The 48,644-nt window shown below is 64.6% G+C and carries 56 protein-coding genes, 3 tRNA genes and 3 pseudogenes (1 of these 62 only partly in view); 38 read left to right on the forward strand and 24 right to left on the reverse strand.

Annotation, left to right across the window (positions count from 1 at the left end; all coding sequences use genetic code 11):
- Both JQ566_RS10070 and JQ566_RS10075 read left to right on the forward strand, forming a co-directional pair.
- Positions 1–178, forward strand: partial view of an MFS transporter gene (locus tag JQ566_RS10070; protein WP_212372066.1) — the final stretch only. Its footprint begins 998 nt before the window's first position; only the last 178 of its 1,176 coding nucleotides appear in the window; its start codon lies off the left edge, out of view; it ends in the stop codon at positions 176–178.
- A gap of 90 nt (positions 179–268) precedes the next feature.
- A complete protein-coding gene (locus JQ566_RS10075) occupies positions 269–658 on the forward strand; it encodes a hypothetical protein (protein ID WP_212372067.1) in 390 nt (129 codons plus the stop codon).
- Between the two features lie 61 nt (positions 659–719).
- On the opposite strand, the gene JQ566_RS10080 is transcribed toward JQ566_RS10075, so the two are convergent.
- Positions 720–2,042 carry an alpha/beta hydrolase gene (locus JQ566_RS10080; protein WP_212372068.1) on the reverse strand — a complete coding sequence of 441 codons (1,323 nt, stop codon included), beginning with the start codon at positions 2,040–2,042 and terminating at the stop codon, positions 720–722.
- A 320-nt stretch (positions 2,043–2,362) separates the two neighbouring features.
- Here JQ566_RS10080 and JQ566_RS10085 point away from each other — a divergent pair, with 320 nt between their 5' ends.
- Entirely contained in the window at positions 2,363–3,730 is a 1,368-nt protein-coding gene (locus JQ566_RS10085; RefSeq protein WP_212372069.1) for an APC family permease, read from the forward strand.
- A 2-nt stretch (positions 3,731–3,732) separates the two neighbouring features.
- On the forward strand, positions 3,733–4,947 hold the full coding sequence (locus tag JQ566_RS10090) for a hypothetical protein (protein WP_212372070.1): 1,215 nt from the start codon (positions 3,733–3,735) through the stop codon (positions 4,945–4,947).
- A 20-nt stretch (positions 4,948–4,967) separates the two neighbouring features.
- On the opposite strand, the gene JQ566_RS10095 is transcribed toward JQ566_RS10090, so the two are convergent.
- A complete protein-coding gene (locus tag JQ566_RS10095) occupies positions 4,968–5,525 on the reverse strand; it encodes a helix-turn-helix domain-containing protein (protein ID WP_212372071.1) in 558 nt (185 codons plus the stop codon).
- 357 nt (positions 5,526–5,882) lie between these two features.
- Here JQ566_RS10095 and JQ566_RS10100 point away from each other — a divergent pair, with 357 nt between their 5' ends.
- The 3 genes from JQ566_RS10100 to JQ566_RS10110 are packed head-to-tail and all read left to right on the forward strand — an operon-like array spanning position 5,883 to position 8,726.
- Positions 5,883–7,196, forward strand: coding sequence for an MFS transporter (locus tag JQ566_RS10100; protein ID WP_212372072.1), 1,314 nt, complete (start codon positions 5,883–5,885; stop codon positions 7,194–7,196).
- Between the two features lie 55 nt (positions 7,197–7,251).
- Positions 7,252–7,773 (forward strand): MOSC domain-containing protein, encoded by a 522-nt coding sequence (locus JQ566_RS10105; protein ID WP_212372073.1) that lies wholly within the window; start codon positions 7,252–7,254, stop codon positions 7,771–7,773.
- Positions 7,770–8,726: a PDR/VanB family oxidoreductase gene (locus tag JQ566_RS10110; protein WP_212372074.1), complete on the forward strand. Its 957-nt coding sequence runs from the start codon at positions 7,770–7,772 to the stop codon at positions 8,724–8,726. The genes JQ566_RS10105 and JQ566_RS10110 overlap by 4 nt, the downstream gene beginning before the upstream one ends.
- A gap of 1 nt (position 8,727) precedes the next feature.
- Here the strand turns inward: JQ566_RS10110 and JQ566_RS10115 are convergent, their stop codons facing one another.
- Together JQ566_RS10115 and yidD are read right to left on the reverse strand one after the other, a co-directional pair.
- Positions 8,728–8,934 carry a hypothetical protein gene (locus JQ566_RS10115; protein WP_212372075.1) on the reverse strand — a complete coding sequence of 69 codons (207 nt, stop codon included), beginning with the start codon at positions 8,932–8,934 and terminating at the stop codon, positions 8,728–8,730.
- Between the two features lie 93 nt (positions 8,935–9,027).
- A complete protein-coding gene (gene yidD / locus JQ566_RS10120) occupies positions 9,028–9,366 on the reverse strand; it encodes a membrane protein insertion efficiency factor YidD (protein ID WP_212372145.1) in 339 nt (112 codons plus the stop codon).
- Positions 9,367–9,614: 248 nt separating this feature from the next.
- Between yidD and JQ566_RS10125 the strand changes: the two genes are divergently transcribed.
- Positions 9,615–10,514 carry a COG3904 family protein gene (locus JQ566_RS10125; RefSeq protein ID WP_212372076.1) on the forward strand — a complete coding sequence of 300 codons (900 nt, stop codon included), beginning with the start codon at positions 9,615–9,617 and terminating at the stop codon, positions 10,512–10,514.
- Between the two features lie 52 nt (positions 10,515–10,566).
- On the opposite strand, the gene JQ566_RS10130 is transcribed toward JQ566_RS10125, so the two are convergent.
- The gene (locus tag JQ566_RS10130) at positions 10,567–11,022 is read right to left on the reverse strand and encodes an iron-sulfur cluster assembly scaffold protein (RefSeq protein WP_212372077.1); all 456 of its coding nucleotides are present in this window, start codon (positions 11,020–11,022) and stop codon (positions 10,567–10,569) included.
- Between the two features lie 235 nt (positions 11,023–11,257).
- Between JQ566_RS10130 and folE the strand changes: the two genes are divergently transcribed.
- The 4 genes and pseudogenes from folE (at position 11,258) to JQ566_RS10150 (ending at position 15,157) form a co-directional block, all read left to right on the forward strand.
- Positions 11,258–11,947: a GTP cyclohydrolase I FolE gene (gene folE / locus JQ566_RS10135; RefSeq protein ID WP_212372078.1), complete on the forward strand. Its 690-nt coding sequence runs from the start codon at positions 11,258–11,260 to the stop codon at positions 11,945–11,947.
- A gap of 74 nt (positions 11,948–12,021) precedes the next feature.
- Entirely contained in the window at positions 12,022–12,444 is a 423-nt protein-coding gene (gene hisI / locus JQ566_RS10140; protein ID WP_212372079.1) for a phosphoribosyl-AMP cyclohydrolase, read from the forward strand.
- Positions 12,445–12,627: 183 nt separating this feature from the next.
- A pseudogene (locus JQ566_RS10145) lies at positions 12,628–13,690 on the forward strand (lytic transglycosylase domain-containing protein).
- A 291-nt stretch (positions 13,691–13,981) separates the two neighbouring features.
- Positions 13,982–15,157 (forward strand): DUF2336 domain-containing protein, encoded by a 1,176-nt coding sequence (locus JQ566_RS10150; protein WP_212372081.1) that lies wholly within the window; start codon positions 13,982–13,984, stop codon positions 15,155–15,157.
- Positions 15,158–15,280: 123 nt separating this feature from the next.
- On the opposite strand, the gene JQ566_RS10155 is transcribed toward JQ566_RS10150, so the two are convergent.
- The 3 genes from JQ566_RS10155 to JQ566_RS10165 all read right to left on the reverse strand — a co-directional run bounded on the left by JQ566_RS10155 (position 15,281) and on the right by JQ566_RS10165 (position 17,316).
- Positions 15,281–15,859 (reverse strand): Hpt domain-containing protein, encoded by a 579-nt coding sequence (locus JQ566_RS10155; RefSeq protein ID WP_212372082.1) that lies wholly within the window; start codon positions 15,857–15,859, stop codon positions 15,281–15,283.
- A 29-nt stretch (positions 15,860–15,888) separates the two neighbouring features.
- A complete protein-coding gene (locus JQ566_RS10160) occupies positions 15,889–16,434 on the reverse strand; it encodes a response regulator (protein ID WP_212372083.1) in 546 nt (181 codons plus the stop codon).
- Between the two features lie 102 nt (positions 16,435–16,536).
- Complete coding sequence (locus JQ566_RS10165) at positions 16,537–17,316, reverse strand: NAD kinase (protein WP_212372084.1); 780 nt, start codon at positions 17,314–17,316, stop codon at positions 16,537–16,539.
- A 256-nt stretch (positions 17,317–17,572) separates the two neighbouring features.
- On the opposite strand from JQ566_RS10165, the gene JQ566_RS10170 reads away from it, so the two are divergent.
- Complete coding sequence (locus JQ566_RS10170) at positions 17,573–19,141, forward strand: S10 family peptidase (RefSeq protein ID WP_212372085.1); 1,569 nt, start codon at positions 17,573–17,575, stop codon at positions 19,139–19,141.
- Here JQ566_RS10170 and JQ566_RS10175 read toward each other — a convergent pair.
- Positions 19,128–20,516 carry a serine hydrolase domain-containing protein gene (locus JQ566_RS10175; protein WP_212372086.1) on the reverse strand — a complete coding sequence of 463 codons (1,389 nt, stop codon included), beginning with the start codon at positions 20,514–20,516 and terminating at the stop codon, positions 19,128–19,130. The two genes, JQ566_RS10170 and JQ566_RS10175, sit on opposite strands and share 14 nt — an antisense overlap.
- 110 nt (positions 20,517–20,626) lie before the next feature.
- Positions 20,627–21,169, reverse strand: coding sequence for a tetratricopeptide repeat protein (locus JQ566_RS10180; RefSeq protein WP_212372087.1), 543 nt, complete (start codon positions 21,167–21,169; stop codon positions 20,627–20,629).
- A 250-nt stretch (positions 21,170–21,419) separates the two neighbouring features.
- On the opposite strand from JQ566_RS10180, the gene JQ566_RS10185 reads away from it, so the two are divergent.
- The 4 genes from JQ566_RS10185 (at position 21,420) to JQ566_RS34970 (ending at position 23,971) form a co-directional block, all read left to right on the forward strand.
- Positions 21,420–21,848, forward strand: a complete 429-nt coding sequence (locus JQ566_RS10185) for a His-rich protein BRANT (RefSeq protein WP_212372088.1) — start codon at positions 21,420–21,422, stop codon at positions 21,846–21,848.
- Positions 21,849–22,112: 264 nt separating this feature from the next.
- Positions 22,113–22,508, forward strand: coding sequence for a hypothetical protein (locus tag JQ566_RS10190; protein WP_349643316.1), 396 nt, complete (start codon positions 22,113–22,115; stop codon positions 22,506–22,508).
- Between the two features lie 261 nt (positions 22,509–22,769).
- Positions 22,770–23,477, forward strand: coding sequence for an outer membrane protein (locus JQ566_RS10195; RefSeq protein WP_212372090.1), 708 nt, complete (start codon positions 22,770–22,772; stop codon positions 23,475–23,477).
- 251 nt (positions 23,478–23,728) lie between these two features.
- Positions 23,729–23,971, forward strand: coding sequence for a DUF6719 family protein (locus tag JQ566_RS34970; protein WP_212372091.1), 243 nt, complete (start codon positions 23,729–23,731; stop codon positions 23,969–23,971).
- 27 nt (positions 23,972–23,998) lie between these two features.
- Here the strand turns inward: JQ566_RS34970 and JQ566_RS10205 are convergent, their stop codons facing one another.
- Together JQ566_RS10205 and JQ566_RS10210 are read right to left on the reverse strand one after the other, a co-directional pair.
- The gene (locus tag JQ566_RS10205; protein WP_212372092.1) at positions 23,999–24,253 is read right to left on the reverse strand and encodes a hypothetical protein; all 255 of its coding nucleotides are present in this window, start codon (positions 24,251–24,253) and stop codon (positions 23,999–24,001) included.
- 313 nt (positions 24,254–24,566) lie between these two features.
- Positions 24,567–24,941: a hypothetical protein gene (locus tag JQ566_RS10210; protein WP_212372093.1), complete on the reverse strand. Its 375-nt coding sequence runs from the start codon at positions 24,939–24,941 to the stop codon at positions 24,567–24,569.
- Between JQ566_RS10210 and JQ566_RS10215 the strand changes: the two genes are divergently transcribed.
- The gene (locus JQ566_RS10215) at positions 24,940–25,206 is read left to right on the forward strand and encodes a hypothetical protein (RefSeq protein ID WP_212372151.1); all 267 of its coding nucleotides are present in this window, start codon (positions 24,940–24,942) and stop codon (positions 25,204–25,206) included. The genes JQ566_RS10210 and JQ566_RS10215 overlap by 2 nt on opposite strands.
- A gap of 3 nt (positions 25,207–25,209) precedes the next feature.
- Here the strand turns inward: JQ566_RS10215 and JQ566_RS10220 are convergent, their stop codons facing one another.
- Entirely contained in the window at positions 25,210–25,482 is a 273-nt protein-coding gene (locus JQ566_RS10220) for a hypothetical protein (protein ID WP_349643314.1), read from the reverse strand.
- Positions 25,483–25,545: 63 nt separating this feature from the next.
- Between JQ566_RS10220 and JQ566_RS10225 the strand changes: the two are divergent.
- A pseudogene (locus JQ566_RS10225) lies at positions 25,546–26,234 on the forward strand (class I SAM-dependent methyltransferase).
- 402 nt (positions 26,235–26,636) lie between these two features.
- Here the strand turns inward: JQ566_RS10225 and JQ566_RS10230 are convergent.
- Positions 26,637–26,711: transfer RNA gene (locus JQ566_RS10230), tRNA-Thr, on the reverse strand.
- 164 nt (positions 26,712–26,875) lie between these two features.
- Positions 26,876–27,337 carry a hypothetical protein gene (locus JQ566_RS10235; protein ID WP_212372094.1) on the reverse strand — a complete coding sequence of 154 codons (462 nt, stop codon included), beginning with the start codon at positions 27,335–27,337 and terminating at the stop codon, positions 26,876–26,878.
- Positions 27,338–27,620: 283 nt separating this feature from the next.
- On the opposite strand from JQ566_RS10235, the gene JQ566_RS10240 reads away from it, so the two are divergent.
- Both JQ566_RS10240 and JQ566_RS10245 read left to right on the forward strand, forming a co-directional pair.
- Positions 27,621–28,106, forward strand: a complete 486-nt coding sequence (locus JQ566_RS10240) for a hypothetical protein (protein WP_212372095.1) — start codon at positions 27,621–27,623, stop codon at positions 28,104–28,106.
- A 43-nt stretch (positions 28,107–28,149) separates the two neighbouring features.
- Entirely contained in the window at positions 28,150–28,656 is a 507-nt protein-coding gene (locus JQ566_RS10245; RefSeq protein ID WP_212372096.1) for a hypothetical protein, read from the forward strand.
- 192 nt (positions 28,657–28,848) lie between these two features.
- On the opposite strand, the gene JQ566_RS10250 is transcribed toward JQ566_RS10245, so the two are convergent.
- A tRNA-Tyr gene (locus JQ566_RS10250) sits at positions 28,849–28,934 on the reverse strand.
- A 207-nt stretch (positions 28,935–29,141) separates the two neighbouring features.
- On the opposite strand from JQ566_RS10250, the gene rlmB reads away from it, so the two are divergent.
- Complete coding sequence (gene rlmB / locus JQ566_RS10255; protein ID WP_212372097.1) at positions 29,142–29,969, forward strand: 23S rRNA (guanosine(2251)-2'-O)-methyltransferase RlmB; 828 nt, start codon at positions 29,142–29,144, stop codon at positions 29,967–29,969.
- 10 nt (positions 29,970–29,979) lie between these two features.
- Here the strand turns inward: rlmB and JQ566_RS10260 are convergent, their stop codons facing one another.
- Positions 29,980–31,011: an LLM class flavin-dependent oxidoreductase gene (locus tag JQ566_RS10260; RefSeq protein ID WP_212372147.1), complete on the reverse strand. Its 1,032-nt coding sequence runs from the start codon at positions 31,009–31,011 to the stop codon at positions 29,980–29,982.
- 107 nt (positions 31,012–31,118) lie between these two features.
- Entirely contained in the window at positions 31,119–33,176 is a 2,058-nt protein-coding gene (locus JQ566_RS10265; RefSeq protein ID WP_212372098.1) for an ATP-dependent helicase, read from the reverse strand.
- Between the two features lie 123 nt (positions 33,177–33,299).
- Between JQ566_RS10265 and JQ566_RS10270 the strand changes: the two genes are divergently transcribed.
- A complete protein-coding gene (locus JQ566_RS10270; protein ID WP_212372148.1) occupies positions 33,300–33,890 on the forward strand; it encodes a TMEM175 family protein in 591 nt (196 codons plus the stop codon).
- A gap of 3 nt (positions 33,891–33,893) precedes the next feature.
- Here the strand turns inward: JQ566_RS10270 and JQ566_RS10275 are convergent, their stop codons facing one another.
- Positions 33,894–34,274 carry a YciI family protein gene (locus JQ566_RS10275; protein ID WP_212372099.1) on the reverse strand — a complete coding sequence of 127 codons (381 nt, stop codon included), beginning with the start codon at positions 34,272–34,274 and terminating at the stop codon, positions 33,894–33,896.
- Here JQ566_RS10275 and JQ566_RS10280 point away from each other — a divergent pair.
- The 4 genes from JQ566_RS10280 (at position 34,261) to JQ566_RS10295 (ending at position 35,321) form a co-directional block, all read left to right on the forward strand.
- Positions 34,261–34,434: a hypothetical protein gene (locus tag JQ566_RS10280; RefSeq protein WP_212372100.1), complete on the forward strand. Its 174-nt coding sequence runs from the start codon at positions 34,261–34,263 to the stop codon at positions 34,432–34,434. The genes JQ566_RS10275 and JQ566_RS10280 overlap by 14 nt on opposite strands.
- 37 nt (positions 34,435–34,471) lie before the next feature.
- Positions 34,472–34,657 carry a hypothetical protein gene (locus tag JQ566_RS10285; RefSeq protein ID WP_212372101.1) on the forward strand — a complete coding sequence of 62 codons (186 nt, stop codon included), beginning with the start codon at positions 34,472–34,474 and terminating at the stop codon, positions 34,655–34,657.
- Between the two features lie 27 nt (positions 34,658–34,684).
- Positions 34,685–34,888 (forward strand): hypothetical protein, encoded by a 204-nt coding sequence (locus JQ566_RS10290; protein ID WP_212372102.1) that lies wholly within the window; start codon positions 34,685–34,687, stop codon positions 34,886–34,888.
- A gap of 359 nt (positions 34,889–35,247) precedes the next feature.
- Positions 35,248–35,321 (forward strand) — tRNA-Gly (locus tag JQ566_RS10295).
- 518 nt (positions 35,322–35,839) lie between these two features.
- Here JQ566_RS10295 and JQ566_RS10300 read toward each other — a convergent pair.
- Complete coding sequence (locus JQ566_RS10300; RefSeq protein ID WP_212372103.1) at positions 35,840–36,334, reverse strand: YciE/YciF ferroxidase family protein; 495 nt, start codon at positions 36,332–36,334, stop codon at positions 35,840–35,842.
- A 205-nt stretch (positions 36,335–36,539) separates the two neighbouring features.
- Here JQ566_RS10300 and JQ566_RS10305 point away from each other — a divergent pair.
- From JQ566_RS10305 to JQ566_RS10315, 3 genes and pseudogenes are all read left to right on the forward strand, one after another.
- Positions 36,540–36,656: pseudogene (locus tag JQ566_RS10305) on the forward strand (NADH-quinone oxidoreductase subunit B); the annotation flags it as partial.
- Between the two features lie 79 nt (positions 36,657–36,735).
- Positions 36,736–36,939 carry a hypothetical protein gene (locus tag JQ566_RS10310; protein WP_027576884.1) on the forward strand — a complete coding sequence of 68 codons (204 nt, stop codon included), beginning with the start codon at positions 36,736–36,738 and terminating at the stop codon, positions 36,937–36,939.
- Positions 36,940–36,995: 56 nt separating this feature from the next.
- The gene (locus JQ566_RS10315; RefSeq protein ID WP_212372104.1) at positions 36,996–37,166 is read left to right on the forward strand and encodes a hypothetical protein; all 171 of its coding nucleotides are present in this window, start codon (positions 36,996–36,998) and stop codon (positions 37,164–37,166) included.
- A gap of 74 nt (positions 37,167–37,240) precedes the next feature.
- On the opposite strand, the gene JQ566_RS10320 is transcribed toward JQ566_RS10315, so the two are convergent.
- Both JQ566_RS10320 and JQ566_RS10325 read right to left on the reverse strand, forming a co-directional pair.
- Positions 37,241–37,624, reverse strand: coding sequence for a type II toxin-antitoxin system VapC family toxin (locus JQ566_RS10320; RefSeq protein ID WP_212372105.1), 384 nt, complete (start codon positions 37,622–37,624; stop codon positions 37,241–37,243).
- Positions 37,621–37,878 carry a type II toxin-antitoxin system Phd/YefM family antitoxin gene (locus JQ566_RS10325; RefSeq protein ID WP_212372106.1) on the reverse strand — a complete coding sequence of 86 codons (258 nt, stop codon included), beginning with the start codon at positions 37,876–37,878 and terminating at the stop codon, positions 37,621–37,623. Before JQ566_RS10325 ends, JQ566_RS10320 begins: the two co-directional genes overlap by 4 nt.
- Positions 37,879–38,067: 189 nt before the next feature.
- Between JQ566_RS10325 and JQ566_RS10330 the strand changes: the two genes are divergently transcribed.
- From JQ566_RS10330 to JQ566_RS10350, 5 genes are all read left to right on the forward strand, one after another.
- The gene (locus tag JQ566_RS10330) at positions 38,068–39,273 is read left to right on the forward strand and encodes an MFS transporter (protein WP_212372107.1); all 1,206 of its coding nucleotides are present in this window, start codon (positions 38,068–38,070) and stop codon (positions 39,271–39,273) included.
- 139 nt (positions 39,274–39,412) lie between these two features.
- A complete protein-coding gene (locus JQ566_RS10335; protein ID WP_212372108.1) occupies positions 39,413–40,111 on the forward strand; it encodes an outer membrane protein in 699 nt (232 codons plus the stop codon).
- Positions 40,112–40,326: 215 nt separating this feature from the next.
- Complete coding sequence (locus JQ566_RS10340; protein WP_212372109.1) at positions 40,327–41,556, forward strand: CaiB/BaiF CoA transferase family protein; 1,230 nt, start codon at positions 40,327–40,329, stop codon at positions 41,554–41,556.
- Between the two features lie 182 nt (positions 41,557–41,738).
- The gene (locus tag JQ566_RS10345; RefSeq protein WP_036010888.1) at positions 41,739–41,954 is read left to right on the forward strand and encodes a hypothetical protein; all 216 of its coding nucleotides are present in this window, start codon (positions 41,739–41,741) and stop codon (positions 41,952–41,954) included.
- Between the two features lie 94 nt (positions 41,955–42,048).
- Positions 42,049–42,339 (forward strand): RidA family protein, encoded by a 291-nt coding sequence (locus JQ566_RS10350; RefSeq protein ID WP_212372110.1) that lies wholly within the window; start codon positions 42,049–42,051, stop codon positions 42,337–42,339.
- A gap of 3 nt (positions 42,340–42,342) precedes the next feature.
- On the opposite strand, the gene JQ566_RS10355 is transcribed toward JQ566_RS10350, so the two are convergent.
- Positions 42,343–43,005 (reverse strand): TetR/AcrR family transcriptional regulator, encoded by a 663-nt coding sequence (locus JQ566_RS10355; RefSeq protein WP_212372111.1) that lies wholly within the window; start codon positions 43,003–43,005, stop codon positions 42,343–42,345.
- Between the two features lie 212 nt (positions 43,006–43,217).
- Here JQ566_RS10355 and JQ566_RS10360 point away from each other — a divergent pair, with 212 nt between their 5' ends.
- From JQ566_RS10360 to JQ566_RS10370, 3 genes are all read left to right on the forward strand, one after another.
- Complete coding sequence (locus JQ566_RS10360; protein WP_212372112.1) at positions 43,218–44,453, forward strand: acyl-CoA dehydrogenase family protein; 1,236 nt, start codon at positions 43,218–43,220, stop codon at positions 44,451–44,453.
- A 235-nt stretch (positions 44,454–44,688) separates the two neighbouring features.
- Positions 44,689–45,747, forward strand: coding sequence for a phosphotransferase family protein (locus tag JQ566_RS10365; protein ID WP_212372113.1), 1,059 nt, complete (start codon positions 44,689–44,691; stop codon positions 45,745–45,747).
- Positions 45,748–45,847: 100 nt separating this feature from the next.
- Positions 45,848–46,474, forward strand: a complete 627-nt coding sequence (locus JQ566_RS10370; protein WP_212372114.1) for a LysE family translocator — start codon at positions 45,848–45,850, stop codon at positions 46,472–46,474.
- Between the two features lie 118 nt (positions 46,475–46,592).
- Here the strand turns inward: JQ566_RS10370 and argE are convergent, their stop codons facing one another.
- Positions 46,593–47,771, reverse strand: a complete 1,179-nt coding sequence (gene argE / locus JQ566_RS10375) for an acetylornithine deacetylase (RefSeq protein ID WP_212372115.1) — start codon at positions 47,769–47,771, stop codon at positions 46,593–46,595.
- Between the last annotated feature and the right edge of the window lie 873 nt (positions 47,772–48,644).

Here is a 48,644-nt window from a genome sequence, read left to right on the forward strand (position 1 = left end):
CGCGCTCAACACCTCGGTCCTCTATATCGGCCAGGCGGTCGGCTCCGCCGTCGGCGGGCTGCTGTTTGCCCGCGAGCTCCTGCACACGCTCGGCTTCGTCGCGGTCGGCTTCGTCGTGCTGGCACTGATCCTGGTGGTGCTGACCCGGCCCCGGCCGGCGGCTGCCGCCACCGCCTGAACGCCGCGTTTCGTATACGCAAGGCGCTTGGCAAACGGCGCGCGGGAGCGTTAGAAGGCCGGTCACGGGGATCAAAGAGAGTTGACTGAGATGAGGATGATTCTGGCGGTTGCCGCGGTGCTCTATTCAGCCTCCGCATTTGCGCAAACCGAGAAACCACCGATGGTCGGGGACAAGCCGCTGGTGCAGGTCAAGCCCAAGGAGACTAAAGCGGGGACCAAAGAGGCGGCGGCCAAGCCTGCCGCGGCGGCGAAGGGCAAGCCGCAGTCGGTCGCCGTTCGGCTCCAGGCCTGCCTCGAGATCGATGACGGCACCAAGGATCGCCTCAACTGCTACGACGCCGTGATCCCGCCGGCGCCGAAGCCGAAGCCGGCGAAGGCCAAGGGCTACGCCGATTGCCGTTTCTTCAAGGAAGAGGACGAGCGGCTGGCCTGCTTCAACGGCTTTGCCGAGAGCATTCCGAAGCTGCCCAAGAACTAATATTCAACTGATATTCGCCAGGCGAGGGTTCAGTCGTCGATCGAGCTGAGCAATTTTCGGCCTAGCGGCCCGATGCTGATGGATTGGTTGAGGCGACGCGCGTCAGCGCGAGCGATGGCGTCGCCGACATCTTCACCAGCACGTCCTTGAGCGGATCCCGCGTCCAGGCGCGGGTCACATAATCGCGATGGGTGATACCATCGCCGGTCTCGACGAACACCACACTGCCGGGACGGAGCGGCCCATCCATGTCCTCGGCGACGCTGATGCCCTTCTGCCTGAGCATGCTCATCAGCTCGCGGTCGCGCCGCGCCGTGTATCGGGTGTAGGCGCTGACGAAGAAGCCGGAACGGTGGCTCTCGATCCAGGAGGCGAACTTGTCCATTTCGCCGTAGACCGCGTCGAGCAGCACCACGCCGCGGACGCGGTCGCTGATGCCGCCGACCTCCAGGCTCCAGGCCGTCGGCAGGAAGCCCCCGCTGTAGCCGACGATCACGATCGGCATGTTGGCGAAAGCGCGCGCGCTGTTGGGATCGCCGGTGAGGCGGGCGAGATGGTCGGCCGATTCCGCCATGAAGCGCTTGAAGCCGCCCGGCTGCCAGAACTTGCCGGCGCTGGAATCGGCGGCGTCGACCGCCATCTGCGGCGCAAGCAGGATGGCGTTGGCGCCGGAATCGGTGATCTGTTTCGGCACCAGCTGCCGGTCGCGGACGTCGCGCTCGAGCGTTGCGCCATTGCCGTGGAAGAACACCACGATCACGCCCGGCTTGCGCAGGTCGAAATGCTCGGGCACGTGCACCAGCACGCGGCTGTCGCTGTAGGTCTCGTCCTGCCAGTAGACACGCCCGGAATAGCTGCGGTGGCCGCGACGGTCGCCCTTGGAAATGTTGAGGAAGGGCGCGTCAGAGGCGGGGTTGTTGCCGAAATAGGGGAAGGCCGACGACTTCATGCTGACGAGCGTCGTCAGGTCCTCGCGGGCGGGGCGCTTGTAGGGGACTTGCGGCTCGAGCGACGCCACCTTGTAGGGCGCCTGCTCCGGCTGCTCTTGCACGGCACGCTTGGGCGAGAAGTCAGATATCTGCCGTTGCAGGAAACTCTCGCTCGCAGAGGGAAAGCGCTCCCTGAACTGCGGGGCGGGGAAGCGATCCTCGAACGTGTCGGCGCTGGCAACTTGTCGGGTATTGGTCTTGGCGACCACCTGGACATTCGCTTGCGAGTTCGCCGCCAGCGCCACCGGATCGGGCGCCTTGCCGCATTGAACCAGCGTGAGCGACAGCGGCACCAGGGCTGAGATCAGGCCGACCCGGAGCGCACGACCGTGCCGACCGGACGAGGTCCGATCGGCACGAATGTCAGCTCTCATGTTCGGAACGGCCCCGACCATCCACCCATGACCCCAAAGTCACGTCCATCGGCATTCTCTACGACAATTGAGCCGACTGGCGTTTAGGCGACGTTAAGCGTCCGGAGAAACTTCCCCACATCCGGAACGCTCAAAAGGACCATGCAATCGTGTCCTGATTGTGGGGAAGGGGAGCGGGAAATCCGGGCAAATCCAGCGGCATTGTCCAAAAGCATGCTTAGTCGGTGTTTTGGTACCTGCTAACCTTGCCTCATTTAACCCTTGTTAACCCTGCTTGAATTGACTGGGCCAAACTGCACGATGGGCCCCACGAGGCGAGACGCCTGGGATTAAGGACCCCGATGACGGCATCAGACGCGGGAACCGCAGGCTGGACTGCCCGGCTGACCGGGAGCGGGGCCGGGGTCTCCGTTCCGGTCGCGACCGCCATCGTTGTGGCCGACATGATCGGGGTCGGCGTCTTCACCAGCCTCGGCTTCCAGGTCAAGGACATCCCGTCCGGCTTCTCGATCCTGCTGCTCTGGACGGTCGGCGGCATCGTCGCGCTGTGCGGGGTGTTCGCCTACAGCGAGTTGGGCGCGATGTTTCCGCGCTCGAGCGGCGAGTACAACTTCCTCGGCCGCACCTATCATCCGGCCTTCGGCTTTCTCGCCGGCTGGGTGTCGGCGACGGTCGGCTTTGCAGCGCCCGTCGCGCTCGCCGCGATGGCGTTCGGCGAATACGCCAAATCCGTCGTGCCCGATCTGCCGCCGATCCCGCTGGCCATCGGCGTGGTATGGCTGGTCTCTCTCGTGCAACTGACCGGCGTCAGGCACTCCTCGACCTTCCAGCTGATCTCGACCATCCTTAAGGTCATGCTGATCGTCGCCTTCCTGGTCGCCGGCTTCGTCGTCGGCGTGCCGCAGCCGATCGCCTTCACGCCGCAGCCGGGCGACCTCGCGCACATCGTCAGCGCGCCCTTCGCGATCGGCCTCGTCTTCGTGATGTATTCGTTCTCGGGCTGGAATGCCGCGACCTACATCATCGGCGAGATGAATACGCCGCAGCAGAGCCTGCCGCGCGCGCTGCTCGCGGGCACGCTGATCGTGCTCGTGCTGTACGTCGCGCTCAACGCGGTCTTTCTCTATTCCACGCCGGTGAGTGCGCTTGCCGGCCAGCTCGACGTCGCCAGCGTCGCCGGCACCGCCATCTTCGGCAACCTCGGCGGCCGGATCGTCGGCGCCATGATTTGCGTCGGCCTGATCTCCTCGATCAGTGCGATGATGTGGATCGGGCCGCGCGTGATGATGACCATGGGGGAGGACCTTCCCGCCTTGCGCGTGTTCTCGAAGCGATCGGTGAGGGGCGCGCCGGCCTATGCCGTCCTGTTCCAGCTCGCCGTCGCCAATCTTCTGCTGTTCACGCGCAGCTTCGAGGCGGTGCTCGACTTCATCCAGTTCGCGCTGTTGTTCTGCTCGTTCTTCACGGTCGCCGGAGTCATCAAGCTGCGCATCACCGATCCCGACCTGCCGCGGCCCTATCGCGCCTGGGGATACCCGCTCACGCCGCTCATTTTCCTGCTCGTGACCGCGTTCATGATGTACTACCTCTTGACCGAGCGGCCGGTGCAGTCGCTGTCGGGGATGCTCGTTATGCTCTCGGGCCTGTTGATCTATGCTATTTTCCGCAGGCGGCCGGTTGCCGCTGCCGCTTCACCACATCGCGAATAGACATGGTCCGAGCCTTGAGAATAGCGGCCGTCGCCCTTGCCCTGCTGGCTGCGGCCGTCTCGTCCACGCCTGCCGCGGAGGTCACTTTCGATGACACCGCGCGCTTCCTTGCGGGCATGCAGCCTTCGGCGGACTCGCCGCTGGTGCCGCTCACGAAGGACCCCGGCTGGCAGCGTCACGCAAAATTCTTCGACAGCGCCTTTGCTCAGCTCGAGCAGAGGCAGCTCTCGAAGATCCGCAGCTGGGCCGACGTCAATCTCGCCGCGCCGCGGCCGACCATGTTTTACATGTTCAGCGGCCCGGATTTCCTCTACGCCAATGCCTTCTATTCCAGGGCCAGCACCTACGTGCTCGGCGCGCTGGAGCCGGTCGGTGCGGTGCCCGACCTGACGCGGCTGCCGCGCGGTTCGGTCGGCGCCGCGCTCTACAATGTCGAACGCTCGCTCGGCTCGATCCTGAGCTTCTCCTTCTTCATCACCAAGCAGATGAAGGTCGACCTGCGCACCAACCAGGTCAACGGCACCTTACCGATCCTCTATGTCTTCCTCGCCCGCTCCGGCAAGACCATCCGCAATGTCGAGATGGTCGCGCTCGACGATAAGGGCGGGATGCATGTTGGCGACGACAATCCGGGACGGAACGCGACGCGCGGCGTCCGTATCACCTTTGCGGGCAGCAATGGGGAAGCGCGCACGCTGTATTATTTCTCGACCGATCTTTCCAATTCCGGCGCACGCGCCGCAGGCTTCCTGAAATTCTGCGAGACTCTCGGGCCCGGCAACAGCCTGCTCAAGAGTGCGTCCTACCTGCTGCACTCCGGCAATTTCACCGTTGTGCGAGACTGGTTGCTCGCCAACAGTGCCACCATCATCCAGGACGATTCCGGCATTCCGCTCGCGAACTACAATGCGCGGCAGTGGCGGTTCTTCCCGTTCGGCCGCTATCTCGGGCCGATCGACGAATTCCCCGGCCGCTACCAGGAGCGCTACGCCGAGCTGTTCACGCGCGCTCAGCCGATCGATTTCGGCGTCGGCTACCGCTGGCGGACGCACGAATCGAATTTGCTGCTGTCGGTGAAGGTGCCGGGCAGCGAGACCGCGCCGGCTCCGGAGACCACGTCGGCCGCCGAGCCGGCGCCAAAGCCGCCGCGCCCGAAGCGGCTGCGGCCGCCGGAGTCGGTCCCGCCGTCACAGGGACGTTTTTTCTGGTTCCGCTAGGCTTTTTGCGAGGTCGGGCCTCAAGAGGTCTGGGCCACGACGACCAGCACTTCGGCTTTCTGCCGGCCGAGGCTCCTGACCTCGTGCGGCGTCTCGCCTGAAAAATACAGGCAGTCCCCCTTGCCGAGGACGAGCTCTTCGCCATCGAGCTTGATCGCGATCTTGCCGTTGACGACGAACAGCAGCTCCTCACCCGCATGCGAGGCGCGCGTGGCGGACTTATGCGGCGGGCTCAGCAGAAATGGCTCCATCATCTTGCGGGTGCGGCCGGTCGCCAATGGGACCACGCCAAACGTGTCCTGGAACAGCGGCACATTGCCGTCTTGGCGGCGGAACAGCGTGTAGCGCGGCGCCGGCTCGGCGTTCGGATCGAAGAAGTTCGCGACATTGACCTCGAGCGCGGCGGCCATCCGCAGCAGTGCGGCGAGAGAGGGGATCTTGAGATTGCGCTCGACCAGCGAGATGTAACCGCGCGTGAGGTCGCTCTGTTTCGCAAGCTGGTCCAGCGTCAGGCCCTTGGCGATCCGCGCCTGGCGGATATTGGCCCCGACCGCCGTGGCTTTGCTGACGTCAAGCACGCATGAATCTCCCGAACTGCTCAGACCTGTTTTGCAACAGATGGCGCCGGACTGCCAGCCCGGCGGCCGGCAACGCGCCGCGCCGGTCGTCGCCGATTGTATTCCAAAGGAAAACTTATGAGCGGAAATTTCAGGCAGGGGCGCGGATATTGTGAGCAGGTGAACTGGTATAACGCGAAAATAGGCTGAAAATAAGTGCATTTCGTCGACTTTGCCGTGATCGACGGCATTTGCCGCGTTCCGATGCGTTGATTTCCAACAGTAAACATGATCGATTTTTACCGCCGTGGCTGCCGATGGGCGCACGGACCGAACCAACTGCTTTTCCCCAGGCGCCGGTACTTTTTGGAGAGATCGATGACCGTAGCAGACGACGTAACCCTGAACGTAGCGCCGGACGAGGCGGCGAGCTTGCGGCGGATCGTGTGGTCGAGCGTGATCGGCACCGCGGTCGAATGGTATGACTTCCTCATCTATGGCACGGCGACCGCGCTGGTGTTCAACAAGGTCTTCTTCGCCGCCGGCAACCCCACGCTCGCCACCATCGCGGCCTTCGGCACTTATGCCGTCGGATTTCTGGCACGGCCGCTCGGGGCTGCGATCTTTGGCCATTACGGCGACCGGGTCGGCCGCAAGGCGATGCTCGCGATCACGATCATGGTGATGGGCATCGGCACCTTCCTGATCGGCCTGCTTCCGACCTACCAGCAGATCGGCATCGCCGCGCCGGTGCTGCTGATTGGATTGCGCTTTCTCCAGGGTATCGGCCTCGGCGGCGAATGGGGCGGGGCCGTGCTGATGGTGGTGGAGAATTGCCCGACACACCGCCGCGGCCTGCTCGGCAGCATGGTGCAGGTCGGCAATCCCATCGGCAATCTCGCCGCGATCGGCATGTTCGCGCTGGTGGTGAGCCTGCCGGAGAGCGACTTCATGGCCTATGGCTGGCGCATCCCCTTCCTGATCTCGATCCTCCTGGTCGGCGTCGGCCTCTACATCCGCCTCAACATGGAGGAGACCGCCGCCTTCCGTCAGGTCCAGGCCAAGAAGGACGTTGCGAAGCTGCCGCTGGTCGAGATCTTCACGCATCACCGCAGGCCCTTCTTCACAGCGGTCGGTCTCAAGATTTCCGAGATCGCCTATGCCAGCATCGGCGGCGTGTTCGTGATGTCCTATGCCACCGCCAATCTGGGACTGCCGCGGGCGGTGGTGCTGAACGGCGCCTTTGCCGCGTCGCTGGTCGCGCTGCTTGCCATTCCGCTGTTCGGCTGGCTGTCCGATCTCGTCGGCCGCAAGACCATGTTCTACGCGAGCTGCGTATTCTCGGCGCTGTTTGCCTTCCCGCTGTTCTGGCTGCTCGACACCCGCGATCCCACCACCGTCATCTGCACCATCGTGGTCGCGATCACCTTCGGTCAGATGGTCATGTTCGGTATCGGCGCGCCCTGGTATTCCGAGCTGTTCACCGCGCGCCTGCGTTACAGCGGCGCTTCGCTCGGGTTCCAGGTCGGCGCGGCGCTGAGCGGCGGATTGACGCCGCTGATCGCAGCCTCTCTCATGGCCTGGAGCGGCGGCGCAACCTGGCCGGTCTCGCTGCTGCTCATCACCTGTGCCGCCATCACCGCGACCGCGACAAGGTTTGCGCCGGAGATGGCGAACAAGGAACTGACCTGATCCCGCGGCGCGCCGCTACCTGCGGCGCGCCATCGCTTCAGACAAGGATTCTGTCATGCTTGATACGATCAGCTCCAGTCCGGCGCAGAGCGCAGCACAGCTCGGCTGGACCGGCGTGGTGCGCTTCCTCCATCTCGCCCCGCGCGCGTTCCTGCCGATGCGCGCAGCCGAGACGCTCACCCTCGTCGCCGGCAAGGGGATCGAGGGCGACCGCTACATGATCGGCAACGAAGAGGGGTTCTACTCGCACAAGCCCGAGGAGGGCCGGCAGGTCACCCTGTTCGAACTTGAGACGCTGGTTGCGCTGAAGCGCGACGCCGGGATCGAGCTCGGCCCAGAAGAGCATCGGCGTAACGTCACGGTAGAGGGCGTGCCGCTGAATCATCTTGTCGGCCGCCGCTTCTGGCTGGGCGAGACCCTGCTGGAAGCGACGCGGCTGTCGGTGCCGTGCCGGCATATCGAGGAGATCACGGGCAAGGCGATCTTCGACCCCTTGATCAATCGCTCCGGCCTCAACTGCAAGATTCTGCAAGGCGGCATCGTCAGGGTCGGCGACATCGTGCGGAATGCGGCATGAGCGCGCGCCCGATCACGACGGTCAAGACGGTCGTCACCGGCATCGAGGAGGCGGGGGCAGGCATAAAACTGTTCACGCTGGCCGATCCCGACCGGTGGGAATTGCCGCCGTTCAAGCCCGGCGCGCATATCGATCTGCATCTGCCGAACGGGCTGGTCCGCACCTATTCGCTGTGCAACGAGCCCGCGGACAACACGCGCTATGTCATCGCGATCAAGCGCGAAGCGGATGGACGCGGCGGCTCGCGGGCGCTGCACGACGAAGTTGGCATCGGAGACCTCATCGGCGTGTCGTTGCCACGGGGCGGACTTGAGCCCCAAGCTCGCATCGCGCGCTATGTGTTCCTGGCTGGCGGCATCGGCGTGACGCCATTCCTGTCCGTGGCGCGGCATCTCGAACGCACGCAGCAAGCCGACTTCACGCTGCATCTGATCGTGCGCGAGGAGGTGCCGCTCGCCGCGCATCTCGGCTCACTGGTCGACAAGGGGCGCATCATCGTGCATTGGACGTCCCGGGCCGGGCGGCCCGATCTCGCCGCGCTCGTCGGAGCGGGCGGATCCGAGACCATGGTCGCCTGCTGCGGCCCGGAAAGCATGATCGACGATTTCGAGCGGGTGACCGCGGCGTGGCCTGCGGCGAGTGTCCATATCGAGCGGTTCGTCGCACCACCACCGGTCATCGATCCCGCCGCCAAACCGTTCACCCTGTCACTGGCGCGCTCGGGCGCCGAGATTCACGTGCGGGCCGGCCAGACCATGTTGGCCGCGTTGCAGGAAGGCGGCATCGACATCGCGACCTCTTGCTGCGGCGGCATCTGTGGCGCCTGCAAGGTCGGATGGATCGAAGGCAAGCCGGTGCACCGCGACCGTATCCTGTCGCCCTATGAGCGCGAGCGCTATCTCATGGTTTGCGTGGCCGGCTCGGACGCCGAACGGCTGGTGCTGGATCTCTAAGCTACCAATGCACGCTCTGGCTCGGCACGATGAACGTCGTCGTGCTTGGCTGTGTCGCAAGGCTCCTCGCCAGATACCAGCCTGAGCCGAGGACGAGTGCCAGCAGGGCGATGATGGCGAGCAGGTCGATGGTTCTGGGATCGTGTCCCCGGTGACCGAAATTCGGGCCAAGCTTGAAGTGAAAATGAGGGCTGATTTTCCAGCGCATTGTTGTTTCCTCCCGTGGGAGCATCAAAACAACGCGAGCGGAAAGTTCCGGTTCCGGTCAGGGCAGCGATGCAGAATGCATCCCGCGCAAACGTCAGGACGCATTGACCCCGCGCCAGCGGCCGTAGCGCCAGGGCAGATACCAGCGTGCGCCGTGCGGCGCGGTGAGGGGCACATTGTCGATGCCGGACGTGCCGAAGGGGTTGCAGCGGAGCAGGCGCGCGAGCGTCATCCAGCCGCCGGCCCAAAGCCCGAACCGTTCGATCGCCTCATCGCCATAGACCGAGCAGGTCGGCAAATGGCGGCAGTTGTAACCGACCAGGGGCGACAGCGTATGCCGATACAGCCAGATCAGCGCACGGCCGAACCAGCGCGGCAGCCGGAGCACACCGTCGATAGAACTGGAACAATGCTCGCAGGCTGAATGCTTCATGTGCGCTTTGCTGCGATGTTGATCGAGGTGTTGCATGGTTCCGGCGCAGGGAACCATAAGCTGTTGTTCGCGCGCCATATTTTGCGTGCTTTTTGGGAGCAGTGCAGCAAGTACCTGTGGACGATCTGTATTCCCACGGATACCATTTTTATGACGTCCATGTGTAGAAACATACGCCTGTATGATGGACTCAGAGGACGCTACCGGGGATTGTTTGGGGACCTTTGGGGCTTGGGGAAGGAACCAGATTGAGACTTCTGAACTCCCTTCATCTTCGCGGCTGGTTGCTGGTTGGAACCGCCGTTTGTGGAGTCGCGCTGGCTGGCGCCGTCGCGACGTTCGGGTCGTCGGCCCGAGCCGGCGCTGCCCTCGAGGAGCGCAAGCTGCCGATGAAGTTCAGCTGGGTCGCCTGCGAGCCGAACTGCCGCGGCTGGATCAGCGCAGTCGGCATTATCACCGCCGATACGCCCAAGGAATTCGAAGAGTTTTCGCGTGGACGCCAGCTCGGCGGCGCGACCGTGGTGCTCGACTCCAGCGGCGGTTCCGTCAATGACGCGATCACGCTCGGCCGCCGCTTCCGCAATCTCGGGCTCTTGACCACGGTCGGCGTAACCCTCCGCGGCGGGCGGTCGGCTCGCCCGGCGGTCGCGCCGGAAGCCTATTGCGAGTCCATGTGCGTGTTCCTGCTGCTGGCCGGCAAGAAGCGCTACGTGCCGGAAGCCGCCCATGTCCGCGTCCATCAGATCTGGATGGGCGACCGGGCCGACGATGCCAAGGCCGCAAGCTACAGCGCGCAGGATCTGATGATCGTGGAGCGCGACATCGGCCGCCTCGCCAAATACACCTTCGACATGGGCGGCGCCGGCGACTTGCTGTCGCTTGCGCTTAGCGTTCCGCCCTGGGAAGACCTGCATGAGCTCGACACCGGCGAGCTCAAGCTCACCAATCTGGTCACGACCGATCTCGTGGCTGATGTGCTCCCGCATGTGGACATCTCGGCGCCGGCAATGGCGGAGCTTGCACCGAAGACGCAGGCCAGGTTCGGCGCGGAACCGGAGCAGGCGCAGCCTGCCAAGTCGACCAAGACGGCGGAAGCTCTGGTGCCGACCGGCAGCGCGGCAGCACCGGCTACGGCGGCGCAGAAGTAAGATTCGCTCCTGTCATTCCGGGGCGTCGCAAAGCGACGAACCCGGAAGCATCTCAGCCCTGCGCCGCGGCTGGCTGCTTGGTCTTGGCCTCGATCTGACCGATCGCATCGACCACCGCATCGAAGGTCAGCAACGTCGAGGCATGGCGCGCCTTGTAGTCCCGGACTGGCTCGAGGAACTTGATCTCCTGCCATTTGCCTTCAGGAGGCGCGCCGTTCTCCTTCAGCATCTTGCGAACGGTTTCGCGTAACTCACGGAGTTCGCTCGCAGTCGAGCCGACCACGTGACTTGCCATGATGGATGAAGAAGCCTGGCCCAAGGCGCAGGCCTTCACGTCATGGGCGAAGTCGGTGACGGTGTCGCCGCTCATCTTGAGATCGACCTTTACGGTCGAGCCGCACAGCTTGGAGTGGGCGGTGGCGGAGGCGTCCGGGTCCGACAACCGTCCGAGGCGCGGAATATTCCCGGCCAGCTCAATGATCCGCTTGTTGTAGATGTCGTTCAGCATGTGATGGAGTCCAGCACTTCCGCGCCCGATCGGCCTTGGCGGGCGGCGTCCACGGTCCTATATAGGGGCGGAACCGGCGGAAAAATAGTCCAGCGGGGCGGCGAGACCCACGCGGCCGACGTTAGTGGCGAGGATCTTTTCCACCGGCTTCAGTTGTTCTGTTCAGGCGTCCGGCGGCTTGGCCGCCCCGTCTGCCGGTGACACTCCGGCCGCAAGGCCGTCGAACGGAGAAGATATGGACGCTGCAATCAAATCCATCCGCCCCAACAAGCCCTCTGACCGGCAGCCCGAGAGCCGTCCGGCCGAGCTTGATCCTGCCGAATTCCTGGAGGCCGCCGTCCGCGCCGACCAGCCGCGCCCCGCGCGCGCCGAGGCGGAAGCGGCGGTGAAGACGCTGCTCGCCTATATCGGCGAGAACCCCCGGCGCGAGGGCCTGCTCGACACGCCGCGCCGCGTCGTCGAAGCTTTCGACGAACTCTATCAGGGCTATCACCAGTGCCCGGCCGAGGTGCTCGACCGCACCTTCGGCGAGACCGCCGGCTATGACGATTTCGTGCTGGTGCGCGACATCGAGTTCACCTCGCAGTGCGAGCATCACATGATGCCGTTCTACGGCAAGGCGCACATCGCCTATACGCCGGTGGAACGCGTCGTCGGCCTGTCCAAGCTCGCGCGCCTGACCGACATCTTCGCCCGGAGGCTCCAGACCCAGGAGCACCTGACGGCGCAGATCGCCGCGGCCATCGACGAGATCCTGAAACCCCGCGGCGTTGCGGTGCTGATCGAGGCCGAGCATACCTGCATGTCGGTGCGTGGCGTCGCCAAGCATGGTGCCTCCACCTTCACCAGCCGCTTCACCGGCATGTTCCGCGACAATCCGGCGGAGCAGGCCCGTTTCCTGTCCCTGGTGCGAGGCGCGCGCTGACCTCGCGAAGCTTTGTTGTTTGAGCATGATCTTTTCGGAAAACCGCTTCCGGATCATGCTCTAGCGAGGTCGTCGTGTCCGCTCACTCCCATGAGATCGAGGAAGGGCTTTCCTTCCAGCCGCGCTTTGACGCCGCCGGCCTCGTGACCTGCGTCGCGACCGACGTCGCCACCGGCGACGTGCTGATGGTCGCGCACATGAACGAGGAGGCGCTGCGCAAGACCATTGCGACCGGCGAGGCCTGGTACTTCAGCCGCTCGCGCAATGCCTTGTGGCGAAAAGGTGAGACCTCAGGTCAGACCCAGCGCGTCATCGAGATGCGCACCGATTGCGATCAGGATGCGGTCTGGATCCGCGTCGAGCAGATCGGCGCGGCCTGCCACACCGGCCGACGGTCGTGCTTCTATCGCAAGGTCGAGGCGGAGGGCGGGGGAGCCAGGCTGGTCTTCACGGGGGCCGAGCGGCTGTTCGATCCCAGCGACGTCTATAAGAAGTAGTCCTCCGTCATTCCGGGGTGCGCGCAGCGCGAGCCCGGAATCCATCGCACGGCATCACGGGCGGCTGGATGGATTCCGGGCTCGCACCTACGGTGCGCCCCGGAATGACTCGGGGCGGCGGGGAGAGCCGAATTAACCCCGCATTAACCATACTTGTCCCACGGTGAGACGACGGGCGCCGAATTGCCGGCGCCGCTCAACGCCGCGCGGGGCGGGGCACTTCATCATGTCGATCGACAATTCCGGTGCCTCACAGACGGCGGTTCTCGATTCGTCGCGGGCGCGCGTCGCCGGTGCGATCAAGCAGGCCTCGAACATCTCCGGCGTCAGCTTCCAGTACATGCTGACCACCGCCAAGATGGAATCGGATTTCGATCCGACGGCGGGGGCCACCACCTCGTCCGCGCACGGGCTCTACCAATTCATCGACCAGACCTGGCTCGGCACGGTGAAGGAGGCGGGTGCCCAGCTCGGCTATGGCAGCTACGCCGACGCCATCACCAGGACCTCGGCTGGCACCTACACCGTCGATGATCCCGTGGTGAAGCGATCGATCATGAAGCTGCGCGACGACCCCGAGGCCGCATCCACCATGGCGGCGGCGCTGACGCAGTCGAATAGCTTCAAGCTCACCGGTCTGCTCGGCCGCAGGCCGAGCGACAGCGAGCTCTACATGGCGCATTTCATGGGCGTCGGCGGCGCCGCAAAACTCATCGCCAACGCCGAGGACAATCCGCAAGCGGTCGGCGCGCGGCTGTTTCCCAACGCGGCGGCCGCCAACCGTTCGATCTTCTACGCCAAGGACGGCCGCGCCCGCAGCGTCTCCGAAGTCTACTCGGTGCTCGACGCACGCTACGCCAGTGCAGCCAATTCGAAGGTGACCCGCAGCGCGATGGCGATGTATGGCGGCACGCCGTCGACCACTGAGGTCGCCAGCGCGAGCGGCGTGCAGCCCGCAGTGCCTGTCATCGACAACGCCGCCTATCTCCAGACCTTCCCGAACACACGCGCCGTGACGCCCGTCAATGCGACCTCGCCAACAGCCGTCGCGGACAATGCGCCGAGCACGCCGGTGTTTCGTTCGATCTATCAGCCCGGCGATGCCACGCAGCCGGTCTCGACCACGGTGCAGAAATTATGGGGCAACAACGCCTCGTTCACCTCGGTGGCCTCGGCGACGCCGGACGTGCGGCCGCCGCAGCCGCTCGATCTCTTCAGCGATCGCAGCGGCACGTTCTCGAGTTAGTCTCCGCTCCCGTGTCCCGGACGCGCTGCAGCGTGAAACGCTGCTGCGCAGAGCCGGGACCCATGCTGCCGCAGCAAATCCTTTCGTTGAGAATGGGCCCCGGCTCAGCAGCGCATCACTGACGTGCTGCGCTGCGTCCGGGGCACGTGAGCAGGGCGCCTTGGTTCCCTTAACAAAACGTCAATAAAACCAGCCAGTTATGGTGAACGCTTTGTTAAGCGTCGTGGTTTACTTTGTGTTGCAGGTGACGAGCCGTCATCGTTTTTCGTTTGTTGTGTAGCCCGAAGCAGCATGATTGTTCGGCAGTTCATTCATTGGATCAGGACGGCGCCCGCCGGCGAGCGGGCCGAGGCCACAAGGGCGTTGGCCCGGGCCTGGCTGATCTCAGACCTTTCTGCAGACGACCGCATCGCCGCCGAAGGCGCGCTTCTGATGCTGCTCGACGATCCCTCGCCGCTGGTGCGGCAGGCGATGGCCGAGGCTTTTGCGCGCAGCCTTGATGCGCCGGCCGCGATCGTGCGGGCGCTGTCGACAGATCAGCCGACCGTCGCGCTGCCGCTGCTCGAACATTCTCCGCTGCTGATTGACGCCGATCTCGTCGACATCGTCGCGACCGGCAACGAGGAGGTGCAATGCGCCGTTGCCCGCCGCATCGCATTGCCGGTATCGGTCTGCGCCGCGATCGCCGAAGTCGGCTGCGCGGCTGCCGCGCTGGAGCTGATCGAAAATCCCCATGCCGAGCTGGCCCCGTTCTCCTGGGACCGCATCGTCGAGCGTCACGGCCATCTCGCAGCGATCCGCGAGGCGATGCTGGTGCTGGAGGATCTGCCGGCCGCAACGCGCGCCGCGCTGGTGGCAAAGCTCTCGGAGACGCTGGCGCAATTCGTCGTGGCGCGGAACTGGCTGAGCGCGGACCGCGCGGACCGCATCACGATCGAGGCGCGCGACCGCTCCACCATGAACATCGCGGCGCGCTCGCGCGGCGAGGACATGCAAGGCCTGGTCCGGCATTTGCGCATCACCGGCCAGCTCACCGCGGGCCTGATCCTGCGTGCACTGCTATCGGGCAATCTCGATTTGTTCGACGCGGCCCTCGCCGAGCTCGCCGATCTGCCGCTGGCGCGCGTCTCGGCGCTGCTGCACGATCGCGGCGGCAATAGCCTGCACGCGCTGCTCCGCCGCGCCGGGCTGCCCGAGGCGACGTTTGCAGCATTCCAGGTCGCACTCGAGGCCTGCCACGAGCAAGGTTTCGTCGATAGCGACGACGGCGCGGTGCGGCTGCGCCGACGTATGGTCGAGCGCGTGCTCACCCATTGCGAGTCCGACCGGGGCGCCACCGAGCCGCTGATGGTCCTGCTACGCCGCTTCGCCACCGAATCCGCGCGTGAAGAGGCACGGCTGTTCTGCGACGAGCTCGTCGCGGATGATGCGATCGATCCGGTCTACGACGATCTGATTGCGGCGTAACGAGACGCCGTAGGGTGGGCAAAAGCGCTCTTGCGCCGTGCCCACCATCTATCCGCACAATTCATGTTGATTGGTGGGCACGCTCCGCTTTGCCCACCCTACGATAGTTTGCGCGCGGCGAAACTATTCCACCGGCGCGATGCTCGGGGCCAGGATCACCTCGAGATGTTCGGGGCGGTCGCGGTTGACGTGGGCAAGATAATCGTCGGCGATCTTGCGCAGGCGGCGGCTGAGCTCGGCTGAAACGCTGATCCTGTCGAGCCTGGTGTTCTCGTGCACGATGGCGAGAATGGCATTGATGTGGTGCGTGAACAGCTCGGCCGGCACCTTTTCCAGATCAGGCGCGTGCTCGATGACGCGGCACAGGCTCTCGGCTATGCCCGCGGCCGAAGGAAAGCCGAAAGTCGCCGCATCGCCCTTGATGTCGTGTGCGGCGTGGAACAGCTCGTCGCGCAGTATCTTCGTGAAGCCATCCTTCTCCACGGCAGTCCAGGCGGCGGAAAGTCTCTGGACCTCGATCGTCATCCAGTCCTTGAACTCGCCGGAAAGGCTCGCAAGTGCCTGTTCGGCGCGGCCGACCGGATCGTCCATGTCCTTTTCTTCGACGCGGCGCAGGACCTTGCGCAGCGGGTTGGGCTGCGTGATGATCTGATGCGTGGCGAAGGCCTCGACCTCGATGTCCTTTGCGCTGTTCTTCGCCATGATGCCTGCCTCGTCTGAAGGACGTTGCGCTAGATGGAGGAGCGGGCCTTGTCGATCAGCGAGGGCTGCTGCAGCACCTCGTGCTTTTCGCCGACGCGGCGCTCGGGGCCCATATAGGCGGAGTTGGTGTTGCGGCGCCGGTCCGGACCGAAATAGGTCTTGGTCTTGATGAAGGGGCGGGGATTGGCGACGACGTTGAGGATGCGCTGGTAGAGGCCCTTGGCCGAGATCGGCTTGGCCAGGAATTCGGTGACGCCGGCATCGCGCGCGACCGTGACGCGGCGCTTCTCGGAATGACCGGTCAGCATGATGATCGGCGCGTAAGGGTTGCCCTTGGATTCCGGCTGGCGGATCATCTGCGCGAGCTCGAGCCCGTCGAAGATCGGCATCGCCCAGTCGGTGATGACGATGTCGGGCACGTAATGGCTGTACATTTCCAGTGCGGTGGCGCCGTCCTCGGCCTCATAGACCTCGCGCGCGCCGAAGGAATGCAGCAGCGTCCGCAGGATGCGGCGCATGTGCGGATTGTCGTCGCAGACGAGGAAGCGCAGCTTGTTGAAGTCGATGCGGAACATGACGCCCGGGCCAGAAGCGGGTCAACCTTCGTTAACCATATCGTGCCGGGAGTTAACGAAGGGTTGCGACCGGGGCTCGGGAGGCGTTGCGGGGCAGGCGGTTCAATAGCCGAACTGCTCGCGCAGGATACGCTCTTCCAGGCTGTGGCCGGGGTCGAACAGCATCCGCATTGAGATAGTCTTGTCGGAGAGCACCTCGACGCGGCGGACGTCGCGCACCTCGTCGTGGTCGGCGACGGCTGCCACCGGCCGCTTGTCGCCCTCCAGCACCTCGATCACGACATAGGCCGTGTTGGGCAGCAGCGCGCCGCGCCAGCGGCGCGGGCGGAAGGCGCTGATCGGCGTCAGCGCCAGCAGCGCGGCATTGATCGGCAGGATCGGCCCCTGGGCGGAGAGGTTGTAGGCGGTCGAGCCGGCCGGCGTCGCCACCATGATGCCGTCCGCGATCAGCTCGGACATGCGCTCGCGCTCGTCGATCAGGATGCGCAGCCGCGCCGCCTGGTAGGTCTGCCGGAACAGGGCGACCTCGTTGATGGCGTGGTGCAGATGGACGCGGTCATTGACGTCGGTTGCGCGCATCAAGAGCGGATTGATCTCGGATTCATGGGCCGCCTCGAGCCGCGCACGCAGATCGTGCGTTGAATACTCGTTCATCAGGAAGCCGACGGTGCCGCGATGCATGCCGTAGATCGGCTTTCCCGTGTGCATGTTCTGGTGCAGCGTCTGGAGCATCAATCCGTCGCCGCCGAGCGCGACGACGACGTCGGCATCATCAGGGTCGCAATTGCCGTAGTCGTCGGTGAGCTGGCCGAAGGCGGCCTGCGCCTCGCTGCTCGGGCTGGCGACGAAGGCGATCCGGTCGTATCGCGAGGGCTTGGTCATGGCTTCTCGGCAGGGCCGCCTTGCTGGAGAAAAGTTCCGCCGGGCTCGTCTATACGACCTAAGCCTGCATTGTCGAGGATGACCGCCCTCCAAAGCTAACGGGGACTGTCCAACCGGATCTAAGCACAGAACCGGGCGATTTGAACCTGGTCGGCTTCTTCAGGCCCCGCCAGGCCAATGATTCCCCAAACCGTCGCAATTCCGCGCTAACCTTTCCGGTCTCACCGGCTGTCACAGCCGGGCAGGGAGAACGATCATGATCACGAATTTGCCGGTGCTCCGCCGCGCGAGCCTGGTGCTGGCGGTCTCGGCTTTCGCGCTCGCGGGCCTTGCGCGCGCGGATGATCCGCCGCAGCCGCGCTCCGAGGCGGCATCGCCGGCCGGACAGAAGGCCGGGCGCGGCGGTGGCGCGCAAAGCGCGACGCAGGCTTCCCCATCGGCGGCCGAGCAGCACCGTCTGCCGCCGGATTCGACCACGAAGCAGACGCTCGATCTGCCCGGCCGGACCCTCAACTTCGCCGCGACCGCCGGTTCGATCCGCGTGTTCGATGGCAAGGGCGAGCCGCTGGCCGATATCGCCGTCACCTCCTATGAGCTCGACGGTGCCGACCGCGCGACGCGCCCTGTGACGTTCCTGTTCAATGGCGGGCCGGGCGCGTCCTCGGCGTGGCTCCAGTTCGGCGCGGCCGGTCCGTGGCGGCTGCCGCTCGATGGCGAGGCCCTGTCGCCCTCGGCCTCGCCCGAGGTGAAGCCGAACGCGGAGACCTGGCTCGACTTCACCGATCTCGTCTTCATCGATCCAGTCGGCACCGGCTACAGCCGCTTCGTGGCGAGCGGCGAGGACGCGCGCAAATCCTTCTACTCCGTCGACGGCGACGTCAATTCGATCGCACTCGTGATCCGGCGCTGGCTCGAAAAGCACGCCCGGCTGACCTCGCCGAAATACGTCGCCGGCGAGAGCTATGGCGGCATTCGCGGACCGAAGGTCGTGCGCCAGTTGCAGCTCCAGCACGGCGTCGGCGTCAGGGGACTGATCATGGTGTCGCCGCTGCTGGATTTCCGCGAGTTCGCCGGCACCAGCCTCCTGCAATATGTCGCGACGCTGCCGAGCTATGTTGCGGTGGCGCGCGAGGCCAAGGGACCGGTCAAGCGCGCCGACCTCGCCGACGTCGAGGCTTACGCGCGCGGCGAATTCCTGACCGATCTCGTCAAGGGCGAGGCGGACAAGGAGGCGACCAATCGTCTCGCCGACAAGGTCGCCGAGCTCACCGGCATCGATCGGGCGGTGAGCCGCCGGCTTGCCGGGCGCTTCGACGTCGGTGAATTCCGACGCGAGTTCGACCGCAAGAACGGCAAGGTGACTGGACGCTACGACGCCTCCGTGCGTGGCTTCGATCCCTATCCGGATTCCAGCAGCTCGCGCTTCGGCGATCCCTCCGGCGATGCGCTCCAGGCGCCGCTGACGAGTGCCGCGGTCGACGTCCTGACGCGCAAGCTCAACTGGCGGCCCGACGGCTCCTATGAAGTCCTGAACGGCACTGTGGAAGGCCATTGGGATTTCGGCCGCGGCATCAACCCGCCGCAATCGGTCTCCGAGCTGCGCCAGATCCTCGCCACCGATGCGAAGCTGAACGTGCTGGTCGGGCACGGCCTGTTCGACCTCGCCACGCCCTATTTCGGAACGAAGCGGGTGCTCGATCAGCTGCCGGCCTTCGTGACGCAGCGCGTGAAGTTCGTCGTCTATCCCGGCGGCCACATGTTCTATTCGCGCGACGGATCGCGGCAGGCATTCCGGAGCGAGGTCGAGGCGCTCATTCGGGAGTAGGCCGACGCTTGCGTGGCTTGTATCGCCGCGCGATCTCGCGCGCCACGACGCTCGCAGGCTTCACATTGGCGCCGGCGATCCAGATGTCGCTGATCTTGCCGCGCTTGTCACGGACCCGGCGCACCGGCTCGCCGTGGCTGGAATAGCCGGCAGCCCAGGCGAGCTTGCCCGTGTCGCGGCCGGTGACTTCGATCTCGGCGGCATCCATGAACGGATTGTTGAACTGCGGATTGGCGACGAGCACGCGGTTGCCTGCGGGGACGAGGTCGGTCGCGCCCCAGATCGTCCACCAGCGGCCGGTCCAGTCGCGCAGGCGACGGTCGGGCGCGCCGCGGGTCTGGAAGACGCGCAGGATCTGCATCGCGCCGTCCATCCAGAACGGGGCCGCGCCGTCGATCGAGTTGCTGAGGATACTGATCGAAAGCTCGCACGCGGGAATGGCGCAGGTCCGGGAGATGTAGCCCTGGAAACCGCCGCCATGGCCGAACCAGTCCCAGCCGTCGGTCTTGCCGGCATTGACGCCCAAGCCATAATAGGCCTCGAAGCTCTGCGGGATGCGCCAATGGTTTCGCGTCATCTCGCGGCGGCTCGCGACCGACAGCACGCTCTTCTTCGCGTTGGGTGCCAGCTGCGCGAAGAAGCGGGCGGTGTCGGCGGCGGTGGCGACGAAGCCTGCGGCAGATGCCATCGCATGTGCTGGATTGTCGCCGGGGATGACGCAGCGTTCGCCCAGCGGCACTTTGCGCGTATGACCGCACGCGAACGGCGTGCTCTTGGCAAGCGGCGCATTCGGCTCGGTTTCGCGCAAGCCCGCAGGTTCGATGATCTCGCGCTTGATCCAGACCGGGTAGGGCTCCTTGGTCACGGCCTCGATCACGAGGCCAAGCAGGCCAAAGCCGTGATTGGAATATTTGAAGCGCGTACCGGGCTCGATTGCGGTGGCCAGCTTCAATTCCGCGAGCAGTTCGTCGGCGCCGAGATAGGGGCGGCTGTCGATGAACTGGCCGGAATCGGCGCCGTCGCGCGTCAGCCCCGCGCTGTGCGACAGCACTTGCGCGATCGTCGTCTCGGCGACGCGTGGATTGAGGCCGCCGACATATTGGCCCACCGTGTCGTCGAGCCGGAGCTTGCGCTGCTCGCGCAGCTTCATGATGCCGGCCGAGGTGAAGCTCTTGGAGTGCGAGGCGATGCGGAAGCGGTGGCGCGGGGTGAGCTCCTCGCCGGTGTCGAGATTGGCGAGGCCGAACGCATGTTCGGCGACGATTTCGCCGCGATGGGCGAAGGCGACGATGACGCCCGGCTGCTGGATTGTCGACAATTGGAATTCGATCCAGGAGCCGATGTAGTCGATCGCGGATCGCAGCCACGTGTCCATTGCGCTACCGGTTTGCGAGGGAGGATTGGGTGCGCGAGGCTAGCCGAAAACGCAGAACGGGCACAACCCTGAGGTTGTGCCCGTCCGCGTCGTTTGAAGATGCGATGTCTTCAGTAGACGAGCGTCGCGCCGGTCGGCTTGTCGAGCGCTGCGGCAAGCGAGCGATACTCCGAGCTGCCGGTGCCGGCGAGCGAGGCGATCTTGTTGAGATGATACTGCGCCTGCTCGCGGTTGCCCTGCTCGAGCTGCCAGAGGCCGTAATACTGCCAGGTGCGGACGTGGTTCGGATCGTCCTTCAGCGCCAGCTCGTAATAGAGCTTCGACGACTGATAGTCGCCGAGCTTGCGATAGGAATAGCCGATCAGATTGGCGACGTCGGCGACGTCGTCGCGCCCCAGCGACTTCAGCTGGTCGATCGCGCCCGTGTAATCGTGCTTGTCGTAGATCGCGGTGTAGGCGGTGCGATAGGCCGCGAGGAATTTGGGATCGCTGACGGAAGAGCTCTTCTTCTTGCCCTTCTTGGACGAGGAGTCCGATTTCGGCGGCGAGGAGGGCTCGTCACTGCCGGCGGCATAGGCGCTGGACAGCACCGGTGCGGCCGCCAGCGACATGGCGACCAGTCCCGGCAAGACAAGCATTGAGAGTTTGCGCATCTAAGTTCTCCCGTATGGAACGTGGCGATCCTACACGATTGCCCGAAGACCGGAACACCCATCGGGCGCAAACATTCCCCCTTCGCACGATCTATTCGCCGTAGCGCAGATGACAAACTTGTCATCCAGATGAACGAAAGCCTGCAATCGGCTTCAGAATGGGTTCAGTGCGCGGCGCCTAGGCTCCGACCTACGATCGAAGGGTAGGCGAGAGGGCGCCGCCTCAAGATCCTTCCAAGAGGAGACCACCATGTTGAAGACGATTTCCGCAGCTTTGCTCGCAGCTTCCGTGATCGCAGCCCCGGCCTTCGCTGCCGAGGCCGGCAAGACCACCACGACTGCCCCGGTGATCAAGGCGGACCAGAGCCAGACCAAGGCGGCGACCACCGCCGCGAAACCGGACGCCGGCGTCAAGGCCGACGCCAAGGCTACGGATGCCAAAGCTACGGACGCCAAGGCTACTGACGCCAAGGCTTCGGATGCCAAGGCTCCCGATGTAAAGGCGGATGCCAAGGTGGATACCAAGTCGAAGCCGATGAACGCCAACGCCGCGGTCACGACCGACGAGCACAAGACCGTGCGCAAGCATCGCCACCACCACAAGCAGGTCTCGGCCAAGCAGTCGCAGAAGGCGCAGCCGGATGTGACCAAGCCGGCGACGTCAGACAAGCGCAACTGACGACTGCTCCCGCGCGGCGGCATCCCTGGCATTGCCCCGCCGCCGCGCGCGGACGTCAGGCCTGGTCCGTTCGCCACGCCTCGTGCGCAAGCCCGAGGTGCCGGCAACGGGCCGGTGCGCCGTTTGCGCCGCTGCAAGCGAATTCCCTTCGCGCAGGCTTGGGCCCAGGCAGACTTGGGGTTAGGCAGACTTGGGGCTAGAACATCTCCGAATCTGATCGAGCGGAGAGCGGGGCCGGTGGGGCGATTGGCGAGATGTGCGGTGATCCTGGCGTTGCCGCTGGCGCTTGCGGCATGTTTCGGCAGCGACGGTGACCGTCCAACCCTGCTGGGTGGGACGCAGGCCGGCGGGCCGCAGCCGTTTCCTGACAATTTCCGGAGCGACACGCTGGCCGTGATGCGGACCTATCTCAACAATCCGGTCGGCGTGCGCGATGCCAGCATGGCTGAGCCGGTGCAGCGCGAGGTCGGCGGTCGGCAGTTCTATGTGAGCTGCCTGCACTTCACCCCGCGCGAGACCGATGGCAGCTACAAGATCATGCGCGAACGTGCCGTGATCTTCGTCAACGGCCGAGCGGATCGCGTGGTCGACCGGACCAGCGATCTCTGTGCCGGTGCGGTTTACGCACCCTTTCCGGAACTGGAAAAGATGACGCGGTAGCGCAAAGCCCGTCTTCATCGCCTGGTGCTAGAACGAGGTTGCCGGAGCCGCTGGATCACATTTCGGCGAGCTTTGAACGGGGTGTTTCCGCTTGCGACAAATCGATGCGGCGGCCTTGCGTACGCGACGTGAAGGAACCAATTCGCGTTGTTGCCACGCCGTCACAGTTGCGAACGATCAACGTTCCGGCATCGCCGCGAAGCAACCAAATTCACGCCACGTTGTTTGCTGAGGGTCGATTTTGAAAGAACGGGGATGGACATGAAGACGATCCTGCTGGGCGCAGTCGCCTTGCTTGCGCTGGCAGCGCCGGCCGCAGCGGCCGACATGCAGCCTCGCACCTACACCAAGGCGCCGGCCTATACGCCGCCGCAGGTCATCTACAACTGGACTGGTTTCTACATCGGCGGCCATGTCGGCGGCGCGTTTGCCGGCGACAGCAGCTTCCAGTCGAGCGACGCCCGCTTCCTGGGCGGCGTGCAGGGCGGCTTCGATTACCAGTTCGCGCCCAACTGGGTGGTGGGTGTCGAGGCCCAGTATTCCTGGCTGCCGACCAACAACAACGGTGTCACGTTCCCGCTGGGCACGCAGGTGACGTCCAACACCGACCAGCTCGGGTCGGTGACCGGTCGCATCGGCTACACCTGGGGACCGACGCTGCTTTACGCCAAGGGCGGTTATGCCTGGCGCAACAACGGCCTCGGCGTGAACATCGCCGGGGTGCCGCAGGCCTTCACCACCACCGGCAACAGCAAGGACGGCTATACCGTTGGCGCCGGCCTCGAATACATGTTCGCGCCGAACTGGTCGGCCAAGGCCGAGTACCAGTACTACAATTTCGGCAGCACCACCTTCACCTCTGGCCCGACGGACATCGTCGGCGTTCGTGGCCGGGAGGACGAGCATACCGCCAAGGTCGGTGTGAACTACCGCTTCGGCTGGGGCGGCCCGGCGGCCTCCCGCTACTGACCGGCCAGCGACGATCCAGGAGCGGACAAAGGCCGGCTGCGCCGGCCTTTCGGTTGCCGGTCTTCCGCCTGTCGGCGCCTCGTTTGCTTTGCGTGAACCATCTGGCGCGTCATTTGCTTGCAAACGACGCTGGCGCGCCTTCTCACGCGCGTCACGGGGGCGGGGTAAAGCAAAAATAATTTTTGCGATTTACGGAACTCGCGTTCCGGAACACGTTATATGAGAATTACCGGGCTGGTGAGACGACGGACATGCGTATCTTGGTGTCGGCAGTGGTGCTCTCGTGCTTTTTCTGCCTGCCGTGCTCTGCACAGACAATCCTCAGATCCGAGCCACTGATGCTGGCACCTTATGAGGTCGCCTTCGTCAAGGACGCTTCCTGTCCCTCCGGCAAGGTGCTGAAGGTGACCGGCGCCATCCGTGGGCTGCATCGCCGCAAGGCCTGCGTCGCTATGCCCGGCGAGCAGGCGTCGCTTGCGGCCGCCACGCCCTGAGCTCCGCTTCCGGTTTCGTGCCGGAGCTCAGGAATTCAGCTCAAGCTCCATCCTCGACTGCTGGTCGGCCTCAGCCTTGTTCTTGGCGGGGTCCTCGCCCTGGGCTGCCTGGCAAGGCGCGATCTCGTAGTCGTTGTCGAGCACCCGGCGCGGTCCCGGCCGCTCGTCATCCGTCATCACGTCCACGACGAGACCGCTCCGCTGCGCGAGCTTCCAGACGTCGGACTCGTCAGGATAGGCCTTGCTGATCTGGGCGTCGTTGCAGAACAGGGCGTAGGGCATTCTTCCCGCTCCAGGAACCGCTGCAAGAAGCCCAGTTAACGAGCTCGCCGGTAAGGGGTTCCGGCGTTCGGTTCGATCACGGCGCCGTGATCGGTAGCCACCGGCCCTTGAGTCCTTAACGAGTCCTGAATCCCGGAAAAAAGAATCCCTGGGACTCATCCGCCGGAATCAGGGGATGTTTTCCGCCATGACGAGCGACCTGAAGACATCCTGCGGGCACATGCTCTTGCCCCTCACGCTGGCGCTGTTCGGCGCCTGCGCGGCCAATCTCTGGCTGGTCTGGTCCTGGTTGTAGGCCCCTGATCCGGGGGCCTTATTTTTCGGCCGGTGGACCGGAAGCGTCGCGGATGGCGGCGCGCAATTTGGTCAGGGTCGCCGCACAATATTCCTCACGCTCGCGCTCGAAGCGCTCCTGATGCTTGCGGAAATTGGCGATGCGGGCCTGCATCTCGGTGCGGAAATCACCACTTGCGCGCGGCGGCGGGAGAGGTGCGGGCCGGGGCGGAAGGGGGGCTTGCGACGGCTCGACCTCGGCGGCGACCGCCTCCACGGCGACGATCTCCACCGTCACGGTCGCGTCAGCTGCGGGCGCCTCCGGCTGCAGGACGTCATCCTTCCTGCCGGTCACCGATTGGACGAAGGCCAGTGTCTGCGCGATCAGTGCGTCGCGCTCCCTGATCCATTTCATGATCCACCTCAGCCGCGCTTATTCCAGCAAAGCGGCAGCGTCGAATCAAGGAGGTTTACAAGGGATTGCATATTTTTCCCGGTCGTCCGACACTGGGCAAATGGATCCAACGAAACAACGTCCGGACGAAGCGGAGGGCCTAAGGCTCATCCGCGCGTTCCTGTCGCTGCCGCCCCACAAGCGGGCGGAGGTGATCGCGTTCGTGGAAGAATTGGCGCGTGCCCAGGTCCCGTCCGAGGAGGGCAAGGAGGCCTCGCCGCGGTGAGCGCTACCGCGCGCGCGGATTGACGTTGGGCTCGAACGGCGCGCCGACCACTCGAACCGTCTGAGCGGTGATGTCGACCTGCTTGGCGGCCGGCTTCTCCGGCGCCGGCCCGAGTACAGGTTCTAGCAGCGTCAATGTGCCGGCCACGGCGCCACAGCACAGCATAACCGTCGCCAGCAGAATCATATTTCGGTTTTCTTCCCTGATCCGCATGAGTCGAGAACGAGTGACGCCCGTCTTTGGTTCCGATGCGGCCTGATCGGATCGATGGCGCATGGCGATTTCGGACGCAGCGCATCACCTGTACATTGGCGCGCGACTTCGCATGAGGTTCGTCCGATGATCTCCCGTCGTCCTCCCGTGCTCGCCCACGAACGCTTCCTCGCCGACCGCGACAATTTCGCGGGCCTCGATCTTGCCGCACGGTTCGAGCGGATCGAGTGCACCAACCTTTGGGGCGCGGCCACGTCGGTGTCGGGCCTCGGCTCGGAGGCCCCCGCGATCGCCGCGATCCGGGAGGCGCTTCCCGCGCTGCTGCAGCGGCTCGGCGTGCGCTCGCTGCTGGATGCGCCGTGCGGCGATGCCGGATGGATTGGCCGGCTCGAGCTCGATGTCGACTACACCGGCATCGACATCGTGCCGTCGCTGATCGAAGCCAACCGCCGGCGTGTCGCGGGCGGCGGCTCATCGGGCCGGTTTCTCGTCGCCGACATCACGCGCGATGCGCTGCCGCGCGCGGACATCATTCTCTGCCGCGACTGTCTGGTGCATCTGAGCTTTGCGAATATCGATCGCGCCCTCGCGCAATTTCGGATGAGCGGCGCGCGCTTCCTGCTGGTCACCACCTTTCCCGAATGGGAGGGCAATCGCGATTGCGAGGACGGCGACTGGCGCGCGCGCTGAACATGGTGAAGGCGCCGTTCAACTGGCCCTTGCCGCGCGAGCTGATCAACGAGCGCTGCGAGGAGGGCGATGGCGGCTGGCGCGACAAGAGCCTCGGGCTGTGGCGGCTGGAGGATGTCGGATGATCGATGCCAGATGCAGTCGCGGCGCTATTTCACTCTCGCTTCCGGGACCGACCAACTGGTCGCGGCCGGCGTTCGGTCAGGGACGCTGCCTTGCGTTGGACGGCGTTCCTGTCGTCTGTATCGGTTCACCGGGAGCACGGTCCAGCGGCGGGTGAGGCCTGGCCAATCCTACCGTTCCGGGAGGTGGGTCGTTGCTGGCGGTACGGGTATTGACGCGCTCTAACGTGACTGTCGATGCAACCACAATGGCGATGGCCAAGGCGACAGCGGATAGGGCCAAGGCTGCTCGATCATTCGGGTCCATCGCCAGACCTCCGCGAGACGGCTCTATGGTGCAAGGATAACGCCACGCCGATGATTTGGTTCTTGCGTCAGGCCACGAGGCGGTGTCGGCCAAACCAATGGTGCCGGCTGAGGGGATTGAACCCCCGACCTTCGGTTTACAAAACCGCTGCTCTACCGCTGAGCTAAGCCGGCGACGCTGGAAAGCGGGACCGGGCCCGGCATGGACCGGGGCTATCCGCCCGTGCGCCGCAATACCAGACTTGATTGGAAAGTGCCAGAACCCGCGGAGCGTCCTTGCGGACATGTGTCAGGCGGCCCTGGGGCCGCCTGACAGGTTGCGTTCGCTTGAGCCCGCCTTACTGGCAGATGTGCCGGCGGCCGTCTTCACCCTTGAACCAGGTGCCGGGTGTACAGACGAAACCGTTGCGCTGGGCGTAAGTGCGGGTGTCCCATCCGCGATTGTCCCGGCCGCGGTCATAGGCGTAGGAATTGTCCCAGGCGCGGAATGGGGCGGTGGCAATCGCGCCCGCAGTGCCGATCGCAGCGCCGGCTACGCCGGCCGCAACGTCGGTCGGCCAGAAGCCGGTGCGGCTCCTGTTCCAGTCGTTGTTCCAGTCCCCACTGGTCTGACGATAGGAGGCGCGGCGATGGCGGTATCCGCTATCGGTGTACGGGTTTCCAGGACCGAGGTTCTGGCAGTTGGCGTTGGGGAATTGCGCCGAGCAGCGGCCCGGATTGATGACGACCGCCTGCGCCATAGCAGAGCCTGCCAGCATGGTCGCTGCAATCGCCGTGGCCCCGAGAAGCTTGATGGTCATGGTTGTTCGCTCCCATTTTGTTGACGGGAGCTAAACGCTGACGGTGCCGGGCGTTCCGATGCAACCTGGGATTTTTCGTCAGCGAACAGTCAAACGGATGTGAGCACGGCGGCGCCGTTCCGGCGTCGCAGTCGGCGCCGTTAACGCTTCGCTAGTTCGCTGTGCAGCATTTGAGCGGCGCGCAATCCTTGCACGTTAGGCTTACCGGAATTTGGTGAGCAGGCCTTAACCCTCTCTGTGCCGCGATCGGATAGGTTGTGTTCCGGATAACCGGGATCTCCTCATGCGCGCCGTGGCGCTCGCCGCCTTTCTGATCGGACTGCCTGCGACGGCGTTTGCCGACGGCGGCTTCGACATCGTCGTGCCCGGCCGTCCCGGCGTGCCGATCATCATCAACAACATCGATGCGTCCTATAGCGTGGTCGAGGGTGTCTGGGGGCTCGGCAAGAACCAGCAGGTACAGCCCACAATCTATGGTGGACGCTATATCGCCGAGCGGCAGCCCGACGACGTCGGCCATTATTATCCGACGCTGGGCCTGCGGCCCGGCTACGGCCGGCTCGAGGTCGAGCCGCCCGCGAACCGCAAATTGCCGAAGCCCGCCGAGAGCTACCACCAGAGCTGGGGCGCGTCGTCCGCGCCGCTGCCGGCGCAGATGGATCCGCCCGTCGATCCCCCGCCGGTGATCTACGCGCCCGAGATCAACGAGCGTCCTCGGCCCCCTCGGCCGCGGCCGCACACCGAGCTACCCGGCAAGCCGCCGGGTTGAGAAACGTGAAAATCCAAAAAACGGAAATCAACAGGAGAAAGTAATGCGTCAAATGATTTCGGGACTGGTCGCGGCAGCTGCCGTGATGTTTGTCGGGGCTGCGCCTGCCGCAGCCTGCGGCTTCGCCACGTGCGCGCCGGTTGCGCCGGTCTATTCCGGCTGCAACACCGGCTGCGGCGGCTATGGTTATGGCTATGGCTATGCCGCCTTCGAGCGTCTCGCCGAGCCGACCACGCAATATTACTACGTGAACCAGGGCCCGACCTATACCGGTCCGGGCGCCTTCGCGCCGTATCCGACCTACCGTGAGGACGCGGTCGTCGCGCCTGCCAATTACGGCTACGGCTATGGCTATCGTGCCGCTGCGGTCGCGCCGCCGGCCGCTTATCCTTATCGCCGCCCGTACTACCGTCCGTATCGCTACGGCTATGGCCCCCGCTACGGCTATCTGCCGCGCGTGCACTACGGCCATGCTCCGCGCTACGGCTATGCCCATCGCCACGCGCCGCACTATTACGGCGGTCACCGCGTGCTGCGCCGCTATTACTGATCCCTGATCGGTTGAGATTTGCGAAGCGCCCGTTCGCGTGATGCGGACGGGCGCTTTGCTTTATGGATGCGAACTGTTCTGTATCGGCGATCGCTTATCGACTGCCCGCCTGCGGCTGTCGGCTAAGCTAAGTCCGTGCGATGATGTTCTGAGATGGCTTGCCTAGCCGAAGCTCGCGAAGCGAGCGAAGGCTGGTGGGGGAGGCAGGACTCGAACCTGCGAAGCCATGAGGCGGCTGATTTACAGTCAGCTCCCTTTGCCACTCGGGACACTCCCCCGCTCGACGGCAGCACAATCGGGCCGGACCTTGCCGGCGGACCGAAGACGGCCATGGAACGTGAAGGCCGCGACAGCCCGGATCGGGGCGCGACCGGGCGCGTTTATGGGCGAAGCGGTGGGGCAAAGTCAACCGACGCGAACAGCTAAAATCGCCCCTGAAGGCACCCAAATTGCCATATTCCAGCGCCCGTGACACAAGCGAGCCCATGAAGGAACGAAAATTCGCCCCCAAGGGCTCCCGAGGCGGGGCTAAGCCCTTCAACAGGCCCGGAAAATCGGCCGGCCGCCCGGCCTGGCGCGACCGCGATTCGCATGGCGACGGGCCCGTCATCCTCTATGGCTGGCACACCGTCACCATGGCGCTCGCCAATCCTCAGCGCCGGATCCGCAAGCTGACGCTGACCGAGAATGCCGCAAGGCGGCTGGCGGAGGAAAACATCGCAACCCGCGTCGCGCCTGAGATCGTGCGGCCCCAGGAGATCGACCGCTTGCTGTCGCCCGACGCCGTGCATCAGGGCCTGCTCGCCGAAGCCGATCCTCTGCCTTCGCCTGACATCGAAGCCCTGAAGCAGGAAGGCATGGTGCTGGTGCTCGACCAGATCACCGATCCGCACAACGTAGGCGCCATCCTGCGTTCGGCCGCGGCCTTCGCGGTGAAGGCAATCGTCACCACCGCGCGTCACAGTCCGGAAGCCACCGGCGTGCTCGCAAAAGCCGCCTCCGGTGCGCTCGAACTCGTGCCTGTTGTCACCGTGCAAAACCTCGCCCGCGCGCTGACCGCGCTCAACGAGCGCGGCTTCCAGACCGTCGGCCTCGACAGCGAGGGCACCGAGAACCTTGCGGACGTCGCACTGCGCGAGCCGCTTGCGCTGGTGTTGGGGGCCGAAGGCAAAGGCCTCAGGCAATTGACCCGCGAGACCTGCAGCGTCGTGGCGCGGCTCGACATGCCCGGCGAGATCAAGAGCCTCAACGTCTCCAACGCCGCCGTACTTTCGCTCTATGTCGGCGCAAGCCGGCTCGGGCTGATGAAGTAGCGACGGAACGCTACCCCATCATCTCCCGCACCATCGGCACCACCTTCCGCCCATAAAGCTCGATGCTCCGCATCAGCTTCTCGTGCGGCAATGGCCCCGCCGAGTACTTCAACTGGAACCGCGAGATCCCGAGCGCCTTCGCCGTCTTCGCGATCTTCCGCGCCACCGTTTCCGGCGAGCCGACATAGAGCGAGCCATGTTCGGCCTCGCTGACGAATTCGTCGCGGCCCATCGGCGGCCAGCCGCGCTCCTTGCCGATGCGGTCGCGCATCGCCTTGTAATCGGGCCACAGCTCCTCGCGCGCCTGCGCATCCGTCTCGGCGACATAGCCCGGCGAATGCACGCCGATCGGCTGGGCCGGGCGGCCGAATTCCTTGAATGCGCGATGATAGAGATCGACGTAGGGCGCAAAGCGCGCGGGATCGCCGCCGATGATCGCGAGCATCAAGGGCAGATCGTAATGCGCGGCGCGCACCACCGATTGCGGACTGCCGCCGACGCCAATCCACGTTTTGAGCGTGCCGTTCGCGACCGGCGGATAGACCAGCTGATCCCGCAGCGGCGGACGCAGCTTGCCTTGCCAGGTGACCGGCTGCTGCGACAAGAGCGCGGCGAACAAATCGAGCTTCTCTTCGAACAACTCTTCGTATTTGCGCAGGTCGAAGCCGAACAGCGGGAAGGATTCGGTGAACGAGCCGCGGCCGAGGATCACCTCGGCGCGTCCGTTCGAGACCGCGTCCAGTGTCGTAAAGCGCTGGAAGACGCGAATGGGATCGTCCGAAGACAGCACCGTCACGGCCGAGCCGAGGTGGATGCGCCTGGTGCGCGATGCGATTGCGGCGAGCACGGTTTCCGGCGAGGAGATCGCAAAATCGGCGCGGTGGTGCTCGCCGAGGCCAATGAAATCGAGGCCGAGTTCGTCCGCCAGCACCGCTTCGTCGACGACGTTGCGGATCACCTGCGCATGCGTGATCACGGCGCCGGACGTATCTCTCGTGACGTCGCCAAAGGTATCCAGTCCGAATTCGAGCGGTGCGGTCATCATTCAGGTCTCATGGGGAAGATGAACGACACTTAATGGACAGCCCCATCGTCACAAGGCGGCATTTCGGAAATGCTCGGTTTCCGTTTGCTCAATCGAGGCTGTGTCTACCGCCACATCCCGCGCATCTTTGCCCCGATGTCGATCTTCGGCCCCTGCGCCGCGGTGCGTGCTGCGCCCGCCGCTGCCTTCGGCCAGGCGGTGCGCTCGAACAGGTAGGCCAGGGATTCCGGGATGAACCGGGTGCGCGAGGCGTAGACGTGGCGGTCGCCTTTGGCGGCCTGGCCGTGGGTGAAGAAGCGTTGCGGCACGACGAGGTGGAGATCGTCCTTGGCGCGCGTCATCGCGACATAGAGCAGGCGGCGCTCCTCCTCGATCTCGGCGCTGGTGCCGGCGCCGAGATCGGACGGCATGCAGCCGTCGACGACGTTGAGCACGAACACCGATTTCCACTCCTGGCCCTTGGCCGAGTGGATGGTGGAGAGGATCAGGTAGTCCTCGTCGCGAAGGGGCGGTCCCGATTTGTCGCTGGTCGCATCCGGCGGATCGAGCGTGAGCTCGGTCAGGAATTTCTCGCGCGAGGCATAGCCGCTGGCGATCTGCTCGAGCTGCATCAAATCGGCGCGGCGCGTCTCGGCATCCTCGTGGATGCGATCGAGATGCGGCTCATACCAGAGCCGAACGCGCTCGAGATCGACAGGCCATTCCGAATAGCGCAAATTCTGGATCGTGCGGACGAAGTCGGTCCAGTCGGCGCCGGTGCGCGCCGGCACCGGGAGCCGGCCGAGCGCGGCAAGCGGGTCGGTGCTCTCCGCCATCTGGTCGAGCACGCGCTGCGCGGTCGCGGGGCCGATGCCCGGCAGCAGGTGCAGGATGCGAAAGCCGGCGACGCGGTCGCGCGGGTTCTCGGCGAAGCGCAGCAGGGCCAGCACGTCCTTGACATGCGCGGCATCGAGGAATTTCAGCCCGCCGAACTTGACGAAGGGGATGTTGCGGCGGGTCAGCTCGATCTCCAGCGGACCCGAATGCGAGGACGTCCGGAACAGCACCGCCTGGTGCTTGAGGAGCGCGCCTTGCTCGCGGTTCGCCAGCACCGCTTCGACGATGTAGCGCGCCTGGTCGGCCTCGTCGTGCACGGTGACGAGCTGCGGCTTCTGCCCGGAGCTGCGGTCGGTCCAGAGGTTTTTTGTGAAGCGCTCGCGGGCGAGGCCGATGACGCCGTTCGCCGCCGACAGCACCGCTTGTGTCGAGCGGTAGTTGCGGTCGAGCGTGATCATTTCCGCGCGGGGCGAAAAGCTCTGCGGGAACTCCAGGATGTTGCGCACGGTGGCGGCGCGGAACGAATAGATCGACTGCGCGTCGTCGCCGACCACGGTGAGGCCGCGCCCGTCGGGCTTGAGCGCCAAGAGGATCGAGGATTGCAGGCGGTTGGTGTCCTGATATTCGTCGACCAGCACGTGATCGAAGCGGCCGCCGATCTCTTCTGCGATCGGCGCGTCGCTCATCATCTGCGACCAGTAGAGCAGGAGGTCGTCGTAGTCGAGCACGTGCTGCGCCTGCTTGGCCTCGACATAGGCGGCGAACAGGCCCTTCAGCTCGGCGGCCCAGCCCGCGCACCAGGGATAGTGCTGGCCGAGTACCTTCTCGATCTCCATCTCGGCATTGACGCAGCGGGAATAGATCGACAGGCAGGTGCCCTTGGCCGGAAAGCGGGATTCCGTCTTCGACAATCCGCGCTCGTGCCGCACCAGGTTCATCAGGTCGGCGGAGTCCTCGCGGTCATGGATGGTGAAGACGGGATCGACGCCGATCCGCTCGGCATATTCGCGCAGGAGCCGCGCGCCGATGCCGTGGAAGGTGCCGGCCCAGGTCAGCGCATCGCGCATGATCGCAGCGTTGTGCTCGCCCAGCACCTTGCGGGCGATACGCTCGACCCGGCCGGCCATCTCCGCCGCCGCGCGGCGGGAAAACGTCATCAGCAGGATGCGGCGGGGATCGCTGCCTGCGACGATCAGATGCGCGACGCGGTGGGCCAGCGTGTTGGTCTTGCCCGAGCCCGCGCCGGCGATGACGAGCAGGGGGGCGCCCACGGTCGAGCCGTCGGCCACGCCATGCTCGACGGCGCGGCGCTGCTCCGCATTGAGCGTGTCCAGATATGTCGCCACGAATCGCCCCGGTGAAAGGATGAGGGTCGGCGATCCCGGCGCGAATCGCAATGCGGCTGGACGGAACTGGAATTAGGATTTAGGGGAAGGCGGCCCTTTGGTTCCAGCACCCCCATGACCGAGATGACCGAGCTCAAGCCCGACCAGTTCGAGATGCGGCGGCTGGAATCGCTCAGCAACACCATCTTTGGTGTCGCCATGACGCTGCTGGCCTACGACCTGCCCAAGGCCGCGGTGTTCACGACCGCGCCCGACTGGAACGATCTCGCCCGGGTCTATTCCGGCAAGCTCGCCGGCTTTGCGCTCAGCTTCATCATCGCCGGCGTGTTCTGGATCAGCCATCACCGCCGGCTGGCGCGCCAGCCGATCGGCAGCCGCGGCGACGTGATCCTCAACCTGTTCTTCCTGCTCTCGATCGTGCTGCTGCCGGTCACCAACGGCCTCTACACCAATTACGGCATGAGCAGTGCCGTCGCCGTGCTCTACGGCTTGCATTTGACCGCGATCGCCGCCCTCAACGTCTGGCTGTGGTGGACGATCCTGGGCCGCTGGCGCCATGAAATCATGGCCTCGCTGTTTCCCCTCCTGGTGTTCATTCCGGGCACGATCGTTGCGGCGTTCGCGCCGCACGTCGCGCCCTTCTTGTGGTTCATCGCCTTCGGCGGAATCGCCATCCAGCGCTTCTATATCGCGCCGACCGAACCGGACGCGTAGGACTCAACCGGATGTCGCGCCGAACCCATCGGCCGGCACGTAAAGCTTGACCGGGCGGATTTCGTAGACTGCGGTCGGATTGACCGCACGCAGCTTCCGCGCCGCCGCGATCGCCTCATCCTCGGTGGCGCATTGCAGCAGGTGGAAGCCCAGAAGCTGCTCCTTGGTCTCGGCAAAGGGCCCGTCCAGCACCATGCCCGCGCCGGGCCCACGCAAGGTGCGGGCCTTTCGGGTCTCATCCAGACGGGCCGCCGGCCCAAACTGTCCGCTTGCCCGAAGAGGTGCTTGAACCTCGATGACTTTGGCCACGACCGCGGCGTCCTGCTCCGGCGTCCAGGACAGGACTTCGTCTTCCACGTGATAGGCCAGGATGGCGTACAGCATCGTCACCTCGTTTTTTCTGCGCAAGTTCCAAGGACGTGGCACGACAGCCCGTGCCGACAATCCCGAAGCAAAATATTGCGTGGCCGGCAAGCGGCGAAACCATCCTGAAACCCGATTGCGGCCTTGCCATGTGAACGCCGCCGGAATTGGTCGCGACTGATGGACCACAAACAACAAGCTCTTTGCTGGAGGCGGCAATGTCGGGTCACACCATCAAGATCATCTGCGACGCGCGGCGGGCGGGGCAATCCGAGCCGGCCGATTTGCACGACCAGACCGGCCATCACCGCTATTACGGCAGCTCGGCCGAGAACGGCGGCGAGCGGATCGCGGAGAGCCGGCGCGGCAAACGGCCGCGCGCGCTCAACATCTGCGGCTTCTGACGCCTTTTAACGAGCCGGTCGTTCAAAATGAACGTCCTGCAAATATCGATCGCGGCGATGCCGTTCCTGCTCGCACTGACGAGCCGGACCGGCAAGGCCATCGCGCCGTGCGTTCTGACCAGCCTCTTCACGGTGCTGCTCGGCGGCGAGCCACACCGCGCGGTCGTGGCCTGGTGCATCGGGATGCTGATCGCGGCCGTCGCGCTGCGCGAGCGGCTTCGCACCGGCTGACCCGGCGATCCCGTTTCCAAGAAATCTGAGAGAGAGAAATCGCAAAGAAAAGGCGCGGCGGGGAGGCCCCGTCGCGCCCGGTTTCTTGCTCGCTGGTCCAGGGCTGAGAGCGTCCCGATGCCAAGCTTTGGTCAAAGCTCAGCGGGCGATCCCAGCGAGGTGACAGCGCTTGAGATAAGACACTGGATCACCTCCTTTCGTTGGTTTCGGAAGTCTTCGATATAGGTTGCATTGCTGCCGCTGTTAAGGGCCGGCGAGTCCGGAGGGGCCAGAGGCGGTTCGCGAGGGGTGGAAGACGCCGGAAAGCGACCTCCTGGGCAGTTGAGACCGCCGTCCGGCCGTGTTAGGGAGCCCGTAACGCGGGTGTAGCTCAATGGTAGAGCAGCAGCCTTCCAAGCTGAATACGAGGGTTCGATTCCCTTCACCCGCTCCAATCGGACGTTTCCGCCCGAAGGGTAAGCGCGGGCCGCTGTTCCATCTTCTTGAAGATCCGGCCTTCCTCCGCTCAACACCTTGCGCTCCTGCGCCAGCACCGACGATCAGAAACATTAAAAATGGCCGCCGTCCGGAACGTCCGTGGAGGTCGTCGGTTGATTATTCAGTGAGCGATCGATGAAATGGCGAGGCCAGAGCGAAAGCTGCGGATAAACCAAATCAAAGATTCGTTCACAAGCCCCGTCAGGTTACTTCGGTAACCGGCGGGGTCCTTGTTTTGAAGACGTTGTTTTGAAGATGGCGCCCATTGCGATTTGCGCAGGGGAAGAACCCTTGGCAGTACCTGGAATTGATGCATCCAAGTTCCGACGAAAAAAGCCAAGCGCAACTGTCCGGTTTCACACGTGCTTGCGGGTGCAAAGACTTGCGCTTAAGGCCCGCCGCATTTGAGATTGGCCGAGGTCATCCCACCTGAAGCCGGTGGCCCTCGGCAAGGACTCACCGGCGACGTTCCAGTCAGGCTGCAAGAGCGTCGAGATTGACTTCGCTCTTCGCGAGCGTCGTCAGCATGGTGTCGGTCGCCTTCTCCTCCTCCAGGCTCTCGTGCAGCATGTTCTGGTCCTCCCTGAACTCGAGCTGCCCTGCAAGCGCGGCTGCGCTGCCATAAGCGGCAATCTCGTAATGTTCCAGCTTCTGGGCGGAGGCGATCATCGCGGCGTCGCGCAAGTCATCCTGCGTCACCATCTTCATCATCTTCGCAGTCTCTTCGATCAACGATTCCATGGCCTGATCGGTGTGCACGCGCGCATTTGCGCCATGCCTGCGCAGGATTTCCTGAAGCCGTTGACCTTGTTGCACCGTCTCCTGCTGATGCTCGGCCAGGGCAAGTTTCAGGGAGGGATGCACCGCCATCTCGGCCATTCGTTTGAGTGCATCACCCAGCTGATCCTCCATGCTGACGAGTTCCTGCAGCTCGGCGATGTACAGGTCCTTGAAGTTTTCGATCCTCATGATGTCCGTCCATGGCTTGGGTTGGAATGACCCGAGTTCCGGATTTGGCGGTCAACCGCCTATCCGCGAGACTGTTCCATGCCAATCGGGGTGCAACAGACATTTGAGCTCGAGGTCGAGGAAACTGAGAGCGAGACGGAGCCGTGCCTGCAGCATCAGGCAGGGCTTGCGAGGCGATACCGCCATGAACTATCTCGACAGCGCGGCTCCTCGCGCTTCGCCAAGGCAGTCCGATGTCATGATCGTCTCGGGTACGCTCTGCAACAAAATGGCACCAGCCTTGCGCAAGGTCGTGCGCGGCTGCGATCGCATCGTGCCCATCCGCAGCTGACGCAACGTTGAGCCCGGTACCGCGTTGAGAGTTCAGACGATCTTTTGAACGGCAAATCAGGAGTAGGACAATGGGTCTCGCTCAATACGCCATCGTGCCGGTGCAGGACGAATGGGGTGTGCTGCATGACGGCGACGTCAAGAGCCGGTACGCCACCAAGGAAGCCGCATTCGAGTCGGCGGTGGCCGCGGCATCCCTGGCCCTTCGTGAGGGACATGAAGTCCATGTCAGCGTGCCCGGCCGCGAAGCCGGCGAAAACGCGCTCGGTGTGTAGAGCTCGCCGCAGACTTGGCGTTCGGCAGACTTGGCGTTCGAAAGAAGGAGGCCGCGATGACCAAGCCCCGTGAGCCCAATGGTATCGAGCCATCCCGCTCCGAGGACGACATCCAGCGCGACCAGCTCGGTCCGCGCGGCGTGCCGGATGCGCCTGATCCGGCCAAGATGACGCCCCAACGCGACAAGAAGACCCCGAAGCATGTCGATCCCGGCCGCACCGCTTGAGGCGAGCGCGGCGAGCAGGCTCTCAGCTCTTTGAATTGGCGCTCGCAACTTCGCAGCGTTACGCGCTGGCCGGCTTACGCGATTGCTGCGATATCGGTCTTTGCAAAGTCATCACCGACATAGAGCAGGGCGCAGCCATGCTCCTTGGCGACATCATAGGCGAAACAGTCGCCGAAGTTGAGGCTGGCAGGATGATTGCCTTTGCCCCAAAGCGAGTAGATCTGCGCCACGCGTTCGGCGGATGCTTGGGTCACCGAGATCACGTTCAAGCCGAGATTTGCGACCAGACTCTTCATCTCTTCGTGCACGCCGCGGCGCGCAGCGACGATCAGGCTCTCCGCGGCGGTGGCGGCCGAGATCAGGATTTCGTCCGCGGTCTCAAGCGCAGCGATGCAGGCATCGGCTTGGGGCTCGTCGAGCACGATCGCCATGAGTGCCGACGTATCGACTGCGATCATTCCGGCATGCCATCGTTGCCGAAGAGAAAGTCCTGACTGCGCGCCGCATCCGGGCCGGGAAGAGCTTTGGCCGCGCCGCTCTTGCGGGCGGCCTCGAGCACCGCGCGCCGGGTCGCAGGGTCCGGAGGAAGCTTGATCGGAACGAGCCGCACCGCAGGATGTCCATGTCGCGTCAGGATCACCTCGTCGCCAGCTTCCGCACGACGGACAAGATCGGTCAGTTGTCCCTTGGCCTCAGTGACGGAGACCCGCATCTCATTGTCCCTCTTCGTGTTTCGATAAAATGGACCAGAGAGTGGTCCATGTCAATCAGGCCCTGGCTTCCGCCGCTCTGCAAAGCGGGCCTCCATGGCATTCGGAACCGACATTCCTCGATTCCGCGATCTCCCGCTAAGAGATGCGAGCCGGCGCAATCAGCGCCTTGCGGGCAGGCGACGTTTGGAATGCAGTTCTTGAAATCTGACGGCAGGCTGATCGGCGTCCTGCTGGTGCTCGCGATCACGCAGCTGGTTGGATGGGGCACGATCGGCCTTCCCGCCATCGTCGGGCGCAATCTCGCCGCCGATCTCGGCATGAGCCTGCCGGCGGTGTTCGCCGGGACGTCCGTTCTCTACGTCTCGATGGGGCTGTGCGGTCCGTTGCTCGCCAAGTCGTTTGCGCGGCGTGGCGCGCGGACGGTCATGATGGTCGGCACGATCGTCACTGCGCCGGGCTTTGTGCTGCTGTCGCTCGCGCGCGAGCCGATGCTCTATTTCGCCGCGTGGATCGTGCTCGGCGTCGCCGGCAGCGCCACGCTGTCGACCGGCGCCTATATCATGCTGAACGAGATCGCGGGGCGGCAGGCCAAGAACGCGATCGGCGCGCTCATGCTGGTGACGGGCCTGTCCAGCAGCATCTTCTGGCCGACGACCTCGTTCCTGAGCGGTCAGCTCGGCTGGCGGGGGACGTGCCTGGTCTACGCGGCGATGATGCTCCTCGTCAGCCTCCCGCTCTATGCGTTTTGCGCGCCGCGCCGGCAGATCGCAAAGGAGGATGGCGCCGAGCCGGCCAGGCGGTTGCCGCCGCCTGCGATTCCAAGGAGCACGTTCGGCCTCGTCGTCGCCGCGATCACGCTGAACGCCTTCGTCACTTTCGGCATCAGCGCGATTCTGATCGAGCTGTTGCGGGCGGAGGGGCTGGCGCCGGCTCAGGCGCTGGCGTTCGGCTCGATGCTGGGCGTGATCCAGGTCAGCGCCCGCGCGCTGGATTTCCTCGGCGGCGGGCGGTGGGACGGCATTACGACCGGGCTCGTTGCGGGCACCGCATTGCCGGTCGCCATGCTGCTGCTGATGATGAGCGAGGGCGCCGCCTGGGCGGTCGCGGTCTTCATCCTGCTCTATGGCGCCGGCAGCGGCGCGATGGCGGTGGCGCGGGCGACGATCCCGCTCGTGTTCTACGACCAGGCCGAGTTCGCCAAGGCGATGTCGATGATCGCGCTGCCGCTCAACCTCGCCTCCGCCATCTCGCCGCCGCTGCTCGCCGGCCTGCTGACGGAGTTCGGCGGCCGCGCTGCGCTCGGTCTCACCTTCGTCTGCTCCTGCACGACGGTGTTGATCCTGGTCCTGCTGGGACGGCGACGGCCGCAAGTGGCCGCTGCTGGCGCGCTCTGAGGCCACGCTGGTCACGCAGATTGCAGTGCGATGCGCAACTCTCTCCTCGTTTCCGCCGAGTGTCACTCGGCCGCAACAGCAAGGGCGAGCGGAAACAGCTAGAGTTGAACGTGTAACTCCTCGCGGTTTGGAATCTGCGATGAAACGCACGCTAATCTGCCTCGCTGCGCTGGCCTGCTCCGCGGCTGCCGCGGCGGCCACCGACTTGCCCGTGAAGGCAGCCCGCTCGATTGCGGCGCCGCCTCTCGGATGGACTGGCTTCTATGCCGGCGTCCAGGGTGGCTACCAATGGAGCCAGGATCGTACCGTCGAATTTGCCCTCGGTGGGTTGCCGACCGGGTTCACTCATCGCTTCCACCCTGGCGGCGGGTTTGGCGGTGTCCATGTGGGCTACAATCATCAAATCGATCGGTTCGTGGTCGGTATCGAGGGCGATGCGGAGGGAGGTCGGGTTGATGGCGGCTTCACGCTCGGCCCTTTCCGATACGACGCGCGCAAAGATTGGGAGGCGTCCATTCGCGGGCGTCTCGGCTACACGCCGACCGAGCGCTTGCTGCTGTATGTGACGGGCGGCGTGGCGTTCACGGAGCTGAGGTACCGCTGGGCGGACAATTCAGCGCTATTCGCGACTGCGCCTGTCGATGCCAACATTTCGAAGACGGGTTGGACCGCAGGCGTCGGCGGCGAGGCGGCGCTGACCAATCGGATTTCGGCACGGCTGGAATACCGCTACAGTGATTTCGGCACCACCCGCTTCCTCTGGCCTGACGTCGCCGGAAGCTACGAACAGCATCCGCGCTTCCAATCGGTGCGGGGCGGCGTCAGCTTCAGATTCTAGCCGCGGCGCGGCGCCTTCGGCGCTATATTCGCAGCGCGGAAATTTGCGCCCGCCGGCCGCCGCTGCTGTCGGCCGGGATAGGCGCATGCCCGGAGCGCAGTGCTCAGGCCGCCAAAATGGTGTATCCGCAGTGAGCGCAGTCGCGGCCGAACCTCAGGGCTGGAGCCGCCGCGCCAAAATCAGCTCCAAGATTCAGTTCCCCGGAGGAAATCGACATGTCGGCCTTGCCGCTCTCAGGCATCAAGATCCTTGACCTCACCCGTGTGCTCGCCGGACCCCTTTCGGCCCAGATGCTGGGCGATCTCGGCGCGGAGGTGATCAAGATCGAGCGGCCGGGCACCGGCGACGACGCGCGCGCCTTCGGCCCGCCTTACCTGAGCGATCCCGAGGGCAAGGCCAACAACAACAATTCGTTCTATCTCTGCGCCAACCGCAACAAGAAGTCCGTCACCGTCAACATCGCCAAGCCGGAAGGGCAGGCGATCGTCCGGGAGCTCGCCAAGGACGCCGACGTCTTCATGGAGAACTACAAGGTCGGCGATCTCAAGCGCTACGGCCTCGACTACGAGACCATCAAGGCGATCAACCCCGGCATCATCTATTGCTCGGTGACCGGCTTCGGCCAGACCGGACCCTATGCGCCGCGCGCCGGCTACGACGCCATCCTGCAGGCGATGGGCGGCTTGATGAGCGTCACCGGCCATATCGATGGCGAGCCTGGCGAGGGCCCGATGAAGGTCGGCCCGTCGATCGTGGACTACATGACCGGCATGAACGCCTCGATCGGGATTCTCTCGGCGCTCTACCATCGCGACGCCAATGGCGGGCAGGGACAGCACATCGACGTCTGCCTGTTCGATACCGTCATCGCATCCTTGTCGCACTGGCTGCAGATCTATCTCGTCAACGGCAAGACGCCGCCGCGCCGCGGCACCTGGGGCAATGGCGGCATGCCGGCCGGCGTGTTCCGCTGCGCCGACGGCGAGCTGATGCTGGTGGTCGGCAATGACGGCCAGTTTCAGCGCACCTGCGCCGTGCTCGGCGAGCCCGAGCTCGCGAACGATCCGCGCTTCGTCAGGAACAACGACCGCGTCGTGCACGGCAAGGAGATCATGGCGATCTTCGCCGGCCTGTTCCTGAAGCAGCCGGTGGCTGTCTGGCTGGAGAAGCTGGAGGAGGCCGGTGTGCCGTCAGGTCCGATCAACAATTTCGAGCAGGTGTTTTCCGATCCGCACGTCCAGTCGCGCGGCATGCGGGTGAAGGTCGACCATCCCTTCGAGCCCGATCTTTCGCTGGTCCGCAACGCGCTGACCCTCTCGGAGACGCCGATCGAGACCTACCGCGCCCCGCCGCTTCTGGGCGAGCACACAAAGGAGGTGCTCGGCGGCAAGCTCGGCTATGATGCGCAGAAGATCGAGACCCTGAAACAACAGGGTATCATCTAGCGCGCGCTTTCATCTCCCCAGAGCCCTTGGGGAGAGGGGGCCTGTCGTGTCGAGCCGCGCGCCTGGGACTTGCGTGAGGCTTGCCTGCAGCCCCCAGATAACCCCGATCCGTAGTCGCACAGGCTTCCGTTCCGCGCGAGACTCTGCTTCGATCTCTCCACTTGAGTGCGGGAGGGAAGTGAATGTCCTACACGATCGGGTTCCAGGCCAAGGACCAGAAGGCCATTCTGGCGACCGAGGCGGCAACCGCCAATCAGGCCGTCGCCATCATTGCCGCGCTGCGGCAAAGCGCCGACGAAATAAAGTTCATCCGCTCGCCGCAGGAAGGCGAGATGGGTATCGAGATGCTGCTGCTGCTCGCCAAGGAAGAGGCCGAGGAGATGCCGCAGCGGGCGTAGTTCCCGCATCCACACTTCGAGCTCAAGCGAAGTATGCTGTCTACAGAATGATGTAGTCAGCAGATAGTCTCGCTCGAACCGAAGGTGGCCGCCGATGAAACGCGAAGCGCTCCGCGTTGAACCGATCTCGTCCGCGGAAGTGCCGATCGAGCGCCAGAGCGAGCTCGTCATGGAGCAGATGAAGCTCTGCCTGGAGACGGCGGGCGCGAGCCTCGACAGCGTCATGAAGTGCAACGTCTACTGCACCTCCACGAAACATTTCGCCGCGTTCAACGCGGTCTATGCGCGCTATTTCCCCAACTATCCGCCGGCGCGGATCTTCGTCTGCACGCCGGAATGGTTCGGCCCCTTCGACGTCGAGATCGACTGCATCGCGATGATGTGAGGCCTAACGCGCCGCCACCTTTGACGCCGCCTTCGCCTCCGTCCGTCCCGCCGTCAGCGCCATCGTCGCCACGCTGACCACGCGCGCGACCACGTCCTCGACGTCGTCGAGGTCGCATTTGCCTTCCGACAGCTTCGTCAGCCGCTCGCTCTCGCGGATGGTGTGGTGCGCCATGGCGAGTGCGAAATTGAGGCCCCAATAGATATCGACGTCACTGCGGTCGGGCAGGGACCTGCGCATCGCGCCGGCGAATTTGCGCAAATGGTCGATCTCGCGGTTCTTGATGCGGCGGATCGGCGGCACGGATTCGATCGAGGCGCGGATCATGAAGCGCGCGGCGGTCGAACGCTGGTTCTCCGGCCCCAGGCAACCCCGCAAGGTCGGCCCCACCAGCGCGCGCAGGATCACCTCGATCGGCGCGCGGCCGCCGCCTTCTTCCTCCGCGGCCTTCAATTCGCGCAGGCGCTCGCGGTTGGTGGCGATCGAGCGTGTGACGAACAGCTCGGCGATCAGCTCGTCCTTGGAGCCGAAATGATAGTTCACCGCGGCGAGGTTGACGCCGGCCTCCGCGACGATGTCGCGCAGCGTCACGTCGCCGAAGCCGCGGTCGGCATAGAGCCGTTCGGCGGCGGCGAGAATGGCAGACCTCGTATGATCGCTGGCCATGGGAGCCCTCAGGGAGGGGAGTTGCAATTCAAACAGTTGTATGAAACTATCGTTTGAAGGCCGGGAAAGTCAATCCGCAATCGGGACCCGTTCGCAACTGCGATGGTTCCGGTGCGCCTCGCAAGGCATGCGCATTCGCGCTTGCGGGCCGCGCGCGGCGGGAGGACAGTCCGGCGCAAAAGGACCAGCGAGAGAGAAACGAGGAGCGTCCCATGGACTTCGATATGTCGCCCAAGCAGAAGGAATGGCTCGACCGCGTGCGGTCCTTCATGGCCAAGCACGTGCGCCCGGCGGTGCCTGTTTATGACGAGCAGGATCGCAGCGGCGAGCGCTGGAAGGTCATCCCGGTGCTGGAGGATCTCAAGAAGAAGGCGAAGGCCGAAGGCCTCTGGAACATGTTCATGCCGCCGAACGAGCATGAGGACGACGAATTCCGCGGCGCGGGACTGACCAATCTCGAATACGCGCTGCTGTCGGAAGAGATGGGCCGCATCACCTGGGCCTCGGAAGTGTTCAACTGTTCCGCGCCCGACACCGGCAACATGGAAGTGTTCATCCGCTACGGCACCAAGGAGCAGAAGCGCAAATGGCTGCGTCCGCTGATGGACGGCGAGATCCGCTCCGCCTTCCTGATGACGGAACCGGCGGTCGCCTCGTCCGACGCCACCAACATCGAGACCCGCATCGAGCGCGACGGCGACCACTATGTCATCAACGGCCGCAAATGGTGGTCGTCCGGCGTCGGCGATCCCCGCTGCAAGATCGCGGTCCTGATGGGCAAGACCGATTTCAAGGCGGCCAAGCACCAGCAGCAGTCGCAGATCCTGGTTCCGCTCGACACGCCAGGCATCAAGGTCGAGAAGATGCTTCCCGTGTTCGGCTTCGACGACGCGCCCCACGGCCACGCCCAGGTGCTGCTCGACAACGTGCGGGTGCCGAAGGAGAACATCCTGCTCGGCGAAGGCCGCGGCTTCGAGATCGCGCAGGGCCGCCTCGGTCCGGGCCGTATCCATCACTGCATGCGCACCATCGGCAAGGCCGAGGAGGCGCTGGAGAAGATGGTGAAGCGGCTCGCCTCGCGCACCGCGTTCGGCAAGAAGATCGTCGAGCACAGCGTGTGGGAGCAGCGCATCGGCGAAGCCCGCACCAACATCGAGATGACGCGTCTGTTGTGCCTCAAGGCGGCCGACATGATGGACAAGGTCGGCAACAAGACCGCGCAGGCCGAGATCGCCATGATCAAGGTCGCAGCGCCCAACATGGCGCTCAAGATCATCGACGAGGCGATCCAGGCCTTCGGTGGTGCCGGCGTCTCGGACGAAGCGGGCCTTGCCAAGGACTACGCCCACATCCGCACGCTCCGTCTCGCCGACGGTCCGGACGAGGTGCACAACCGCGCCATTGCCAGGCTTGAACTTCGGAAGTATGCAAACTCTCCCGGTCATTGATAGCGTTTTCCAGCGAAGTGGACACCGGTTCGCGCTGAGAAAACGCGTCAAACAAGAATCTAGAGATTCCGTTCCGATTTGTCGGAACGGAATCGCAGGGAGAGCCGGGAGGCGCTCCCGATCCAAAGAAAAGACAGGGCATGATTGGGTGACCGCTTGACGCAAGTGCGTCAGCGGTTACCGATTAGGATCATGCTCGACCTGAAACGGTCAGGACTGAAGAGGGAGCGTCATCGTGGCTGACGGCGTCAGAAAGGACGAAGAGTTCTCGGGCACCAAGCCCGTCGAGGAGCGGCATCGTTTCGACGAGCTGCGCCTGGAAGCCTGGATGCGCGAGCACGTCGAAGGTTTCGAAGGCCCGCTGGTCGTGCTTCAGTTCAAGGGCGGCCAGTCCAACCCGACCTATCGCCTCAACACGCCGAAGCGCTCCTACGTGATGCGCCGCAAGCCGTTCGGCAAATTGCTGCCCTCGGCCCATGCGGTCGATCGCGAATATCGGGTGATCGCGGCGCTTGGAAAGCAGGGCTTTCCGGTCGCGCGCGCCTATGCGCTGTGCCAGGACGACAGCGTCATTGGTGCGGCCTTCTACATCATGTCGATGGAGGAGGGCCGCGTGTTCTGGGATCCGACGCTGCCGAGCCAGGAGCCGGAAGCGCGCCGCAAGATCTTCACCAGCAAGATCGAGACGCTGGCCAAGCTCCACATGTACGATCCCATGGCGATCGGCCTCGGCGACTTCGGCAAGCCGGGCAATTACTTCGCGCGCCAGATCGACCGCTGGACCAAGCAGTACCGGGCGTCCGAGACCCAGCACATTCCGGAATTCGAGAAGGTCGCCGAATGGCTGCCGAAGACCGTGCCGGAGCAGGCGCGCGTCTCGATCGTCCATGGCGACTACCGCCTCGACAACATGATTTTCCACGCAACGGAACCGCGCGTGCAGGCCGTGCTGGATTGGGAGCTGTCGACGCTCGGCGATCCCATGGCGGACTTCACCTATCTCTTGATGCAGTGGATCATGCCGGGCCTGCAGGGCGTCGACCTCAAGGCGCTCAACATCCCGAGCCTGGAAGAGGCGGCGCAGATCTACTGCAATGTCACCAGGATGAGCGTCCCGGACCTCAACTGGTATTTCTCCTACAACCTGTTCCGCCTCGCGGGCATCACCCAAGGCATCGCCGGCCGCATCCGCGACGGCACCGCCGCCAACGCCAAGGCGCTCGAATCCGCCAAGCGCACCGTGCCGCTGTCGCAGGCATCATGGCACTACGCGCAGAAGGCGGGGGCGGTGTAGCAATCGTGAAGGCGCGGCCGGTGGCCGCGCCTTTTTCTTCGAGAAGCCGCTGCGTACTGGATGCCTCCCTGTTACGCCGATCCAACCGGGAGACCCACGCATGATCGACCACACCACCATCATAACCTACATCCTCATCGTGCTCGGTTTCGTCTTCATTCCGGGCCCGGCCACGCTGCTCACCATGGCGCGGGCGGCGAGCTCCGGAACAAAGGTGGGGATCGCGACGGGCGCGGGGATTGCGGCCGGCGATTTGATCCACACCAGCATGGCGATCGTCGGCCTGTCGGCGATCATCGCGACGTCCGCAATGCTGTTCAGCATCGTCAAATATGCGGGCGCTGGCTTCCTGATCTATCTCGGCATTCGCGCCATGCTCGACAAGGTGCCGACCGAGCTGAATGGCGGCATGCCCGCGATCACCGCGACGCGCGCATTCCGGCAGGCCGTGCTGACCGAGGTGCTCAATCCGAAGACCGCGCTGTTCTTCCTCGCCTTCCTGCCGCAGTTCGTCCGGCCTGAACACGGTGCGACTGCGCTTCAGCTCGCGATCCTCGGCATCGTCTTTGTGCTGCTCGGCCTCGTCAGCACCGTCGTGTTCGCCGTTGGCGCTGGCCGTCTCGGCAATCTGCTGCGTCGTCACCCGGCTGTGGTGAAATGGCAGGGCAAGGTGGTCGGCGCCATCTACTGCGCCGTCGGTGTCAGGCTGGCCTTGCAGGAAAGATGAGGCGGCCGCGCTGGCTCTCGTAGGGTGGGCAAAGGCGCCCTTCGCGCCGTGCCCACCATCTCTCCACGATCGCGGCAACAGTGGTGGGCACGCTTCCGCTTTGCCCACCCTACAGCACTTACGACGCCGCCTTCGCACAATGCGCGATCAGCCGCTCCACGAACCCCGCGCACTTCTCCAGCTCCGCCATCTCCACGAACTCATCCGGCGTATGCGCCTGCGCGATCGCGCCGGGGCCGATCACGACCGAGGGGATGTCGACCATGCTGGCGAACAGGCTCGCTTCGGTGCCGAACGCGACCTTGGCGTGGTCGTTGCGGCCCGCAAGGCTCTTGGCCAGCGTGACGATGGCGGCGTCGGCGGCGGTGTCGAGTGCGGGATAGTCGAGGATCTCCTCGAAATCGATGCCGCAGTCCGGATGCTGCGCCTTCATCGCGGGCTCGAGCTCGGCCTTGGCCCAGGCGACGATCGCATCCGTCACCTCCCTGGACTCGGCGATGCCGATGCCGCGGCATTCGAAATCGACCGTGCAGGTATCAGGCACGATGTTGAGCGCGGCACCGCCATGCACGATGCTGGTGAGCAGCGTCGAGTGCGGAACGTCGTAGAGGCTGTCGTTGGACCGCGCGGCTGCGAGCGCCACGGCGCGGCGGCGGATCTCGACGATCAGCTCGGCCGCATATTCGATCGCATTGACGCCCTCGGGCGCGATCGAGGAATGACGCGCGAGCCCATGGAAAGTGGCGCGCACGCCGTGCTTGCCCTTGTGGCCGATGATGACCTGCATCTGGGTCGGCTCGCCGATGAAGGCGCCGAGCGGCGTGACCTTCTTCTTCGCGACCTCGCGCAGCATCGGCCGCACGCCGACACAGCCGATCTCCTCGTCATAGGAGATCGCCAGATGAATCGGCGTCTTGAGCCCGGCCTCCACCATCTCCGGCACCATGGCAAGGCACACCGCGACGAAGCCCTTCATGTCGGTGGTGCCGCGGCCATAGAGCCTTCCGTCGCGCTCCACCAGCTTGAACGGATCGTGGCTCCAATCCTGGCCCACGACAGGCACCACGTCGGTATGGCCCGACAGCACGAAGCCCGGCCGGTCCTCCGGCCCGATCGTGACCCACAGCGAAGCCTTCTCGCCGGTCTCGTCGACGACGCGCTCGCCCTTGATGCCGAATGCGGCGAGGTAGCTTTCGATATGGGCAATCAGGGGCAGATTGGTGCGGTCGCTGACGGTGTCGAAGCCGATGAGATCGGCGAGGAGCTTGCGGATGCGGTCGGGTCTTGAGCTTGGCATTGTCTCGGTCTGTCAGGGAATGGAGGCTGAGTTGCCTGCAGGAACCATACCAAGGTGGGCCCCGGTCGGGCAAATCAACACAGTCCCGTCGCCCGGATGGAGCGGAGCGCAATCCGGGACGGCTGTATTCGTTGGTGAGAGCCCCGGATTACACTCCGCTCCATCCGGGCTACAGGATGTCGCGTTGCCCGACGGGCAAAACACCCAAAATGCCGGTCAACCCAGGCCGTCAAATATATTCCACTTTACCGAAATTCGGAAACGGCGTATATGTCGCCGCAACCCGGCCCAACGAAGAGGGGCGTATCGCGATCGTCACGAACGCGGGCTGGGCGGCGGTGGACGCAGGTTACATCGGCGCGAAAAGCTTCGCAGGGCGGGCAACCGTGAGCGAAGACCTTGCGCCAGCGACAGGTGTGATCGGCGTACGACGAAATCGTGTGGTCCTGACGCCCGGGGTCTGTGCGTCAAGTCTTGCGGTGATGTGGCGGCCCGACCGGGTCTGCGCATCAGCCATCCGCAAGGCGACGGGGGCAATAGTGCATCGCTCCCCGGGGAGAGCACGACATAAGCCGTAAAACCACTGCGCAGGGAAGGCCGAGTGATTGGCTACACCTGTATGCTGCTGTGCGGTTCTTCCTGCGTGTGCTTCTCGCGCAGCGGACCGCGGGTGCGAGCTGGCACCCGGCCTTCCCCATAGGCGTTAAGTTTATTCTTGAGTGTTGGAATCACACGTGATTCCAAGGGGCATGGCAGACGAATCGCTTCTGAACGAGGACTGGACGAGAGTGGTTGCGCAGCTGTGTGGAGCTGAGCAGCTTGAGACGAGTGCGCGCCAGACGACGGCTTTCGTGCGGCGGCGCCAAATTCCAG

This window comes from Bradyrhizobium sp. SZCCT0231, from assembly GCF_018130245.1.
GTDB classification, from domain to species: Bacteria; Pseudomonadota; Alphaproteobacteria; order Rhizobiales; family Xanthobacteraceae; genus Bradyrhizobium; species Bradyrhizobium japonicum_F.

Bases quoted from the DNA above. Each gene is read 5' to 3' on its own strand.
- JQ566_RS10075 (WP_212372067.1), top strand. From the start codon at position 269: ATGAGGATGATTCTGGCGGTTGCCGCGGTGCTCTATTCAGCCTCCGCA.
- JQ566_RS10080 (WP_212372068.1), bottom strand. From the start codon at position 2,042: ATGGTCGGGGCCGTTCCGAACATGAGAGCTGACATTCGTGCCGATCGG.
- JQ566_RS10085 (WP_212372069.1), top strand. From the start codon at position 2,363: ATGACGGCATCAGACGCGGGAACCGCAGGCTGGACTGCCCGGCTGACC.
- JQ566_RS10090 (WP_212372070.1), top strand. From the start codon at position 3,733: ATGGTCCGAGCCTTGAGAATAGCGGCCGTCGCCCTTGCCCTGCTGGCT.
- JQ566_RS10100 (WP_212372072.1), top strand. From the start codon at position 5,883: ATGACCGTAGCAGACGACGTAACCCTGAACGTAGCGCCGGACGAGGCG.
- JQ566_RS10105 (WP_212372073.1), top strand. From the start codon at position 7,252: ATGCTTGATACGATCAGCTCCAGTCCGGCGCAGAGCGCAGCACAGCTC.
- JQ566_RS10110 (WP_212372074.1), top strand. From the start codon at position 7,770: ATGAGCGCGCGCCCGATCACGACGGTCAAGACGGTCGTCACCGGCATC.
- JQ566_RS10115 (WP_212372075.1), bottom strand. From the start codon at position 8,934: ATGCGCTGGAAAATCAGCCCTCATTTTCACTTCAAGCTTGGCCCGAAT.
- yidD (WP_212372145.1), bottom strand. From the start codon at position 9,366: ATGAAGCATTCAGCCTGCGAGCATTGTTCCAGTTCTATCGACGGTGTG.
- JQ566_RS10130 (WP_212372077.1), bottom strand. From the start codon at position 11,022: ATGCTGAACGACATCTACAACAAGCGGATCATTGAGCTGGCCGGGAAT.
- folE (WP_212372078.1), top strand. From the start codon at position 11,258: ATGGACGCTGCAATCAAATCCATCCGCCCCAACAAGCCCTCTGACCGG.
- JQ566_RS10150 (WP_212372081.1), top strand. From the start codon at position 13,982: ATGATTGTTCGGCAGTTCATTCATTGGATCAGGACGGCGCCCGCCGGC.
- JQ566_RS10155 (WP_212372082.1), bottom strand. From the start codon at position 15,859: ATGGCGAAGAACAGCGCAAAGGACATCGAGGTCGAGGCCTTCGCCACG.
- JQ566_RS10160 (WP_212372083.1), bottom strand. From the start codon at position 16,434: ATGTTCCGCATCGACTTCAACAAGCTGCGCTTCCTCGTCTGCGACGAC.
- JQ566_RS10165 (WP_212372084.1), bottom strand. From the start codon at position 17,316: ATGACCAAGCCCTCGCGATACGACCGGATCGCCTTCGTCGCCAGCCCG.
- JQ566_RS10170 (WP_212372085.1), top strand. From the start codon at position 17,573: ATGATCACGAATTTGCCGGTGCTCCGCCGCGCGAGCCTGGTGCTGGCG.
- JQ566_RS10175 (WP_212372086.1), bottom strand. From the start codon at position 20,516: ATGGACACGTGGCTGCGATCCGCGATCGACTACATCGGCTCCTGGATC.
- JQ566_RS10180 (WP_212372087.1), bottom strand. From the start codon at position 21,169: ATGCGCAAACTCTCAATGCTTGTCTTGCCGGGACTGGTCGCCATGTCG.
- JQ566_RS10185 (WP_212372088.1), top strand. From the start codon at position 21,420: ATGTTGAAGACGATTTCCGCAGCTTTGCTCGCAGCTTCCGTGATCGCA.
- JQ566_RS10195 (WP_212372090.1), top strand. From the start codon at position 22,770: ATGAAGACGATCCTGCTGGGCGCAGTCGCCTTGCTTGCGCTGGCAGCG.
- JQ566_RS34970 (WP_212372091.1), top strand. From the start codon at position 23,729: ATGCGTATCTTGGTGTCGGCAGTGGTGCTCTCGTGCTTTTTCTGCCTG.
- JQ566_RS10205 (WP_212372092.1), bottom strand. From the start codon at position 24,253: ATGCCCTACGCCCTGTTCTGCAACGACGCCCAGATCAGCAAGGCCTAT.
- JQ566_RS10215 (WP_212372151.1), top strand. From the start codon at position 24,940: ATGATCCACCTCAGCCGCGCTTATTCCAGCAAAGCGGCAGCGTCGAAT.
- JQ566_RS10210 (WP_212372093.1), bottom strand. From the start codon at position 24,941: ATGAAATGGATCAGGGAGCGCGACGCACTGATCGCGCAGACACTGGCC.
- JQ566_RS10220 (WP_349643314.1), bottom strand. From the start codon at position 25,482: ATGCGCCATCGATCCGATCAGGCCGCATCGGAACCAAAGACGGGCGTC.
- JQ566_RS10235 (WP_212372094.1), bottom strand. From the start codon at position 27,337: ATGACCATCAAGCTTCTCGGGGCCACGGCGATTGCAGCGACCATGCTG.
- JQ566_RS10240 (WP_212372095.1), top strand. From the start codon at position 27,621: ATGCGCGCCGTGGCGCTCGCCGCCTTTCTGATCGGACTGCCTGCGACG.
- JQ566_RS10245 (WP_212372096.1), top strand. From the start codon at position 28,150: ATGCGTCAAATGATTTCGGGACTGGTCGCGGCAGCTGCCGTGATGTTT.
- rlmB (WP_212372097.1), top strand. From the start codon at position 29,142: ATGAAGGAACGAAAATTCGCCCCCAAGGGCTCCCGAGGCGGGGCTAAG.
- JQ566_RS10260 (WP_212372147.1), bottom strand. From the start codon at position 31,011: ATGACCGCACCGCTCGAATTCGGACTGGATACCTTTGGCGACGTCACG.
- JQ566_RS10270 (WP_212372148.1), top strand. From the start codon at position 33,300: ATGACCGAGCTCAAGCCCGACCAGTTCGAGATGCGGCGGCTGGAATCG.
- JQ566_RS10280 (WP_212372100.1), top strand. From the start codon at position 34,261: ATGGCGTACAGCATCGTCACCTCGTTTTTTCTGCGCAAGTTCCAAGGA.
- JQ566_RS10275 (WP_212372099.1), bottom strand. From the start codon at position 34,274: ATGCTGTACGCCATCCTGGCCTATCACGTGGAAGACGAAGTCCTGTCC.
- JQ566_RS10285 (WP_212372101.1), top strand. From the start codon at position 34,472: ATGTCGGGTCACACCATCAAGATCATCTGCGACGCGCGGCGGGCGGGG.
- JQ566_RS10290 (WP_212372102.1), top strand. From the start codon at position 34,685: ATGAACGTCCTGCAAATATCGATCGCGGCGATGCCGTTCCTGCTCGCA.
- JQ566_RS10300 (WP_212372103.1), bottom strand. From the start codon at position 36,334: ATGAGGATCGAAAACTTCAAGGACCTGTACATCGCCGAGCTGCAGGAA.
- JQ566_RS10310 (WP_027576884.1), top strand. From the start codon at position 36,736: ATGGGTCTCGCTCAATACGCCATCGTGCCGGTGCAGGACGAATGGGGT.
- JQ566_RS10315 (WP_212372104.1), top strand. From the start codon at position 36,996: ATGACCAAGCCCCGTGAGCCCAATGGTATCGAGCCATCCCGCTCCGAG.
- JQ566_RS10320 (WP_212372105.1), bottom strand. From the start codon at position 37,624: ATGATCGCAGTCGATACGTCGGCACTCATGGCGATCGTGCTCGACGAG.
- JQ566_RS10325 (WP_212372106.1), bottom strand. From the start codon at position 37,878: ATGCGGGTCTCCGTCACTGAGGCCAAGGGACAACTGACCGATCTTGTC.
- JQ566_RS10330 (WP_212372107.1), top strand. From the start codon at position 38,068: ATGCAGTTCTTGAAATCTGACGGCAGGCTGATCGGCGTCCTGCTGGTG.
- JQ566_RS10335 (WP_212372108.1), top strand. From the start codon at position 39,413: ATGAAACGCACGCTAATCTGCCTCGCTGCGCTGGCCTGCTCCGCGGCT.
- JQ566_RS10340 (WP_212372109.1), top strand. From the start codon at position 40,327: ATGTCGGCCTTGCCGCTCTCAGGCATCAAGATCCTTGACCTCACCCGT.
- JQ566_RS10345 (WP_036010888.1), top strand. From the start codon at position 41,739: ATGTCCTACACGATCGGGTTCCAGGCCAAGGACCAGAAGGCCATTCTG.
- JQ566_RS10350 (WP_212372110.1), top strand. From the start codon at position 42,049: ATGAAACGCGAAGCGCTCCGCGTTGAACCGATCTCGTCCGCGGAAGTG.
- JQ566_RS10355 (WP_212372111.1), bottom strand. From the start codon at position 43,005: ATGGCCAGCGATCATACGAGGTCTGCCATTCTCGCCGCCGCCGAACGG.
- JQ566_RS10360 (WP_212372112.1), top strand. From the start codon at position 43,218: ATGGACTTCGATATGTCGCCCAAGCAGAAGGAATGGCTCGACCGCGTG.
- JQ566_RS10370 (WP_212372114.1), top strand. From the start codon at position 45,848: ATGATCGACCACACCACCATCATAACCTACATCCTCATCGTGCTCGGT.
- argE (WP_212372115.1), bottom strand. From the start codon at position 47,771: ATGCCAAGCTCAAGACCCGACCGCATCCGCAAGCTCCTCGCCGATCTC.